The 57671-nt window shown below is 33.8% G+C and carries 52 protein-coding genes, 4 pseudogenes and 1 riboswitch; of the genes and pseudogenes, 27 read left to right on the top strand and 29 right to left on the bottom strand.

Annotated elements, in window-relative coordinates; translation table 11 throughout:
- Nucleotides 1-349 precede the first annotated feature (349 nt).
- On the top strand, nucleotides 350-535 hold the full coding sequence (locus Q9306_RS09605; RefSeq protein ID WP_306197673.1) for a hypothetical protein: 186 nt from the start codon (nucleotides 350-352) through the stop codon (nucleotides 533-535).
- Nucleotides 536-809: 274 nt separating this feature from the next.
- Nucleotides 810-995, top strand: a complete 186-nt coding sequence (locus Q9306_RS09600; protein ID WP_306197672.1) for a hypothetical protein — start codon at nucleotides 810-812, stop codon at nucleotides 993-995.
- A gap of 58 nt (nucleotides 996-1053) precedes the next feature.
- Here Q9306_RS09600 and Q9306_RS09595 read toward each other — a convergent pair whose 3' ends face one another.
- Complete coding sequence (locus Q9306_RS09595) at nucleotides 1054-1383, bottom strand: hypothetical protein (protein WP_306197670.1); 330 nt, start codon at nucleotides 1381-1383, stop codon at nucleotides 1054-1056.
- Between the two features lie 279 nt (nucleotides 1384-1662).
- Nucleotides 1663-1842, top strand: a riboswitch (Lysine riboswitch).
- A gap of 132 nt (nucleotides 1843-1974) precedes the next feature.
- On the opposite strand from Q9306_RS09595, the gene Q9306_RS09590 reads away from it, so the two are divergent.
- Nucleotides 1975-3393, top strand: coding sequence for an amino acid permease (locus tag Q9306_RS09590; protein WP_306197668.1), 1419 nt, complete (start codon nucleotides 1975-1977; stop codon nucleotides 3391-3393).
- Between the two features lie 609 nt (nucleotides 3394-4002).
- Nucleotides 4003-5115: an ABC transporter permease gene (locus tag Q9306_RS09585; protein WP_306197661.1), complete on the top strand. Its 1113-nt coding sequence runs from the start codon at nucleotides 4003-4005 to the stop codon at nucleotides 5113-5115.
- Nucleotides 5116-5249: 134 nt separating this feature from the next.
- On the opposite strand, the gene Q9306_RS09580 is transcribed toward Q9306_RS09585, so the two are convergent.
- The 4 genes from Q9306_RS09580 to Q9306_RS09565 all read right to left on the bottom strand — a co-directional run bounded on the left by Q9306_RS09580 (nucleotide 5250) and on the right by Q9306_RS09565 (nucleotide 9075).
- Entirely contained in the window at nucleotides 5250-5996 is a 747-nt protein-coding gene (locus Q9306_RS09580; RefSeq protein ID WP_306197659.1) for a DUF975 family protein, read from the bottom strand.
- Between the two features lie 313 nt (nucleotides 5997-6309).
- Complete coding sequence (locus tag Q9306_RS09575; protein ID WP_306197656.1) at nucleotides 6310-6843, bottom strand: GNAT family N-acetyltransferase; 534 nt, start codon at nucleotides 6841-6843, stop codon at nucleotides 6310-6312.
- A 222-nt stretch (nucleotides 6844-7065) separates the two neighbouring features.
- Nucleotides 7066-7611 carry a GNAT family N-acetyltransferase gene (locus tag Q9306_RS09570; protein WP_306197654.1) on the bottom strand — a complete coding sequence of 182 codons (546 nt, stop codon included), beginning with the start codon at nucleotides 7609-7611 and terminating at the stop codon, nucleotides 7066-7068.
- Nucleotides 7612-7815: 204 nt separating this feature from the next.
- The gene (locus Q9306_RS09565) at nucleotides 7816-9075 is read right to left on the bottom strand and encodes an MDR family MFS transporter (RefSeq protein ID WP_306197652.1); all 1260 of its coding nucleotides are present in this window, start codon (nucleotides 9073-9075) and stop codon (nucleotides 7816-7818) included.
- Nucleotides 9076-9181: 106 nt separating this feature from the next.
- Here Q9306_RS09565 and Q9306_RS09560 point away from each other — a divergent pair, with 106 nt between their 5' ends.
- A complete protein-coding gene (locus tag Q9306_RS09560; protein ID WP_306197650.1) occupies nucleotides 9182-10915 on the top strand; it encodes an SgrR family transcriptional regulator in 1734 nt (577 codons plus the stop codon).
- A 9-nt stretch (nucleotides 10916-10924) separates the two neighbouring features.
- On the opposite strand, the gene Q9306_RS09555 is transcribed toward Q9306_RS09560, so the two are convergent.
- Nucleotides 10925-11401, bottom strand: coding sequence for an Lrp/AsnC family transcriptional regulator (locus tag Q9306_RS09555; protein WP_306197648.1), 477 nt, complete (start codon nucleotides 11399-11401; stop codon nucleotides 10925-10927).
- 270 nt (nucleotides 11402-11671) lie between these two features.
- Here Q9306_RS09555 and Q9306_RS09550 point away from each other — a divergent pair, with 270 nt between their 5' ends.
- Complete coding sequence (locus Q9306_RS09550) at nucleotides 11672-12577, top strand: DMT family transporter (protein ID WP_306197646.1); 906 nt, start codon at nucleotides 11672-11674, stop codon at nucleotides 12575-12577.
- Between the two features lie 155 nt (nucleotides 12578-12732).
- Here the strand turns inward: Q9306_RS09550 and Q9306_RS09545 are convergent, their stop codons facing one another.
- Nucleotides 12733-13887: a cation:proton antiporter gene (locus Q9306_RS09545; RefSeq protein WP_306197644.1), complete on the bottom strand. Its 1155-nt coding sequence runs from the start codon at nucleotides 13885-13887 to the stop codon at nucleotides 12733-12735.
- A gap of 254 nt (nucleotides 13888-14141) precedes the next feature.
- Here Q9306_RS09545 and bcaP point away from each other — a divergent pair, with 254 nt between their 5' ends.
- Nucleotides 14142-15545, top strand: coding sequence for a branched-chain amino acid transporter BcaP (gene bcaP, locus Q9306_RS09540; protein ID WP_306197642.1), 1404 nt, complete (start codon nucleotides 14142-14144; stop codon nucleotides 15543-15545).
- Nucleotides 15546-15585: 40 nt separating this feature from the next.
- Here bcaP and Q9306_RS09535 read toward each other — a convergent pair whose 3' ends face one another.
- The 3 genes from Q9306_RS09535 to Q9306_RS09525 form a co-directional block, all read right to left on the bottom strand.
- Nucleotides 15586-15789 carry a hypothetical protein gene (locus Q9306_RS09535; RefSeq protein ID WP_306197640.1) on the bottom strand — a complete coding sequence of 68 codons (204 nt, stop codon included), beginning with the start codon at nucleotides 15787-15789 and terminating at the stop codon, nucleotides 15586-15588.
- A gap of 66 nt (nucleotides 15790-15855) precedes the next feature.
- Nucleotides 15856-16461 carry a DedA family protein gene (locus Q9306_RS09530; RefSeq protein ID WP_306197637.1) on the bottom strand — a complete coding sequence of 202 codons (606 nt, stop codon included), beginning with the start codon at nucleotides 16459-16461 and terminating at the stop codon, nucleotides 15856-15858.
- 11 nt (nucleotides 16462-16472) lie between these two features.
- Complete coding sequence (locus Q9306_RS09525) at nucleotides 16473-16751, bottom strand: YkvA family protein (RefSeq protein WP_306197634.1); 279 nt, start codon at nucleotides 16749-16751, stop codon at nucleotides 16473-16475.
- Between the two features lie 542 nt (nucleotides 16752-17293).
- On the opposite strand from Q9306_RS09525, the gene Q9306_RS09520 reads away from it, so the two are divergent.
- Nucleotides 17294-17755, top strand: coding sequence for a hypothetical protein (locus tag Q9306_RS09520; protein WP_306197632.1), 462 nt, complete (start codon nucleotides 17294-17296; stop codon nucleotides 17753-17755).
- A 201-nt stretch (nucleotides 17756-17956) separates the two neighbouring features.
- On the opposite strand, the pseudogene Q9306_RS24770 reads toward Q9306_RS09520, so the two are convergent.
- Nucleotides 17957-18129: pseudogene (locus Q9306_RS24770) on the bottom strand (DUF2935 domain-containing protein); the annotation flags it as partial.
- Complete coding sequence (locus Q9306_RS09515) at nucleotides 18130-18528, bottom strand: VOC family protein (protein ID WP_306197631.1); 399 nt, start codon at nucleotides 18526-18528, stop codon at nucleotides 18130-18132. It abuts the pseudogene before it with no gap.
- A gap of 110 nt (nucleotides 18529-18638) precedes the next feature.
- On the opposite strand from Q9306_RS09515, the gene Q9306_RS09510 reads away from it, so the two are divergent.
- From Q9306_RS09510 to cotJC, 3 genes are all read left to right on the top strand, one after another.
- A complete protein-coding gene (locus tag Q9306_RS09510) occupies nucleotides 18639-18854 on the top strand; it encodes a spore coat associated protein CotJA (protein WP_306197629.1) in 216 nt (71 codons plus the stop codon).
- Between the two features lie 7 nt (nucleotides 18855-18861).
- A complete protein-coding gene (locus tag Q9306_RS09505; protein ID WP_306197627.1) occupies nucleotides 18862-19125 on the top strand; it encodes a spore coat protein CotJB in 264 nt (87 codons plus the stop codon).
- A gap of 410 nt (nucleotides 19126-19535) precedes the next feature.
- Nucleotides 19536-20105 (top strand): spore coat protein CotJC, encoded by a 570-nt coding sequence (cotJC, locus tag Q9306_RS09500; protein ID WP_098917395.1) that lies wholly within the window; start codon nucleotides 19536-19538, stop codon nucleotides 20103-20105.
- 48 nt (nucleotides 20106-20153) lie between these two features.
- Here the strand turns inward: cotJC and Q9306_RS09495 are convergent, their stop codons facing one another.
- Nucleotides 20154-20345 carry a hypothetical protein gene (locus tag Q9306_RS09495; RefSeq protein WP_306197624.1) on the bottom strand — a complete coding sequence of 64 codons (192 nt, stop codon included), beginning with the start codon at nucleotides 20343-20345 and terminating at the stop codon, nucleotides 20154-20156.
- 431 nt (nucleotides 20346-20776) lie between these two features.
- Here Q9306_RS09495 and brnQ2 point away from each other — a divergent pair, with 431 nt between their 5' ends.
- Nucleotides 20777-22096, top strand: coding sequence for a branched-chain amino acid transport system II carrier protein BrnQ2 (brnQ2, locus tag Q9306_RS09490; RefSeq protein WP_306197621.1), 1320 nt, complete (start codon nucleotides 20777-20779; stop codon nucleotides 22094-22096).
- 299 nt (nucleotides 22097-22395) lie between these two features.
- Here the strand turns inward: brnQ2 and Q9306_RS09485 are convergent.
- The 3 genes and pseudogenes from Q9306_RS09485 to Q9306_RS09475 all read right to left on the bottom strand — a co-directional run.
- Nucleotides 22396-22608 (bottom strand): annotated as a pseudogene (locus Q9306_RS09485) (hypothetical protein); the annotation flags it as partial.
- Nucleotides 22609-22829: 221 nt separating this feature from the next.
- Nucleotides 22830-23828 (bottom strand): ABC transporter permease, encoded by a 999-nt coding sequence (locus Q9306_RS09480; RefSeq protein WP_306197619.1) that lies wholly within the window; start codon nucleotides 23826-23828, stop codon nucleotides 22830-22832.
- Nucleotide 23829: 1 nt separating this feature from the next.
- The gene (locus Q9306_RS09475) at nucleotides 23830-24744 is read right to left on the bottom strand and encodes an ABC transporter permease subunit (RefSeq protein ID WP_306197617.1); all 915 of its coding nucleotides are present in this window, start codon (nucleotides 24742-24744) and stop codon (nucleotides 23830-23832) included.
- 241 nt (nucleotides 24745-24985) lie between these two features.
- On the opposite strand from Q9306_RS09475, the gene Q9306_RS09470 reads away from it, so the two are divergent.
- From Q9306_RS09470 to Q9306_RS09450, 5 genes are all read left to right on the top strand, one after another.
- Nucleotides 24986-26086: an efflux RND transporter periplasmic adaptor subunit gene (locus Q9306_RS09470; protein WP_306197615.1), complete on the top strand. Its 1101-nt coding sequence runs from the start codon at nucleotides 24986-24988 to the stop codon at nucleotides 26084-26086.
- Nucleotides 26083-26757, top strand: a complete 675-nt coding sequence (locus Q9306_RS09465) for an ABC transporter ATP-binding protein (protein WP_306197613.1) — start codon at nucleotides 26083-26085, stop codon at nucleotides 26755-26757. The genes Q9306_RS09470 and Q9306_RS09465 overlap by 4 nt, the downstream gene beginning before the upstream one ends.
- 2 nt (nucleotides 26758-26759) lie before the next feature.
- Entirely contained in the window at nucleotides 26760-27941 is a 1182-nt protein-coding gene (locus tag Q9306_RS09460; protein ID WP_306197611.1) for an ABC transporter permease, read from the top strand.
- Between the two features lie 436 nt (nucleotides 27942-28377).
- Nucleotides 28378-29511: an LCP family protein gene (locus Q9306_RS09455; protein WP_371932369.1), complete on the top strand. Its 1134-nt coding sequence runs from the start codon at nucleotides 28378-28380 to the stop codon at nucleotides 29509-29511.
- A gap of 218 nt (nucleotides 29512-29729) precedes the next feature.
- Complete coding sequence (locus Q9306_RS09450; protein ID WP_306197609.1) at nucleotides 29730-30920, top strand: IS256 family transposase; 1191 nt, start codon at nucleotides 29730-29732, stop codon at nucleotides 30918-30920.
- A 236-nt stretch (nucleotides 30921-31156) separates the two neighbouring features.
- On the opposite strand, the gene Q9306_RS09445 is transcribed toward Q9306_RS09450, so the two are convergent.
- From Q9306_RS09445 to Q9306_RS09435, 4 genes and pseudogenes are all read right to left on the bottom strand, one after another.
- Nucleotides 31157-32695 carry a thiol-activated cytolysin family protein gene (locus Q9306_RS09445; RefSeq protein ID WP_371932368.1) on the bottom strand — a complete coding sequence of 513 codons (1539 nt, stop codon included), beginning with the start codon at nucleotides 32693-32695 and terminating at the stop codon, nucleotides 31157-31159.
- 301 nt (nucleotides 32696-32996) lie between these two features.
- Nucleotides 32997-33089, bottom strand: a pseudogene (locus tag Q9306_RS24585) (DUF4158 domain-containing protein); the annotation flags it as partial.
- A gap of 323 nt (nucleotides 33090-33412) precedes the next feature.
- On the bottom strand, nucleotides 33413-34120 hold the full coding sequence (locus Q9306_RS09440; RefSeq protein WP_306197605.1) for a M15 family metallopeptidase: 708 nt from the start codon (nucleotides 34118-34120) through the stop codon (nucleotides 33413-33415).
- Between the two features lie 127 nt (nucleotides 34121-34247).
- Nucleotides 34248-35129, bottom strand: a complete 882-nt coding sequence (locus Q9306_RS09435; RefSeq protein ID WP_306197602.1) for a D-alanyl-D-alanine carboxypeptidase family protein — start codon at nucleotides 35127-35129, stop codon at nucleotides 34248-34250.
- 609 nt (nucleotides 35130-35738) lie between these two features.
- On the opposite strand from Q9306_RS09435, the gene Q9306_RS09430 reads away from it, so the two are divergent.
- A complete protein-coding gene (locus Q9306_RS09430; RefSeq protein WP_306197601.1) occupies nucleotides 35739-36422 on the top strand; it encodes a response regulator transcription factor in 684 nt (227 codons plus the stop codon).
- Complete coding sequence (locus tag Q9306_RS09425) at nucleotides 36419-38251, top strand: sensor histidine kinase (RefSeq protein ID WP_306197599.1); 1833 nt, start codon at nucleotides 36419-36421, stop codon at nucleotides 38249-38251. Before Q9306_RS09430 ends, Q9306_RS09425 begins: the two co-directional genes overlap by 4 nt.
- A 422-nt stretch (nucleotides 38252-38673) precedes the next feature.
- Here the strand turns inward: Q9306_RS09425 and Q9306_RS09420 are convergent, their stop codons facing one another.
- A complete protein-coding gene (locus Q9306_RS09420) occupies nucleotides 38674-39390 on the bottom strand; it encodes a DUF2812 domain-containing protein (RefSeq protein WP_016113421.1) in 717 nt (238 codons plus the stop codon).
- A complete protein-coding gene (locus Q9306_RS09415; RefSeq protein ID WP_306197593.1) occupies nucleotides 39387-39701 on the bottom strand; it encodes a PadR family transcriptional regulator in 315 nt (104 codons plus the stop codon). Before Q9306_RS09415 ends, Q9306_RS09420 begins: the two co-directional genes overlap by 4 nt.
- A gap of 406 nt (nucleotides 39702-40107) precedes the next feature.
- Between Q9306_RS09415 and Q9306_RS09410 the strand changes: the two genes are divergently transcribed.
- The 3 genes from Q9306_RS09410 (at nucleotide 40108) to Q9306_RS09400 (ending at nucleotide 42315) form a co-directional block, all read left to right on the top strand.
- Nucleotides 40108-40680: a recombinase family protein gene (locus tag Q9306_RS09410; RefSeq protein WP_306197590.1), complete on the top strand. Its 573-nt coding sequence runs from the start codon at nucleotides 40108-40110 to the stop codon at nucleotides 40678-40680.
- Nucleotides 40681-40760: 80 nt separating this feature from the next.
- A complete protein-coding gene (locus tag Q9306_RS09405) occupies nucleotides 40761-41294 on the top strand; it encodes a sigma-70 family RNA polymerase sigma factor (RefSeq protein WP_306197587.1) in 534 nt (177 codons plus the stop codon).
- The gene (locus tag Q9306_RS09400; protein WP_306197584.1) at nucleotides 41287-42315 is read left to right on the top strand and encodes a DUF4179 domain-containing protein; all 1029 of its coding nucleotides are present in this window, start codon (nucleotides 41287-41289) and stop codon (nucleotides 42313-42315) included. The genes Q9306_RS09405 and Q9306_RS09400 overlap by 8 nt, the downstream gene beginning before the upstream one ends.
- A gap of 235 nt (nucleotides 42316-42550) precedes the next feature.
- Here the strand turns inward: Q9306_RS09400 and Q9306_RS09395 are convergent, their stop codons facing one another.
- On the bottom strand, nucleotides 42551-43339 hold the full coding sequence (locus Q9306_RS09395; RefSeq protein WP_306197582.1) for a GNAT family N-acetyltransferase: 789 nt from the start codon (nucleotides 43337-43339) through the stop codon (nucleotides 42551-42553).
- A gap of 494 nt (nucleotides 43340-43833) precedes the next feature.
- Nucleotides 43834-44637, bottom strand: a complete 804-nt coding sequence (locus tag Q9306_RS09390) for a cupin-like domain-containing protein (protein ID WP_306197579.1) — start codon at nucleotides 44635-44637, stop codon at nucleotides 43834-43836.
- A 1396-nt stretch (nucleotides 44638-46033) separates the two neighbouring features.
- Between Q9306_RS09390 and Q9306_RS09385 the strand changes: the two genes are divergently transcribed.
- The 5 genes from Q9306_RS09385 (at nucleotide 46034) to Q9306_RS09365 (ending at nucleotide 52650) form a co-directional block, all read left to right on the top strand.
- On the top strand, nucleotides 46034-46960 hold the full coding sequence (locus Q9306_RS09385) for a ThiF family adenylyltransferase (protein WP_306197578.1): 927 nt from the start codon (nucleotides 46034-46036) through the stop codon (nucleotides 46958-46960).
- Nucleotides 46961-46963: 3 nt separating this feature from the next.
- The gene (locus Q9306_RS09380; RefSeq protein WP_306197577.1) at nucleotides 46964-48334 is read left to right on the top strand and encodes a periplasmic substrate-binding domain-containing protein; all 1371 of its coding nucleotides are present in this window, start codon (nucleotides 46964-46966) and stop codon (nucleotides 48332-48334) included.
- A 104-nt stretch (nucleotides 48335-48438) separates the two neighbouring features.
- On the top strand, nucleotides 48439-49734 hold the full coding sequence (locus Q9306_RS09375) for a hypothetical protein (RefSeq protein WP_306197575.1): 1296 nt from the start codon (nucleotides 48439-48441) through the stop codon (nucleotides 49732-49734).
- Between the two features lie 11 nt (nucleotides 49735-49745).
- Entirely contained in the window at nucleotides 49746-51452 is a 1707-nt protein-coding gene (locus tag Q9306_RS09370) for a gluzincin family metallopeptidase (protein WP_306197573.1), read from the top strand.
- Between the two features lie 4 nt (nucleotides 51453-51456).
- Nucleotides 51457-52650: an MFS transporter gene (locus tag Q9306_RS09365; protein WP_306197572.1), complete on the top strand. Its 1194-nt coding sequence runs from the start codon at nucleotides 51457-51459 to the stop codon at nucleotides 52648-52650.
- 227 nt (nucleotides 52651-52877) lie between these two features.
- Here Q9306_RS09365 and Q9306_RS09360 read toward each other — a convergent pair.
- From Q9306_RS09360 to Q9306_RS09345, 5 genes and pseudogenes are all read right to left on the bottom strand, one after another.
- Nucleotides 52878-53042 (bottom strand): annotated as a pseudogene (locus Q9306_RS09360) (GNAT family N-acetyltransferase); the annotation flags it as partial.
- Nucleotides 53043-53136: 94 nt separating this feature from the next.
- Entirely contained in the window at nucleotides 53137-55017 is a 1881-nt protein-coding gene (gene abc-f, locus Q9306_RS09355) for a ribosomal protection-like ABC-F family protein (protein WP_306197571.1), read from the bottom strand.
- A 217-nt stretch (nucleotides 55018-55234) separates the two neighbouring features.
- A complete protein-coding gene (locus Q9306_RS24580) occupies nucleotides 55235-55366 on the bottom strand; it encodes an RAxF-45 family protein (protein WP_371932367.1) in 132 nt (43 codons plus the stop codon).
- A gap of 198 nt (nucleotides 55367-55564) precedes the next feature.
- Complete coding sequence (locus Q9306_RS09350; RefSeq protein ID WP_306197569.1) at nucleotides 55565-56530, bottom strand: tyrosine-type recombinase/integrase; 966 nt, start codon at nucleotides 56528-56530, stop codon at nucleotides 55565-55567.
- A 10-nt stretch (nucleotides 56531-56540) separates the two neighbouring features.
- Entirely contained in the window at nucleotides 56541-57146 is a 606-nt protein-coding gene (locus Q9306_RS09345; RefSeq protein WP_306197567.1) for a recombinase family protein, read from the bottom strand.
- Between the last annotated feature and the right edge of the window lie 525 nt (nucleotides 57147-57671).

Here is a 57671-nt window from a genome sequence, read left to right as displayed (position 1 = left end):
ATAAATATATGAGGGGAAGTATATAAATCAATTTTAATTTTTCGACATATAAGTTACTGTTATGCAGACTGCAACACCACCTGTACTCGCTTTTTCCCTTTGTTTTAAAACATCGCCTGTGGCAGGAAGAGGCCCTGACCGCTTCTATGCATGGCCAGATGCTCTCGTCCTCCCCTAAAAAGAAAGAGGTTTTTATGTCGGTTTTTTAATTTGGATATATATAGAAAATAGTCTCTACTTCCCCTCATATATTTTATAAAAATAGTTACTAGCACTATATTTCCCCAGCACACACTCTCTATCGTTTTCATATATATATATTAACTTCTGATAGAGGGGAGGCGGTCCTATGGCAATCACATTAAACGGCTTAGTAGAAGGCGACAAAATCCGTGTGTTTTCAGCAGGTCGTGAACTTGACGGTGAAGGTGTGTTCCTTCGCGTAGACAACAACAACTTCTTAATTTGGGTTGATAACCATGCAAATATCAATGTTACAAGCTTAAATACAATTAGCATTCGTAAAATTTCCTAATTACCTATAAAATTGTTTTATCCTTTCATAAAAAGACGCTGAGTCTATATCAAAAGGAGTTAGAGGAACCCTTTTTGAATAGACTCTTTTTTATCATACATTTTACACTTTTTATATGACTGATAACTCTGTTAAGATTAACGGAACCAAAAGGTATTTGTAAGAATTTAACGTAACTCTATAAAAATGGTTGCTAGCACTACATTTCTCTAGCACACACTCTCTATCATTTTCATATATATATATTAACTTCTGATAGAGAGGAGGCGGTCACATGGCAATCACATTAAATGGTTTAGTAGAGGGCGACAAAATTCGCGTATTCTCAGCAGGACGTGAAATTGACGGCAGAGGTGTTTTCATCCGCGTAGACAACAACAACTTCTTAGTTTGGGTTGATAGCCACGCAAATATCAATGTTACAAGCTTAAATACAATTAGCATTCGCAAAGTTTCCTAATAATTTTTAAAATGTTTTACCCTCTCACAAAAAGACGCTGGGTCTATATCAAAAGGAGTTAGAGAAACCCTTTTTGAATAGACTCTTTTTTTATAATATGTTTTACACTGTTTATATGGCTAATGGTTAAATCATAATCTACGTTAATCCAATATAGCCATTCATTTGTACAATCAATAAAAATACCCTTTATACTCGTTTCTCCGTCAAATATTTCTATCTTATCTCCTAACGAAAAAAGAGAAGGCAATGCACTCTTTTCTGTTTTTTCACTTATATTCTTTTGTATGTTATGGAGTAGCCTCATACACTGTTCTAAAGAAGCTGCGAGCTCTTCATTTTGTTTTTTCAACTCCTCTATCGGATCCGTTTTTTCACACGTATCCATTCCCTTTCCGCATATAAAACAGTTCCTCTTAAACCATCTCTCCATCCGCTTATCCCTACCTCAAAGTTCTAGGGAAATCAAAGTGCTCTCCATGATAAAAGCTGCACTTCCCCTTCTTTTATATACATATTGTATGATGCAAATCCAGAAGTTGTTTCATTATTTTAAACATACTCTATTCTCGCAATCATCCGATTATATTTAATTGCATTGACGAATAAAAATCCATTTGTTACCCTTGGTTATGTTAACTTTATATATAAATCCTCATTCGTATCTCGGTGAGGTAGAGGTTGCAATTATTAATAGTATGATTTGGGAGATGTGTGGCATCGCTGAACAAATCAAAAAGGAATAATTGCCGAAGCAAGAAGTATCCACAACGCTTTCTTGCTGGGTCTGCATTGAATAAGTGCAGGACTGTCACAAGCTTTTTGCTTGTGGAGAGCTATCGAGAGATATGTCCGTGGGTTTCTTAATAAGATTGAGAAGCGCGTGAACATATACGCGCTTTTTTGTTTTGTTTGGAACTTCAAACACATACATATCTCCTCGCTTGACTTGGTTATACTAATTTTGGAGGTAATTTCTATGCAACAAAAAAAATGGGGCTTTTGGGTACTCACTGCATTTGTAGTTGGAAATATGGTCGGAGCTGGTATTTTCATGGTTCCGAGTACATTAGCACAAACAGCTAGCCCTCTTGGTGTTACATTAGCTTGGTTAACAACAGGGTTTGGCGTGTTAATGCTCGCTCTTGTTTTCGGTAATTTAGCAATTCGTCGTCCTGATTTAACAACAGGCCCGCAAAGTCATGCTTATGCACTCTTTTCTTCACAAAAAACGAAAAAAATGGCGGGTTTTAGCATCGTATGGGGCTATTGGGTTGCAAACTGGGCAAGTAACGTCGCGATCATTACATCATTCGCTGGTTATTTATCGCTCTTCTTCCCAATTATGAAAGATACACGTGTATTATTTTCAATCGGAACGCTTGACATTGAAGTTGGAAAACTGATTACGTTCTCCATTTGTACCCTTTTACTGTGGGGAACACACATGATTTTAACGAACGGCATAAGCGGTGCTGGGAAACTAAACTTCCTTGCAACTACAACGAAAGTAACAGGATTCCTTCTCTTCATCGTTGTCACATTATTTGCTTTCCAAGCATCTAAACTTGGACAATGGTATACACCGATTATTGATAAAGAAGGTATTTCACACGGACTATTATCACAAGTAAACTTAGCTGCCTTAACAACACTTTGGGCCTTTATCGGCATTGAGTCAGCTGTCTTACTATCAAACCGTGCCGTTTCACCAAAAACGGTAAAACACGCAACTGTCGCTGGTTTATTGTTAACAGTTTGCATTTACTTAGGAATTACAATCTTAACAATGGGCGTTCTTCATATCGATAAACTCCAAACATCTGAACGACCATTAGCAGATGCATTATCGGCAGCAATGGGGCATGGCGGTGGAAAATTAATGGCACTGCTTGCACTTACTTCTTTATTTGGTTCTATTCTTGGCTGGGTTTTATTAAGCTCAGAAGTACCGTATCAAGCAGCAAAAGAAGGGTTCTTCCCCTCTTTCTTTGCAAAAACAAATAAAAAAGGAAGTCCGATTCATTCGCTTCGTATAACAAATATTATGTCACAAGTGTTCCTATTCTCAACACTATCCGGGACAATTGCTGAGGCATATACATTTGTGATTACCGTTTCAACGCTAGCCTACTTAATTCCATATCTCGTTTCACCAATCTTCCAGCTTAAACTCGTGATGACAGGTGAAACATACGAAAATCAAAAAGGTTCTCGTATCATCGATGGAATCATTGCGGCAATTGCACTCATTTATGCACTATGGGTTATTAAAACAGGATCTTCTGATATGAAAACATTCCTGCTTGGCATTGGATTATTTGTCGTCGGATTTGCTTTCTATCCATTAATGAAACGTGATGAGAAGAAAAAGAAACAAAATGAGCAAGTTGCCTAGCAGGTGACTTGCTTTTTTTATTTACATACAAAAACATAAAACCCCTTTTTTAGGGTGGGTGAGAGCACCTGTCCATGTGCGGCGTAAAACTAACAGATATTCTCCAAATTCACCCATGATATCGTGATGTGCATATGATAAAATAACAGAAAAAGGAATAAGGAGTATTTACAACATGTTACAAGTTTTTAAAAAGAGAAGCGTTGTACATATTATAGGGTATTTATTCGGAATTCTTGGATGCACTCTCAATTTAACAGTCTTTATTCACAACTTTTATTTAAATACGGAAATGATGGTATCCCTTTCCTTCCTAATCATATCCATTATGTTAGTCTTCTTCGCAATTATTCTAAATCGCTCATCTCTTATGTGTTTAGCTGTTTTCCCTGTCTTACCTATTATGCATTTTTCTTTAATCGTACTAGCAATATCTAATTGCATGTATATTATAGCCAGCCTATGCATGGCAACCGAACACAAGCCTAAAAGAACAAAACATAAAAATAAAAGGCTAGAACATTTTCGAAAAAACGGGTATTAAGTCGCTTCGAGAACTTATTCATATATTTCAAATCGTAACAATTCCACAATACAGAGGTGACTGTAATGACAATCGAAACACTTTGGATGAGTCGTTTCCAGCAACATTTACAAAAAATCACGATGTACTTTGCACGCATTGCAAGTAGTCTCATTTATAGCTCCCTTATTCTACTTGGCGTTGGCGGCTATTATTATGCGAAATTTCTTCGTTCCTTTCCATCAGAGTCTGTGGCATTAACCATTGTGACAGTTTTTCTTACAATTATTCTGACTCGGTCTCCCATTCGCACATTTTTACAAAAGCCAGATATTCTATATCTATTGCCGATAGAAGAAAAACTAACCTATTATTTTAAGCGTTCTCTTTTATATAGTTATCTCATTCAACTCTTTCCATTATTATGTGTAATGCTCATCATTACACCTCTTGCCGGACAATCATTACATACAACGCCTGCTTTTTTGTGCGGAGCTTTTGTCATTCTTTCTTTTATAAAATGGTGGAACATGTACATCCATTGGACATTTCAAAATACAGAAACTGCTTCATACTGGTTGCTTATTCGGATATTCTGTAATGCGGCCATTACGTATACAATGTTTCAATTCACTTCGATGATGATTGTAGGAAGTATACTCCTTATCGTAACACTCCTATTTTTATATACGATGAACAAACAAAAAGGGTACATTCATTGGGAATATTTCATAGAGCAAGAAGAAAAAATGGACATGCGCTTTTATCAGTTTGTACATTTCTTTACAGATGTGCCGCAAATCAAACAGCAAGTCAAACAAAGAAAATGGCTCACCACTTGGATGGAACGGATCCTATATAAAAAACGATCCCCTTTTTTATATTTATATAGTTTATCCTTTGTACGTACTAACGATTATTTCGGTATGTATATACGATTAACTTTAGTAGGGGGCTTTCTTTCCTACTACATTCCTAGCTTGATTGGAGCAGGAATCACCGTGGTATGTTTCCTATACATATCATTTGTACAACTCCGTGCCCTTTGGAATTATTTTTCGGGAAATAGTATTGTAGCATTGTATCCCGTTTCAGTTGCGGAACGAAAGCGGGCTTTTATGACGTTTATCTATTTAGTGAGTTTTATGCAGTTTTTGTTCTTTTTTGGGGTTATTTTATTAAAACTAGCAATTGTCTAAAATAAAAAGAAGAGGCTGTCCCAAAAGGTCGATATTCAACGCCCTTTTGGAGACAGCTTCTTCCTTGTGAAATTTCCTCGTAAAACGTCGTATAGAAATATGGAACAATCCATAAGAAACCAATATTCCGTCACCTAGATAACTGGTTTTTCTTCCGCAATTTTATCTTTATTCACCAAATTTAAATAGAAATGCGATACTGTGGTAGTGTAATATGGATAAATCCAAAAATACGCAATACCAAATGTAAATACTCCTAAAATAAACCATCCAATAAAGCTTAAACATAGTATGAATAAATCTAATTTATGTCCTTTCATCATTTCTCGGCTCTTTTTAATCGCTTCACTCGCAGTATATTCTGGATTGTCTAACAAAATGTAGTAAGCCATAGAATAAGAGAAAGATTTTATAATGCCTGGTATAACTAACAATAGACTCCATAAAAATATGTATACACCTGTTAAAAGACCTACCTTTATAGATCTAAATACATTCTTTTTTCGAAATCCTTCAAATAAATCATCAATCGTAGTAGATTCCTTTTTTGCTAAACGAAATGTAACATTATAATACCCATAATTCATAATGCCTTGTACAGCCATTGAACCAATAAACATAATAACAACTAAAAGGGCATAAGCAACTAAAGCAAAAACAAGGCCTACTACATTTATCTCCTCTTCTCCTGTAATCGAATACTCTACAAAAAAACTAGGACCCATCATTGTGATCCATACGCTCCACAGTAAAAAAAATGGACCTGCAATAATTGATATAGCAACTGAGGGAATTGCATAATACAGAAACGATGCCCCTGCTCCTAATCCCCATCTACCCTTTAATGAAGATAGTGCTGCTTTTTTTAAGTCACTGATCAACTTGATCCCACCCTTCCATTCATTTGTTATCCTTTATATGAATAACAATATTACATAAAGAATAATAGCATTTTTTAACAAATTTTACATTATGTATTATGTTTATTAATATCTAAATGAAAAAAGAAGCTGTATCCAAAGTTTTGCTTTTAAGACAGCTTCTTTTTAATATGATATAAGTCCAGCTGAGCGACCACTTACCTGTCGAACATTACCGAAGAATCTTTATCCCTTGTCGAATCGCCGATATATTAGAAAAGTCGCCGATAAACGGAGCATTTGCGCCGATATATCGTAAAAGTCGCCGATAAACTTAATTCCGAGTTGGAAGTAAGGAGTACACGTTCGTATCATATGCAACATTATTTTGATACATATAATTTCGAAGAACGCCTTCTTTTTGAAAGCCTAATTTTGTTAGTAATACATGAGATGCTTGATTTTCTGTAAAAACAACTGCTCCAATCCGCGTTAAATTTAGCTCATGAAATCCGTATGTTGTTACTTTTTTAACTGCTTCAGTGGCATATCCTTTGCCCCAATGTTCAGGTAAAAGGGCATAAGCGATTTCCGCTCTCTTATGTTCCGAAGACCAGTCGTGAAATCCGATGGTTCCGATAATTCCTTCTGTTTCTTTTATTTGAATTCCCCATTTTATTCCGCGTTTTTCTTTGTAGCTATTAGAAAAGTTCCCAATGATATGTTTCACCTGTTCTAAGTCTGTTAGCCGATTTTGCCCGTAGTAACGTAATACATCCTCATTTGAAAAGCAATTCAATATCGCTTGTGCATCATCTTCTACTAGTTCTCTTAAGATTAGTCTTTCTGTTTCTAAAATAGGAAACATTCTCCCACTCCCTTTCCTATATAAACCCATTTTAATTTTTCGACATATAAATCGTTGCTATGTAGCGATACAACATGGTTTGCACTTGCTCGCTCCCTTTGTTTTAAACCTCGCATGTGGCAGGAAAAGGCCCTGACCGCTTCCATGCACGGCCAGATGCTCTCGTCTTCCTCTAAAAGAAAGGGGTTTTTATGTCTTTTTTTAACTTGAATATATAACACTTTACCCCTTAAACCTCCCCATCAAAATCGCATGGTAATAATTCCCATCCGATAAAACTTTGTCATTTTTCAATATCCCTTCTACTTCAAACCCATATCTTTCATAAAGGTCTTTCGCTTTCTCGTTCGTCTCAAGAACATTCAAAGTGATTTTCTTAATTTCATGCGAGTCTGCCCAATTGATGGATTCTATTAAGAAGTTCTTTCCAATACCGTATCCCCAATACTCTTGTAATACGCACACGCCAAATTCTACTTTATGAGACGTTCTTTTCAATTTGTTCCCTTCACACCTTGAAAAACCTACAATTCTTCCACTTACTTCCGCTACTAAAAATAGATTACTAGCGCTGTCTGTATCCTCTTTAATGATCTTTTTAAATCCAGCCTCATCTATGTATGCTTCGCCTTTTTCTCTATCTAAATTTTCTGTTTCACCATCTATTTGCAATCGTACTTCAGATAACTTTTTTGCATCTTCTTCCTCTGCAGACCGAATCATATAACGTATATTACGACTATAAAATTCTTTTGGGCTAATCTTCATTACTATTACCTCCTATTCTAACTGATTTACTAACATACAAATCTCTGCTATAGCAGGATACAACATAACCTGCTCTTGCTTTATCCCTTTGTTTTAAAACATTGCGCGTGGCAGAAAAAAGCACTGACCGCTTCTATGCACGGCCAGTCCCTCTCGTCCATCTAAAAAGAAAGGGTTTTTAGATCATTACAAGCAGCCTTCGCATTACCCTATCTTTTCTACTTTCTCCTTTTGAAGATGATACATATCAACCGCTTTCTTAAATAAGAGAATACTACTGATTCCGATCAGGCAGTACAAAATACTCATTCCCCAAGAAGCAATAACGGAACCAATCATAATACCAAGCGTTCCAACCATCTTTGCGATTTGAAAGACCATGCCGTTAATCGCCATATAGGAACTTCTTGCATCATCCCTTGCCATATCTGCCCGAATCGATTGACTGACTGGTACATACATCATTTCTCCAGTTGTTTGGAACAAACCTGCGAGTAATAAAATCCATAGGCTGTTACTTGCTCCAAATATCGTAAACCCAATTGTATAGATGAATAAACCTGTATACAGTACTTTCCGGTCCTCAAAGTGATTCATGATTTTTACCATAAACGCTGAAAATAAAACGACTAATACTGTATTTTCAGTAGAGATCCAGCTTAGCATCCGAATCCCTGTTAAATCAAAATTACTTCCGTTCCAAAGTGAAAATGTTATCGTTTCAAATTCTTTTTGCAGCCGGACGCCGATATAATTATTAATTTGAAATTCTAATGATAATGCGCATATACTTCCTAAGCATAATAGGATAAATGCCTTGTCTTTCACGACAACTCGGTAATTGTTTACCATATCTGTTAATACGTTCTTCTCTTCTACTTTCTTTTGAACGACATATACTTCTTCCATGTAAGCTGTAATTAAATACAGCGTTAATAAGGCAATGCCTGTCAGCAGCATAAATAATTGAAAACGATAGTGTTCAAAGAGAAGTCCGCCGAAAATCGCACCGATTGCTATTGATAAATTGATTGCCCAGTAATTAATACTGTACATCATTTTTCGATTCTCCGGTGTACTTACATCAATTAACATTGCTTCTGTTGCTGGGTTCATCACGCCAGAACCGATGCTATTAATCAGTAAAAATACAAATGTAAGCCAAGCTGAATCTATATAATCTGAGTTCACAACTCCCATACAAGCAATAGAGACGACTTGAATGATCTGTCCGATAATCATGACTTTTTTCCGTCCTAATGTATCGGCAATATAGCCGCCATATAAACCAACTATTAACGACGCAATTACATTCAATAACAATAAGAACCCTGCTAGTGCTGCTCCTAATTTTATGGAAAAGTAAATCGCCATAAATGGAAAAATCATCGTTCCTACTGTCCGAGTTAAAAAGGATGTAATAATTCTAATTTTAATGTTGCGATGCATTGACCAAAACCCCATCTGTTTCCCCCTCCTTCTTGTTTCTCCATTTTACTTTGAAAAAGAGGAAGAAAAAGGTTAAAATATTCAGAAGAGTTTCCCCTTTTAGAAAAAGGAGCTGTATAACATGAAAATTATGGACCACTATATTCGGCTAAGACTTTCCTTTCCAAATGAACAACACATTCAAAATAGTCTCCAAGAACTGGCCGCTATTTTATTTTGCAGTACAAAAAATGTAAAGATTTTACTGAAAAAAATGAGTGAAGAAAAACTGATTGACTGGATACCAGGAAGGGGTCGTGGGAATAAAACAGAAATTTACTTTCTTCATACATTTACAGAAGCGATCTTGCCGCATGTTGAAGAGCTTTTAAAAAATGAAAAATTAAAAGAAGTCTTCCTTCTATTAAAAGAACCGCTTCCTTTCTTACTCCGTGAAAAAATAGAAGAACGATTAAATACTTATTTTGGATATACAACTTCAGACGATCTATATGATGTGCTTAAAATCCCTTATAACCGAAAATTACTCCCCATCGACCCGGCTTTTGCAGCTGTGACAACAGAAAGTCATCTGATTAGCCAAATCGTTGATACATTAGTGAAATATAACGAGAAAACGGACGAAATCGAGCCACATTTGGCACATACATGGGAAGTAAGCGATGATCAACTCACGTGGATATTCTACTTACGTAAAGGCGTTCGTTTTCATCACGGAACAACATTATCAGGAAAAGATGTAATCTTCTCCTTCGAAAGATTACAGACCGTTCAATCTCCTTTTGACTGGTTAACAGAGGGAATTGTAAAAATTGAAAATCCATCTCCTCTGCAAGTTATCTTTCATTTACGAAAACCAAATCGCTTTTTTCTACATTACGTAAGTTCTGTACAATTATCCATTTTACCGCACGATGTAACGATTCAAACTCATCAATATAGTGGTACAGGTCCCTTTAAAATAAAAAGCTTTACTGAAGATAATGTTATTTTAGAAGCATTTCCAGATTATTTTAAAGAGCGGGCACTTCTTGATCAAATTGAATTTTGGTTTATTCCAGAGCAGTCCAAAATACAAACAAATTACGAATTACCGAACATGGGATGTAAAGAAGAAAAGGCAGTGGAAACAGAAGAAATCGGCTGTATATACGCAGCGTTTAACTTCCAAAAACACGGTCCGCAGCATGATATCTTTTTCCGAAAAGCGTGGGCAGAAATCATGGATCCCCTATCGTTAATTCAAGACCTTGGTGATAATCGGACAATGCCGGCTTATAGCTTCTTTCCCGATAAAAGCCGTACGATGCATAAAGAAACATCTTTATCGAAAGCGAAAGAATACTTGCAACAAAGTACATATAATGGAGAGACGATACACATCTATTTCTTTGCATTTAAAGGGAGCGAGAGCGATGCAATCTGGTTACAAAAACGCTGTGAACCACTCGACATACGTCTGCAGCTTCATCCTTTTCTAGTCACTGATTACTTTAACGAAGAGATTGCTAAGCAAGCCGATATCATTTTAACAGGCGAAGTACTCGACGCTAATCTTGAAATGGCTTTTGTACATATTTTTAAAAATAAAAGCTGCTTTGTTCATCGCTTCAGGCATCCGCATTATCATGAGCAAATTGAGAACATGCTTGATCTCTTTATAGCAGAGCCAAGTAAAGAAAAACGATATAACTTCATATCTAAAATCGAAAAACTTCTTAGCGACCAGTACCTTCTTGTCTTTTACTACCACGTCTTAAAAAGAAGAAGTTTCCCATCAGCCTTGCAAAATGTCACTATCGATTCGTTCGGATGGACGGACTTTGCAAAACTATGGATTCGTCCTCATGCATAATAGGCGGAGCTAAATAGCTCCGCCTTCTCGCTGCAACGGCAATATAGTAGAATACTTAATCTCCCGCAGCGCTAAACTCGTTTGAATTCTCGTAATGCCGAGCATATTTAATTTACGAATAAAACGTTCCAGTTCGTTTCGATCGCGGTGCACGACTTTTAAAATATAATCATACTCCCCTGTTAAGCAATGACATTCCAATACTTCCGGCATTTCGCGCAGCGCTTTCTCTAACACTTCGAGCTTCTCCGCTTGATGAATATTTGTACTAACAAAAATAAAGCATAATAAATCAAATCCAAGTTTCTCTTGATTTAAAATAGCTACTTGCCGATTAATGAATCCTTCGTTTTCTAATCGCTTCACCCGCGCATGCGTAGCTGGCGGCGACAGATTAACGCGGCGAGCAACCTCCGCGTTACTTAGCTGCCCTTCTTGTTGCAGCACATTTAAAATTTGGACATCTAAATGATCTAACTGTTCCATTTCCAATCTCCCTTTTCACCACAAAAGATTATTCACGAAAACACATGACAACCGTACATAAAATGAATAAAATTCTGCAAAATAATATAATTACTTTTTATTATTTCGAATTTTATTAATTATACAAAATAACATATATGACAAACAAGAAAAATGCTACAATTTACATAGTTTAAAATATACGTATTACACCACCGTGCACAGTGGCTTTTTTTATTAAGAGGGCGATGCGCAAGCCCTACTTTCTTGTAAAAGGAGCTAACTCATATTATGCCTTATGTTATTTTATTACTCATCACAAGCCTATTGTGGGGCGGAAATTTCGTTGTGGGAAAATCTCTTGTCGGGCACGCTTCGCCGATGACACTTACTACTCTTCGCTGGGGCATTGCGGTCATTTGCCTTTTCCCAATTGTTTGGCTGAAAGAAAAGAAACTATTCCCGCCGAAAGAGGCGATTCTCCCTTTATTTCTAATGGGAGTTACTGGTGTTGTTTTCTTTAACATTTTTCAATTTTGGGCGTTAGAGCATACATCAGCAACAAATGTTGGACTTATTTCTACATTAAATACGATTTCTATCGCTGCTTGTTCGGCGCTATTTTTAAAAGAAAAAATAAATATATGGCAAATCACATCGATGATTATTTCCTTTTTTGGCGTTACGCTTGTTCTTTCAAAAGGCAAAATAGATGCACTGTTTTCCTTACATTTTAATATCGGTGATTGGTGGATGATGGCCGCGGTATGCGTATGGGGCGTTTATTCTGTTTGCAGTAGATGGGCAACGAAAAAGACGACGCCGATGATGTCTACTTTATATTCTGGTATCTTCGGTCTCATCATATTGATTCCTTTTAATGTTTCTGATTTCACAATTTCAAATGTAAACGCTTCGTTCTTAGGATCTATTCTATACACAGGTGTGATCTCAACTGTATTATGTATGGTTTTCTGGAATATCGGCGTCAAAAAATTAGGGGCGACTACAGCTGGTATTTTCTTGAACTTCAACCCAATTTTCACTGCTATTTTAGCGTTTCTCTTATTAGGGGAACGGATGACGTGGATACAAATCGTCGGAAGTATGATTGTGATTGGTGGCTGTTACTTATTTTCACACTTCAAATCTAGTACGACTTCATATACATCGACCCGCTTGGCAAAGACCCATTAAGAAGTATGTTGAATATTGCCGAAGAATCTTTATACTGTGTCGAACCGCCGATAAATTGTGAAAGTCGCCGATATATTCTAAAAAACGGTCGATATATTGCAAAGATCGCCGATAATTGATACAAAACTTGAGCTGGCAAAGGCCTTTGCCAGCTCTCACACAAAATACTTCTTCAATAATGGCGGCGTAATAATTGTCGTCAAAATAACAACGATGACAATCGATGTAAAACTCTCTTTCGCCAATAAATTTGCAGTTAACCCATTTGAAGCAATAATAAGTGCTACTTCTCCCCTCGATACCATTCCTGCTCCAATGCTAATGGAAGAACGTAAATCAAATCCTGTTAAACGAGCTCCAAGTCCTGAGCCAATTAATTTTGTTAAGATAGCAATAACAGTCATAATGACAATGAACCATATTTGATTCCCTAACCCGTGAAACGTAATTTCCATCCCAATACTTACGAAAAAGATAGGAACAAAAATGGCATAGGCAATCGGCTCAATTTTATGTTCTACTTCATGCTTATATGTAGTTTGCGAAATGGCAATTCCAGCAGCAAACGCTCCGATAATCCCGGCAATCCCCATCATTTCACTGTAATAAGCAAAGGAAAAACAAATAATGAGCGCCGCGCTAATTAATGACTCCGAAACGCGAAGCGGCGACAAAATTTTCATAATGAACGGAACAGCCTTCCAGCTAATGAGAAAAATCGTAACAAAAAAGATGACTTTCTTCGCAATGACGATCGTTACATTCACTTCTTGCGCACCTAGAAAACTCATTACAAATGCTAGTAATATAACAACGATAACGTCATCGAATACAGCTGCTCCTAAAATTGTTATGCTTTCCCTTGTATTCATTTTTCCAAGATCTCTTAATGTTTGAACAGAAATACTAACAGAAGTAGCGCAAAGAAGTAACCCTAAAAAAATGGCATGCGCCTGCACCATTCCAAACAAAAGACCACCAACATATCCGCCGACAAACGGAAAGATAATTCCCCCTATCGCCACAGCAAAGGATGATGTAAGATTACGGCTTAATTCCTCTAAATCTGTTTCAAGCCCGGCCATAAACATAAGAAGCAATACACCAATTTCACTCAATTCATCAATTAGCTCGGAACTATTAATAATACCAAGCATTGCCGGACCAATTACAATACCGATTATTAACTTTCCTAATACAGACGGTTGTCCAAGCCGAACGCTAATATCACCGGCCAGTTTTGTACAAAGTAAAATGACGACAAGTTCAAAATAAAATAACATGCTATCTTCTCCTACTAAAAAATGCATTCATTTCTTACGATAGTGTTTGCTTAAATGTGTCGTTTTATTTGTTACAGTTTTTATTGACAAAATATTCTGAATTATGATAAATTCACAAGTAAAATTACATATTTATTCCAAAAGTGCAACTGCATTATATTTATATATCATACAATCTCGACTCTCTATTTCGTTCTTTCAGGTGCTACGAAACCTCGCAGTTGTATCGATCCCGTTTTAACGGGAGTAAGACCACCATTTTACGGAGAGGAGATTTAAATTTGAAAACACTTTTACGAAAGAAACCCCTTACGACCGAAGCACCTCGTCAGCTTAATCGAACATTAAGTGCTCTTGATTTAACCTTTTTAGGCATTGGAGCTGTAATTGGGACAGGCATTTTCGTTTTAACCGGTATTGTTGCGGCAAAGCACGCTGGTCCTGCTATTATGCTATCGTTTCTCATCGCTGCCTTTACTTGTGCATGCGTTGCTTTTTGCTATGCTGAGTTTTCATCCTCTATTCCGATTTCAGGAAGCGTTTATACATATGCTTATATGACCGTTGGAGAAATTGTTGCTTTTATCGTCGGCTGGTGTTTAATGCTTGAATATTTACTCGCAGTTGCCGCGGTTGCCGTTGGTTGGTCTGGTTATTTACAATCACTACTCCTTGGATTTGGAATCAAACTCCCGGCCATCATCGCCTCTGCTCCCGGTATTGGAAAAGGAGGCATCATTGATTTACCAGCTGTTCTCATTATCCTTTTTATTACATTACTTTTAAGTAGAGGCATTCGTGAAAGCGCACGTATTAATAATATTATGGTATTAATTAAACTAGCCGTCATCATTGCTTTTATCGTTGCCGGCGCAAAATATGTAAAACCAGAAAACTGGACACCGTTTCTACCGTTTGGCTACGACGGAATTATTGCCGGAGCTGCAACTGTATTCTTTGCTTTTTTAGGCTTTGATGCGATTGCAACTGCTGCCGAAGAAACAAAGAAGCCACAGCGCGACCTGCCAATTGGAATTATCGGCTCTCTTCTTATTTGTACCGTACTATATATCATCGTTTCTTTCGTATTAACAGGGATGGTTCCTTACACACAACTAGACGTATCAGATCCAGTTGCTTATGCATTAAGATTTGTTGGTGAAGATACAGTTGCTAGTTTACTAGCTGTAGGAGCAATGACGGGGATGACAACTGTTATTCTTGTCGTTATGTATGGACAAGTGCGCGTCTCCTATGCGATGAGCCGTGATGGACTACTGCCAAAAGCATTATCTCGCGTAAATGAAAAATTTAAAATTCCTTTAGTAAACACATGGATTATGGGGATTGGCGCTGCGGCACTTGCTGGATTATTAGATTTACACATACTCGCAAACCTTGTAAGTATCGGTACATTAACAGCATTCACGTTCGTTTGCTTTGCCGTACTGATCCTACGAAAAACACATCCAAACTTACCGCGAGCATTCCGAGTTCCATTTGTCCCTATCTTGCCAATCATTGCAATTTGTTGTTGTCTATACTTGATGTTCAACCTTTCAAAAGAAACATGGATTGGCTTCGGGGTATGGCTAACAATCGGTTTATGTGTATACTTTTTCTACTCCAAACGAAACAGTCATTTAATCCTTTCCAAGCCAAACGATGAAAAAAAAGAAGCGTAAAAAAGCAAGCTCGCTATCCTTAGCGAGCTTGCTTTTTTTATCACTTTTGTTCTTCCTTCTTCTTTTTCCAAGATTCCATACTATCAAAGAAAAAGTTAATAAACAACGCTCCTAGTCCCCCTAATACAAAGGTTATTAAAAAAAGCATCCACAGGCTTTTATCTCCCAAAAATTTATATCCGACTAGGAGCACGATACCAACCCATACATACTCAAGAATTTGTTTTATCTTTCGGTTTGACACATTATCCGCTCCTTCTAAACAATCTCTATTCTATTTTAACATATCTTTATTACAGACCTACCTTTCTTACCGACACTCTCTTCTACCTTTTTTCTTCACCAGCTTGTACATAACAAACCCAATTAAGAAAATAGCTATAACTCCTAACATTGGCAACATATACTGCTCTACCATAGCGCCGGCCTTGTGCCAATGCGGACCAAGTTTCATTCCAACATAAATATACAGCGCTGTTAACGGAAGCATCGCAACAAATGTGTAAATCATAAACTGCCAAATATTCATTTTTGCCATGCCGCATGGAATCGAAATGAGCGTCCGTACACCTGGAACAAATCGCCCTGTAAATGCTACCACTGGACCATACTTTGCAAAGAATTGATCTGCCTTTTGAATCTGTTCTTCTTTAATAAAGAAATACTTTCCATATTTGATTACTAGAGGACGGCCTCCGTAATATCCTAAAGCATACAACGTTAACGGCCCTGTCGTTCCCCCGATTGTTCCCGCTACAACGGCAACCCAAAAATTCATATCACCTTCATATACCCAATAGCCAACGAGCGGCAAGACAACTTCAGCTGGGACAAACTCAAACGTTAAAGCTAACACAACACCAAAATAAGAAAATTGTTTTAAGTAATTAATAAAATCTAAAATCAGTTGCTCCATCTATATTTCTCCTATTCTATTAATCCATATTTATCCTGTAAATGAACAGGAGCCATCTTCACAATCCGCTGCAAAATAAATAGAATCACCGCCACGTCATCTAGTACACCAAAAAACAATAAAAAATCTGGAATGATGTCAAACGGAAACATGACATATCCACATAAGAATAAGATAGAAAGCATTTTCTTCTTCAATTCAACATCCTTCGATGTAAAGAACTCACCTAAAAATGGAATGAATTTACGCACTTGAAAGATGAGACGTACTCTTTTCCACAACTTTCTCATATTCTTTCTCCTCTCTCGGTCTCTTATTACGCATATAAAAAGGACCTTTACCGAAATGGTAAAGGTCCTAAAAAAGACAATAGGGGGCCTTTACCATGATTGGTAAAGGTCTCACTAACAACACGATTGTTGCCAACAAAGCCGAGGGTTTCTCCCTGTAATGACGACTTTGCTGCTAGAGCTACTCCCCTTTATATACATGTTTTATACCGCTATGTTAAAAGGTTTCAATTAAAAAGTCAATGATTTCTCTTATGTATGAATACTAGACTATCCAGTAAATAGCCCCTCCCGATGAACTTTACGGTCTGCTTGCAGAAAGGAAGTCTTTATTTACAAAAAATTATTGACGGTAACACAGAATGTAATTATTCTAATTGAATGTAGTAAATGTGGTTTTAAAGTGGACATATTATTTCGTTAATAATCAAAACTAATAATTCCTGGAGAGTTATTTTAGTAAAACAAGAAACAACAAGGCCACAATCAGAACCACAAAATATAATCGTTTACTTTATTATTTTTTAGAAGAGGAGTACTATATGTTTGTTTATTTCTATTATTTAATTATGTATTTTTTTACAGTAATCTTTGGACTTCAAGTTTCTAATTGGGCATCACCACTTCTTTCAATGTTTATGGATCCAGATTCAATAGGAGCATTTCTTTCTATATTAGTAGCGTCTAGTATTTTATCAGCTATATTCTCATTTTTATTACATTTTATTTATATTTGGAAATATGATTCAGATAAGTTTTTAAAACCGTTTTATCGGGTACATTTTTTTGCTACATATATTTCAGGTGCGTTCTCAATCGTAAACATCGGAGAAAAAACTTTAACTGAATGGGAATTTAAAAATATCTCAGTTGATAGCACTACAAAAGTTGCTTGTCTTATATTGCTATTTGTTGCGTTATCAAACAATGCTTTTTATAAGACTTTTGAAAAAGAGATTGTTAATATGCTTCAATCCATCGTAAAGAAAATCAAAGCTAAGTAGAATAAATACCAGAGGTTATTGTCGAAAAAAAAGATACGAGCTACGCTGGATTTACACACGAGAAAAGATATTATGAATCACCCAATGATTTATCTTTTTAACAAAATATTATGCAGTTATCATTTTTTATTGTTTGCGGACTAATTTATTAAATTATAAATAAGTGTGGAAAAAGCTAGAATGAATCTAGCTTTTTTGTTTTTAAACAAGTTTACAATTTAGAATCTCTACTCCCGAAGACTGCGAAAGTTTTAATAAATAATCCCCTCTTCCCTTGCCGAAAATGAACTTAGCACTTGTTCCGATAACTCTAACTCTTCTAATTCACGAAGAAAACTCGCAAATAAATTCATTTCTAGCGAAACATCTTTTGATCACATACCTTTTGCGGATGATATTGACTCTTCACTCTCATATTGTGATTGCAATTGAATCATATGCCCGTCAGGATCATATACAGATATCACTTTTTTCTTCTCTATATAATCTTCTATTTCTGTGTACATCACTTGATAGTAATCTAACTTTTTCAGTAAAATTTCCACTTCATGCAATTGTATAGTTACTTCAATTTCCATAAGGGCTTGTTCACAATGAATAACTTCTTTTCCCTTATTTACAACACAACAAATCCGCATCTCACCTGCATCATACCACACTCCAGGTACATCTAATTGCGGCCTCTCTACACTTGGCCGAAACCCTAATATACCTTCATAAAAATATAATGTTTTCTTTAAATCTCTCACCTCTAACACAACAGAATGTGCCATCTTATCTCCTTTCCCTTTTCCATCTATTAGTTTTTGTATATGAGTCATAAACGATAATTATGTTCGAATACAATACATAATAGCGACGTTTTCCAAAGGAGGTGTCTAGGTTGAATAAATCTGTGAAATCATACACACCGTATCACGGTCCGCAAGATCCATGTCCACCAATCGGAAAGAAATACTACTTTACCCCGCCGCATTTATATATGGGATTTCAACCAACAAACTTACCACAATTTTCTCCGAGTGAAGCATTAAAAAAAGGGACACTGTGGCCTGCTTTATATGACTATTATGAAAATCCTTATAAAAAAGGACGGTGAGGCTATCATGGCGCAACCACTTCCCGATGAATTTTATAAATGGATGGAAGAAATGCAGGAACTCGATTTTGTACTAGTTGAACTGACTCTATATTTAGATACCCATCCTGATGATGTTGCATCCATTAAACAATTTAATGATTTTTCCTATAAACGGAGACTGTTAAAACAGCAAATTGAAGAAAAATACGGGCCGCTTCAGCAATATGGAAATAGTTATTCAAAAGCTCCTTGGGAATGGAATAAAGGACCTTGGCCATGGCAAATGTAAAGTGAAACTTTAATCAGTGGGGGTTTTCTTCATCCCCCACTGATTATTAGCCCGACCAATCGGGCTTTTACGGGCAGTTTATCTCCCGCCTAACTTCTTAAGAAAAGCGGAAGCGGCTCGCTCAGAATCGTAGGACGTTGGAGCACCCTCGGACGAGGCGCTTTTTGCCTCGTCCGAGGGGGTGAAACGACCGGAGATTCTAGCCGCTAGAGCTGGACAACAAAGAAATGTGGAAGTGGCTCGTCCAGAATGTGAGGGGGATGGAGCTTCTGACGTAGAGGTGTTTTTTACCTCGTAGGAAGAAGCGAAGCCACCGAACATTCTAGCCACTGGAACTGGACAATGCTTTTGCTGAATTTTGAGGTGGGAGTATTACTGCCCACGAATAGCGGGATAAAGGTGGGAAAAACATGTGGATCTATGAAAAAAAATTACAATATCCTGTAAAGGTAAGTACTTGTAATCCAAAACTCGCTAAATATTTAATTGAACAATACGGCGGCGCTGATGGCGAATTAGCTGCTGCCCTGCGCTACTTAAATCAGCGCTATACCATCCCTGACAAAGTCGTTGGTTTATTAACAGACATTGGAACGGAAGAATTTGCACACCTTGAGATGATCGCGACAATGGTATACAAATTGACAAAGGATGCCACACCGGATCAAATGATAGCGGCCGGTCTTGATGCTCACTACGCTGATCATGACAGCGCCATTTTCTATCACAATGCCGCAGGCGCCCCTTTTACAGCCACATACATACAAGCAAAAGGAGATCCAATTGCAGATTTATACGAAGACATCGCGGCCGAAGAAAAAGCGAGAGCCACATATCAATGGCTCATTAATATGTCCGACGATCCCGATTTAAACGATGGATTACGCTTTTTACGAGAGCGCGAAATTGTTCACTCCCAGCGCTTTCGAGAAGCAGTTGAAATATTAAAAGAAGAACGAGATCGGCAAATTTATTTTTAAAATATATGAAAACACGAAGTGACCTTAAGATTAGGTCACTTCGTTTCATTATACATTCTCTTTCGCTGCTTTAATAACTTTCATCATAATTGCAGTACCCGCGAAATTCATTACAACACTTGTTCCAAGTGAAACTGCCCATAATACACTTGGTGCCGGTAATGTAAATGATAACATTAAGAAAACCATACCTACGGAAGCAAAAATAAATCCTAAAAACTTATTATTAAATTTAAACACCTCCTTTTTATAGTTTAACAGTATTTACCTTATCATGATAAAAAATTATTTATCCCGCTATTCGTGGGCAGTAAGCCCCTATTTATGATCTTCCATATTTCTTTTTCATCTCCTCCCTTATATGAATTCATTTTGATTTCCCGGCATATAGATTGCTGCTATGCAGAAAAAAAGGAGCTTCCACTCGCTTTCTCCCTTTGTTTTCACTTCGCATGTGGCAGGAAAAGGCACTGACCGCTTCTATGCAGGGCCAGTCCCTCTCGCCCATTTAAAAAAATGCTTTTCTGTCGGTTTTTCATAAAGTAACTGAGTAGTTACATCTTTTAAAAATTAACGGTTGCTTTCTAGTCGTCAGACCTTTAAAATTAAAACATCAATTCGACGAATTATTTGAATTTTCGACAAAAATAATCTAGGAGGATTTTTATAGAATGCGTACAACTTTAAAACCATCCCAAATTTTCTCGATTAGCTTATTGCTATTTGCGATTTTCTTTGGTGCTGGTAATATGATTTTCCCGCCCCTGCTTGGTCTTTCATCTGGAGAGAACATGTGGGTGTCTATCGCAGGATTTGTCATTACAGATGTCGGTTTATCACTATTAGCAATTGTTGCAGTTGCATTAGTAGGAGGCAGCTTCAAAACACTTGCAAGCCGTGTTCATCCAAAATTCGCAACAATTTTATCCATCATTATTTACCTTTCTATTGGACCGCTTTTCGTTATCCCGCGTACAGGATCTGTTTCATACGAAATCGGCATTGTACCACTGTTCCAAGATCACTGGTATTCGATGTTGCTCTTTACAGGAATTTTCTTTACGATTACCTATTTCCTATCGTTAAACCCTACCAAATTAGTGGATCACATCGGAAAAATTTTAACACCTATTTTGCTTATTATTATTGCGGTTATGGCAACAAAAGCAATTCTTTCACCAACAAGTTCATTTGCTACTCCGATTGGTGACTACAACGACATTCCCTTTTTCAAAGGGTTTTTAGAAGGATTTTTAACATTAGATGCAATTGGAGCACTTGTATTATCTAACATTGTTGTGAATGCGATTCGTCAAAATGGAGTAAATGATAAAAAAGCAATTACGAAATATACAATTGTATGCGGAAGCATTGCGGCGTTATTTTTAACAGTCATTTATTTCGCACTAGGCTATATCGGGGCATCAAACGGAAACCTTGGACAATTTGAAAACGGCGGCCAGCTATTAGCGACGATTATGTACAATTTATTTGGGACAAGCGGTAACATATTATTAAGCCTAGCTATTATTTTCGCTTGTTTAACGACAGCAATTGGCGTTGTGAGTGCATTTGCAAACTACTTTTCAAACGTATTAACAAATGTATCATACAAAAAACTTGTACTGTGGGTTTGTATATTTAGCTTTGTTGTTTCGAACTTAGGATTAAGCTTATTAATTAAACTGACACTACCAGTATTAATTATCCTTTATCCAATTACAATTATCTTAATTTTCGTATCGTTTATTGATAAATACACAAAAAGAAAGCCGAGCGTATATGTTGGCGCCATGATTGCAGCCTTTATTATAAGCTGTATTCACGCCCTTGATAACATCGGCATGATGCCATCTGCCATTTCATCTCTTGCAAGTGCAATTCCATTTTACAACTTAGGAATTGGCTGGATTGTTCCAGCAATTATCGGCGGTATTGTCGGTTATTTCATTCCGCAAACACAAACAAAAGGTGAAGTTTCTACAAAATAAGAAGACTAGGGAGCCCTAGTATAGCTTTAAATTAAGGTTTGCTCTAATAACACCTTGCAAATCCGAATTTTACGTTAAATTAAAAGAACCCACTTTGAAAAAGATTGATCAAAATGGGTTCTTTCTTTATAAAGTATTGTTCAACTTTCATAAAAAAGTTTGATTATTTTCTACTATTGATCCTCCACAATCGCTCATAAGTTATTGTTTTTTAAGCCCCTTACTTCCCTTTTTCCGTCAATAATAATAATAACAGACCTTATCCCCGCAATAATTACACCGGTATTCATATTCTCAAACTATGATTTCTCTTTCTTACTATAAATTCCAAAAGCAATAACTCCAAATAAATAGCCTATTCCAGTTCCTAGACTAACTGTAAATACTAGAAAGATTGGTTTGAAAAACATGCCAAAAATTACACCGATAGCACAACCAAAAATCATTCCCATTGGTATTAAACTATCTATTAAATCTTTAGCGTCTCTTGACTTTTTCATACCTAATGTTCCTTTCTGTGTAAATAAAGTATCAAACTTTATTCCAAATCAACACCTAGTCTTTTTATTTTACCTTTAACATATAAGTCACCGCTACCCAAAACATGTCCTGCTCTCGTTCCCTACCTTTGTTTTAAAACCTCGCACGTGGCAGAAAAAAGGCCCTGACCGCTTCTACGCACGGCCAGTTCCTCTCGACCACCTAAAAAAATGGTTTTAAGGGTTTTAAGTTCTTACATCGTGTGCTTAAACGCAAACAATTCTTCCTTCGTTTGTGCTATAGATTGTGTCGTCTCTACTTCTTCCAGCTCTCTTCTCTCTCCTAGTTTTGCTCTCGCCACCGCATCCTGAATACATTTTACAATCATATTCCCTGAAAAAATGGTTAATCCAAAACAGGTAATCGGTACAAGCGGAATCCATGGATGCACTGATAAAGAACGAAAGTATACCCCAATTAATCCTGACCATTCATGAGTAAAAGAATCAGTCTCTCCTCCATAAAACTTTACCGTTCCCCCAAAGAATAAATCTAATAAACCGAGGTGCAATAAGATGATAAGTGTCTGGACAAATTGCTGCATAAATACAATGACGAAAGTTGGGTACAAATGCGGAAACACGTGTTTTACAAGAAGATGTCGTTTACTTCCTCCTAAAATTTTAGCAGCATCAATAAATTCTTCTGTTAATATCTTACGAATTTCGTTGGCAACGTACAAAGAAAGGGTCGGAACTGCGAGCGCCGTTAATAAAATGATTTCAAACGAAGCTCGTTCAAAAAAAGTTGACATTTCTTCGCCATTCTCAAATTTAATCGCATGTTTTAATAAAAAAGCTGCAATCATAACCATCGGAATAATTGTAAAACTATCAAAAAAAGCTTCTAATTTTGGAAATCCTCTCTTTACGTACATACCGAGACAAACACCGAAACAAACTCCAAATACAATACGTAACAATGCAATGAGTATCGAAACTCCAATTGTCCATTTTGCCCCTTCAATTACTAAGTTTAGTAAATCAAATCCCTTTCCATCTGTTCCAAGTAAAAACTGAAACGAAGGTGGAAATGGAGGTACTTCTGGTATTCCATCTTTATTAAACTGAATGGATACCTTCCGAATATGTCCATCATTAAAAATTGTATTTCCAATGCTTAACAAAAGTAATATAGTAATGAATCCACCACTAATCCAAAAGCGCTTATCACGTTTCAAATGTTGCCACATCTTAAACCCTCTCTTTCATTGCATTTGGAACGAAATAATGAAACAGCTTAAAAATAATAAAAATAGGTACATAGAGCAGCAGCAAACTCACTGTAAACAGAGGAATACCTGTTGCAAAATGCGTATCAGCAGCTACTCTTACAAATACAAACATGCCATATGTATTAAACATCCATTCAATAATGTACAAATTGGATAACATAAACCAAATGTTTGTTTTCGCAAAAAAGAGCGTACTTAATAACACATTACGTAAGACATGATGATTTAAAATATAAAGCTTATCCAGCCCTTTTGCCTTTGCAAATAGGACATAATCTTTTTCAAGTTCCGTTTCAAAACGCAGTAATACTAGTTTTATAAACATAATCGTTGTCGGTACACTTAAACAAATAATGGGTAACCCTCGAACGGATTGCTCTCCTAACCCTGAAATACTTACAGCTAAAATTCCTGTTTGTTTAAAAATCCAAATGACGAAAAGCTGTGAGCCGAGAATAAGAAGAATATCTGGAATAGATTCAAGAAAGAGTAAAAATGATTTCATTTTCTTTTGAACATTAGCATTACTCCGTAAAACGATATAAACAATGAAAAAAGCAATCAAAAGTGAAATAAAAAAAGCTGCTAAAAAAACAATCATCGTTTCTTTATAGTGGATAAATAGTTGTGGAAATAGTGGTTTTGTAATTGGGATTTTGCTTGAAATTGGACTATTAGTAGCTGGAACATACGTCATTGATGATAGATGCAGTAAATTATTGCATACCATCTTAATCGTTTCTATATATTTGTGAAAATCTATTTTTAAACCTTGAAACAAACCTGGCAACGCTCCTACACAAATAATTCCGATTACCGATAAAAAAAATTGCACAATCACTTCCGAACTATGTATAAACACCCTCTTTGCCATATTCTTCTAACCCCAATCCTTTTTCTCCCATTTTATAAAAAGTTTTCTAAATTGTAAATATTTTCTGTAAAATCATCTTTTTCATATGAGTCTCTGCTATGAAAATACGACATCATCCACCTTTCTTGTAATCCTTACAAAAATGTAATACTTTTGTAAGATAAAACAATTTCCCATATTTAACGCCTCCTTTATACTAGAAATTACAGAGACAAAAACGACACGAAAAGGTGAAAATACAATGAAAAAGAAAACAAAATTATTAATTGTCGGTTTAGCAACAATCGGAATTGGTGCTGGTTCTTACTTTGCATTAGCTGGCGGATCTACACCGGCTATGGCATACAGCGGTTATAAAGTAACAGAAAAGAAAATTGAAAATGCACAAAAATTTGGCGGCGAAGTCATTCCAAACGGCATCGAAACAATTGCATTTGATCCAACGAAAGGTAACTATGAGCTTGCCGTAAAAAAAGGCGATCAAGTAAAAAAAGGACAATTACTTTTAAAATATAACAATTCATCTATTAAACTAGAAAAAAGCGAAGCGGAAATGCAAAAGAAATTAGCTGAGAAAGAAGTTGCACTCCTTCAAAAGCAAGTGGACGCAGCAAAACAAAAACTCCAAACAGCTAAACAATCTGGTGCTGCAGGTGACATGTTAAAAGCTGCTGAACAAGAAGTACAAGCACAAGAAACGCAGCTTGAAATGAAAAAGTTAGAAGTCGAAAAAGCGAAGCAAATGATGCAAAATATTCAAGAAAAAGAAAATGCGCTATCAGCAACAAGTCCTGTAGATGGCACAATCGAAGACATTAATAAAGGTACAGAAGAAAAAGCAGCTATGAGCGGTATTACGATTCGCACTGCTGGGCCGTTAAAAGTAAAAGGCCAGTTATCTGAATACGAACTCTCTCAAATGAAAGTTGGTCAAGAGGTTTCTGTTACATCTAAAACAGTACCAGGAAAAACATGGACAGGAAAAGTAACAGAAATTGGCACAGCACCAGTAAAGAATGCGGATGAAAACAAAACCGTTTCTAACTATCCTTTCGTTATTACATTAGATAATAATGATGACCTACAACCAGGCTTCCATGTTTATGTAACAGCAAAATCTGGTGAAGCAAACGGTACCGTTGTTCCGAAAAGCAGTATCGTGAAAAAAGGTGATAAAAACGTCGTATTTGTTGTAAAAGACGGAAAAGCAAAAGAACAAGCCATTACCATTGAATTTCAAACAGATAGCGAAGCAAAAGTTTCCGGATTAAAAACAGGTGAGCAAGTAATCTCAAAACCAGAAAAAGATTTACAAGATGGTATGGAGGTTAACATGAAATGATTGAATTAAAAGGCATCACGAAGTCTTTTCAAAACGGAGAAGAAATTGTTCAAGTTTTACATGGCATTGATATAACACTAAACCAAGGTGAATTTACTTCCATTATGGGACCATCTGGTTCTGGTAAATCAACATTAATGAATATCATCGGTTGCTTAGACAAACCGACAGCAGGCACATACACGTTAGCTGGACAACATATTTCAAACATGTCCGAAACAGAACTGGCGCACATTCGTAATAAAGAAATTGGATTTGTATTCCAAAACTTTATGTTGCTCCCTCGCCTCAATGCGATGCAAAATGTCGAACTACCGCTTATCTATGGTGGCGTAGATAAAAAAGAACGACGCGAGCGTGCGTTAGCTGCATTAACAAAAGTAGGGCTCGCCGACCGTGCGACTCACTTACCAAATGAATTATCTGGCGGACAAAAACAACGTGTCGCTGTTGCTCGTGCGATTGTGAATAATCCAAAATTCATTTTAGCCGATGAACCGACTGGCGCACTTGATACGAAAACAAGTACACAAATTATGGATCTCTTTTACGAATTAAATAAACAAGGCTCTACCATTATTATGATTACCCATGACCGAGAAATTGGGGAAGCGGCAGCACGCCAAATTGTAATTCGTGATGGAAAAATCGTCCAAGATTGGAGAGGTTGAGTTTGAACTTAAGTGAAAATATACGTATGGCCCTTTCCTCCATCTTCGCTCATAAAATGCGTTCGATTTTAACAATGCTTGGCATTATTATTGGGGTTAGTGCGATTATTACCATTATCTCTATCGGTGATGGAACTAATGCTAAGTTCCGTGAAGAGATTGGAAAAGAAAAGAAAGATCAGTTTCAAGTAAACTATACAGCAGAAGATGTTTCAAATGCGGACGGAAAAATTTCAGCACGTATGTACGACAATATCTCAAAAATTTCTGGTGTTCAAGAAGTGTATCCAGACGTTAGGGGATCAGCGAAAGTATATGCAGGCAAAAAGGAATTGGATGTTAATTTAATTGGTGCTAAAGGAGATCACTTTGATGATGCTTCTAAATTTCAACTTGAACATGGCCGATTTTTAACAGCTGCCGATCTAGATAAACCAGAACATACAATTGTATTAAATAAAGATGCATTCAATAAATTGTTCTCTTCATGGGAGCCAAACTTATATATAGATATAAAAGGGACACCTTACAAAATAGTCGGTGTATATTCCATCAAAGGAATGATGGGCGGTGTGGAATTTACAGAAGGGGTCATCTCCGCAGAAAACTGGCCTGTTTTATTTGGTAAAAACACCTATGATAGTATCACAGTAAAAATTGCTCCTGGTCAAGATAAGCAAACTGTTCAAGATGCAGTCGTACAATTATTAGATAATGCAAAAAAACCAGAGGATACTGGGCATTTCGAAGTACCGGATCCACAAAAAACATTAAAAGAAATCGATAACTTCACAAATATCTTAAAAAGTGTATTCGGTGGTATTGCAGCCATTTCACTATTAGTTGGTGGTATCGGCGTTATGAATATCATGCTTGTTTCCGTCACAGAGCGTACACGTGAAATCGGAGTTCGTAAAGCACTCGGTGCAACGCGCGGAAAAGTATTAACGCAATTCCTCATTGAATCTTGTATTTTAACAGCATTAGGCGGCTTGATTGGATTCGTACTCGGTATCTTCTTCGCCTGGATCGTATCCATATTCGCAGCATGGCCGCTCGTTGTCTCAATAAAATTAGGCTTAATCTCGGTTGGGCTGTCTATGTTAATCGGTATTGCATTCGGCTTACTTCCAGCAAACAAAGCTGCGAAGCTAGATCCAATTGAGTGTTTACGATATGAATAAAATAAACAAGGTTACCTTTGGTAACCTTGTTATTTTGTTATATATATAAATACGAATTAAAAAACCGACATAAAACCATCTTTTTATAGATGGGCGAGAGCATCTGTCCATGCATAGAAGCGGTCAGTGCCTTTTCCTGCCACATGCGAAGTGAAAACAAAGGAAGAAAGCGAGTGGAAGCTCCTTTTTTTCTGCATAGCAGCAATCTATATGTCGGAAAATCAAAATGAATTCATATAGTTTAGATTACTTCTCGCCTGCCTAAAAACAAAAGCGCTTTCATTTCCATCAACCTATTACACTACATTACTACCAAAATAGAAAGAAAATTTTAAAAATGTAAATAACTTGTAATATTCTTTTCTACAACAAAGAATTATAATTAATTGATGCGGGGACTGAATTAGCTCTAATTATTGATGAAGGAGTAAATAGAATGGATCAAAAAACAGATAGACATAAAAAAAGCTATAAGATGCTAAAAATTGCAGGGTTCATTATTGTTTTGTTTTTAATTTGCGGTGGAGGTTACACTTGGTTTTTAGTAAATAAAGCATCTTCCGCTGTTCGAAATGCCTCTCAAAATTTAGAACGTGGTGAAAAGTCTGAATTACGCGAACAAGCGGTCAAACCTGTTACCAATAACGTATCTGTGTTAATTATGGGAATTGATGAAAATAAAGGACGCGAGAAACTATACGCTGGTGCATTTCATCCAGATGCACTGTTACTTGCAACGTTTAATAAAGATAGTAAAACAGTAAAACTAGTAAGTATTCCACGTGATACATACACATACGTTCCAGTCGAGAAGAAAAAAGATAAGATTACTCATTCCTATGCATTTGGTGCTACAAAAAATGGAAAAGATGGTGGCCCTCAAGCTACGATTGAAACAGTAGAAAAGCTATTCAACGTTCCAGTCGATTATTTTGTAAGATTTAATTTTAACTCTTTCATAAAAGTTGTCGACGATTTAGGAGGAATTGACTTAGATGTACCTGTTACATTTACAGAACAAGATAGTAATGATACAGCTGGTGCAATTCATCTTGAAAAAGGGTACCAACATCTAAATGGAGAACAAGCTCTTGCGCTAGCAAGAACGCGTAAAATTGATAGCGATGCAATGCGTGGCCAACGTCAGCAGCTTGTTATTGAAGCGATTGTTAAAAAACTAGCAAGTGCTGGATCCATCACAAAAGTAGGAAAAGTCATTGATGATATTAATGGGGAATTTAAAACAAACTTCTCATTTGATGATATGTTATCATTCTACAAATATGGTATAGATGCTTCAATTGGAAAACTTCAACTCGCTGGAGAAGACTGCTATATGGCGGAGGATAAAGTTTGTAGACCTACTTCCGCCCCGAAACATACGTATTACTACATGCCTGATCAAAAAAATATTGCTGACATCTCAAAGCAGCTCCGCGAACATCTTGGGCTTCCTGCTGATGCAAATTCTGTAGCGCAAGATAAAAATACAGATAATAAACAAGACCAAGAGCATAAACAACCAGCTGCGCAAAAGAATACAACGACTAGTGAAACAAATGACAATTAATATAAACATATGAAAAACCGCTGAACAATCAGCGGTTTTTTGTATACATCTCTCCATTGAAGCTGACTGGAAATTACATGCCCACCGATATATCGGCGATATTTACAATATATCGATGATGTATAAAAGTATGTGTAAGCATTTTTCTGGACAAAAAAAATAAGACAAAGTACTCTCAGGTTTGTCCAGAACCTATAAATGAGAGGAGACTTTGTCTTATGTCTAATAATACTATATCTCAACTAGATTTAGGAAAGCAAATAGAAAATATGGTAAAAGATTTTGTTCAAGAAAAACTTGAAATGATTCTTAGAGAAGAAATTCAAAACTTTTTGAAGGTGGAACAAAAAGATGTTCAAAACTCTAGAAATGGTTATTACAACCGTATTTTAGATACTAAATTCGGACGAATGGAAGATCTCACTGTTCCTCGTGATCGCAACGGTGATTTTCAAACCTCCTTATTTCAACCTTATCAACGTCGTGACGGGTGGTTGGAAGAAGCGATTCTTAGTCTTTATCAAAGTGGTGTAAGCACTCGTCAAGTTGGGAAATTTGTGGAGCGTCTATTGGATGGAAACGCATATTCAGCTACCACTGTGTCTAACATTACAGAAAAGATTAGAGAAGATATTGAAAGCTGGCAATCAAGGGCATTAGGGTCCGATTATTTAGCTGTTTATTTAGATTGCCTATTTTTTAGTGTTCGCCGTGATACGGTTGAAAAAGAAGCTATTTATATTGTTTTAGGAATAACTCTTGAAGGAAAACGTGAAATATTAGGCTTTTATGTTGGCGGTAGAGAGTCATCAAGTGGCTGGAAGGAAATTTTAGAAGATCTTTATGAGCGAGGCGTTAAGAATGTCTTATTAGGTATTTTTGATGGATTATCTGGATTGGAAACAGCCTTTCTTAGTGTGTATCCAAAAGCTGACGTTCAGCGTTGTGTCGTTCATAAAATGAGAAATATTTTATCCAAAGTAAGAAAGTCTGATCAGGCTGAGGTTGCGGAGGATTTTAAACAAGTTTATAAAGCTATAGACTTTGTACATGCGCAAGAAGCCTTTAAAAATGCAAAAGAAAAATGGGGAAAGAAATACAAAAAGGAAGTGGATTCGTGGGAAAAAGATTTACCAGTCCTTCTTACTTTCTATAAGTACCCCAAAGAAATACGTCAATATCTCTATACCACAAATATGATTGAACGCACCATCAAGGAAGTGCGGAAGCGCCTAAAAACGATGAATAGTCTACCTAGTTTGGAAGCTGTAGAAAAGATTGTATTTTTGGTTGCCAGTAATTACAACGATGCTTGGACTACTAAGAGAACACCAGGATTTGGCCTAGCACATAAAGAAATTTATAAGATGTTTAAAAATCGTTATGGAGCTGCATCATTATCGGAGTAAACCCCAATTCTACTATAAAAATTTTTAGGGGAAGAGGAGTGAAGCTAGCTTCACTCCTCCTCCCCTAAGAGAAAAAAACATATAACTAAATACTGGATAGACCTAAGTACTAAGTCTCATTAATTTACACAGACTTCTTGACAGAACCGATATATCGAAAAAATCGCCGATATATTTGTAGCCGAGTAAAAAAGCGCCCTGTAAACAGGGCGCTTCGGATATATACTAGGCTTTAATTAATGACTAATATTAGCACTTGGGTATAATGTTGTTCCGCCAATTGAAACTTTTATTTCATTTGTTAATGGAACATTTTGTTCATTAATAATTGTTCTCCACCATTCCCATGCAAGACCTGTACATTCTCTTGCTACGACTTTTACATTTTTTGAATTCGGCGGAAGTGGTATGACTGTATTGAAATGAGCAGTTCTGTCTCTGCCGTTTCCTTCCCACGTTTTATGAGTTAACACTTCTTTTCCATTTTCATCATATGAGAATTCATCCCAAGATACATCAAATTGAGCAACATATGCACCATAATGATCAAGCGTCATTTTCGCACTGGAATATTCTGTAGTTGTAGTCTCGATATAATCTGTATTGTTATGAACAGCAGCAGTTGCGTTATCTTTTAAGAAAGTGCTTGTATATGAAATTGGATATGCTGGATTTTTAGAACTTAATTCTGCATTATCTTTAATGATATTTCGAATTTCATTAAAATCCTTTGTAACAACCTTGTTATGCTCTTTTGCATCTCCGCCTAATACTACAGCAGTAAAGGTACTGTCTTCAAAAATATCTTTGTATTGTCCACTCGCTTCAACGCCTTGACCCTTAATTAAGGCTTTAAAAGCAGCTTGTACATCTTTGCTCTTAGATGATGTTTCTAACTTCACATAAACTGTTCTACCATAAGCTACATTTGACACCATAACAGGCGGAGCCGCATTACTTACTCCTTTACGAGTTAACTCGTCAAACGTAACACTATTATCAAAAAGGTCTGATGGATTGTTTGGTAGTTCTGCACTTACTGTATAAAAGATTTGCTTATACGCCGCAACCATCACTTTTTTCTCTCCATCTGCAATCGCTTTAAAATCAATATTCAGTGCATTGTCAAGATATTTAGCGTTAACATTAAGAGCACTTGCGATTTGAGATTTACTATACACCATAGATTCTGTATACTGCATCCTTGCAGGTAACGTATTTGTTTTTGAATACTTTTCATTCCAAGTAGATACTAACTCATCTACTGCTCCAGACACATTACCATATGTAGGATTTTGGACAGTAATTGTATTTTCTTTTCTCATGCCAGGTAAGTCTATACTAATATTCAAGGGTTTTCTCTTAGCCACTAATAAACTAGGTTGATTATCTGCAAAAGCTTTATTTGCAAGTTGTACTGCTCCTGGATAAGTACGATTAGCCACAGAATCAATAATTGAAATATCCACTGGTGAAGTTGTAAGTGACTTTTTCTCACGTTCAACTACTACAAATTTACCATTTGAATTTGTACCTTCTTTCGGAACAAAACTCTCTACTTTATCACCATTTACTGATAAAACCTCTTGATTGTTATACTTTAGATTTGCTATACCAGTATCAATGTCAATAGCTTGTTTTGATGCATTAGCTGAATTACTTTTAGGAGTTTCAGCGAAGGAAATAGATGAATAATTAATAGTGCAAAAGCCAATTAATAAACTTGCTAGTAATTTTGTTCCTTTATGTTTTTTTATAATTTTCAAACAAATCAACTTCTTCCTTTTTTTCATATTAAGGTATGATAATTATTTATACATAATTGCTAAATAGTGAACTTACATAAATACTTTTAAGAGTTCTTGAACTAATGGAAGTGCTCCGCCTACAAATTTTAAAATTGCCATTGCGATTTCCATATTATTTCCTCCTCTTTTGTTGTTGCAAGGATGTGATTTATCTTTATGCTTTCATTATAGTAAGCGCTTACATTTTTATCAATACATTCTTATATGCAATATTGCATATAAGAATGTATCAGATTCCCTTTGTATTGTTAATAAGAGTAGCATTAATCATATTTTTATTCGCAGATAATGGTCTTCCTGGAAAACGTAAGTAAGCAATTTGTATGGCAAATCCTAATCTATTAGCGACTCCTCGTTGTTTTTTACCTTTTTAAATTAGAAACTCTCCATATTCAAACTGGTTTTTGAATCGTATATAGAGGTACAGCAACATTTTAGAATCATAACTTCGCCGCAAACAAAAAGAACCATAACCTTGCCGAAATGGCAAACTTATGGTTCAAATCATACATGTCACTTTACCCATAAATTGACCGCATTTGGAAGCATTAGTTGACCATAAAACACTTACTTTTATAGGCGATTATCTAATTATCTAACGGAATTGGAAGCATAATATTCATAACACCAATACCGCCCACCAATAGTGAAATACCCGTAATTCCACAAATTATTTATAATGGGTTATTTTTTATTATGATATTCTTCTAAAGTGATACCTTTCTCATATATTTCTTTTGCAATGTCACCTACGTATCGAATATGCCATGGTTCATATGAATAACCTGTAATGTGCTCTTTTCCTTTTAAATAACGTATAATAAAGCCAGCACGATGAGCATTGTTTTTAAGCCATTTTCCTTCAATAGTATTTGCGAATTGAGTTTCTAGTGTATTATTGACACTATTCGCAGAAACGTCCATCGTTAACCCTGTTTGATGTTCGCTATGACCTGGCTTTGCAGAAACTTTATCAGCTTGGACCTGACCTTGTGTTTCTACATTTCGTCTATAAACAGTTTGTTGATATTGTTCAGAACGGAATCCGGATACAGCATGTAATACTATTCCCTCTTGTTTCGCTAAGGCAAATAATTTTTCCAAAGCGATAGCAGCTTCTTTTCGCAAATGACTTTTCTCTTGAATCCCATCAAATGCAAATTTAACATTAGGTACAACTAAATCGTCAGGTTTATAATTACTTGGAAGCTTTCTATTTTTATTAACTACTACATCCACAGTATTTGGGGATACTATAGTTATAGATCCATCATTATTTTGCATATTGTCTTTACTTTTAGCAATGTTAATGGCACTAGGTGAAAAAATATCTATGCATAGAAAGAGAAAAAAAGATCCCCCTACTAAGCTACCTATTAATTTTCTAATCATTTTATCTACTCCTTATAGCGATCCATTTTATAATTTGCATCGTATTGTGATGAAACTAACTAATAACTTGCTTTTACATCTCTATATAAGTTCGTTTTAGTTATTTATTGTAATTTAAAGATTAATATCACCAATTCAAAAAGGTTGAGCTAACTTTATTAAATCCATATGAAAATAATTTTTTTGTTTCTATAAATCTCTTAGTATCTTCGCTAGTTCCCATGACAACAGAAATCATCCTTTTTTCACCTTGTTTTGCTGTTCCTGTAAAACAGTATCCTGCTTCATCTGTAAATCCAGTTTTCAAACCATCAATTCCTTGAAAATACAATTCATCATTAGATGTATCGAGCATCTTATTTGTAGTGATTATAGTTGCACCATTATACGATAATGTATAATTTGTCAGCTTGGTTATATCTAAAACTTCGGGATATGTTTTTAACAAATGTTGCGCGAGCATTGCTACATCTAAAGCAGTCATTTTTGATTCTTTATTTTGAGCATTTGGTAGTCCTGTAGCATTAACAAAATGAGTCTCATTAGATAAATTTAATTGCTTTGCTTTCGCATTCATGAGCTTTGTAAAATTCTCTTCACTTTTAGAAATATGCTCAGCTAAAGCAACAGCAGCATTATTGGCTGATGATATTACCATTGCATAAAATAAATCGCTAACAGTCAAACGATTACCAACTTGTACATTGATCTTAGCTCCAATGCTATTTACAGCATTCGGACTAATTCTGACGGAATCGCTCCATTTTAATGTACCGTTATGAATTTTCTCTAGTACAATATACTCAGTCATCATCTTTGACATACTTGCTGGAGCAAGAGGCACATTTTCATTTTTACCATAAACAACTTTTCCTGATTGCGTATCCATTAATATAGCAGCCGCAGCTTCTATAACGGGCTCTTTTATAAAAGTCAGATAAGTATATAAAGTCACCAAAATAGCAACAAATACTATAAGCATGTTCCTACTTTTCTTTACTATTTTCATTTTCTATTCTCCTTCATCATTGTTACTATCAAAGTGTACATTTCATATATATAATTTTCTGTATATTATAGAAAATATAAAAGCAATATTTCAGTAAATCATCTATATAAGTCAATTTTAATTTTTCGACATATAGATTGCTACTATGCAGAATATATCATGACCGCTACTAGCTTGCTCCTTTTGTTTTAAAACCTCGCATGTGGCAGGAAAAGGCACTGACCGCTTCTACGCATGGCCAGACGCTCTCGCCCACCTAAAAAGAAAAGGGTTTTTATGTCGGTTTTCAATTTGCATTTATATATATAAGTTTTTCATATCACTCACCTCTATTTTTCTCTCAGTACATACATTAATAGCAACAGATAAAGATAAGATGCAGATAACGTAGAGATAAGTTAAAGAATAAAAAAATGTGTAGAATTAAATCTCTACACATTGTTTATTTTTTCTCTTGAATTACTCTAATCTTTATTTTATCTTTATATGGGTTTGTTACAATCTATATACTTTCCTTCAAAACCAGTGAAGTGAATACAATATTTACTATTTGCTAAAATTAAATATCATTTTTACATGCGCAAACTAAATTTTATATAGGAGAATACGATGCAAAAAACTATTTTGATTGTAGAAGACGAAGATATTTTACGTGAAATTGTTAAAGACTATTTGTTACATGATGGATACAAAGTATTAGAAGCGACAAGTGGGACCGAAGCGTTATCTATTTTCGAAGAACATGAAGTACATTTAATCATTCTTGATATTATGTTACCAAAATTAGATGGTTGGTCTGTTTGTAGACGCATTCGAAAAACATCCAATGTACCTATCATTATGCTAACAGCGCGAACTGATGAAGATGATACATTACTCGGATTCGAGTTAGGAGCAGATGATTATGTTACAAAACCATATAGCCCTCCTATTTTACTAGCGCGAGCAAAACGATTACTCGAAATTCGATATGCGGCACATAAACCATCTAAAGATAATTTATTATCAAAAAATGGGATTGTTGCGCATCTTCCTTCGCGTACTGTCACAATAAATGGAGAAGATATTAATTTAACCCATACAGAATTTGAAATATTAACATATTTGATGCAACACAAAGGGATTGTTATAACAAGAGACCAATTAATTCAAAGCATTTGGGGATATGAATTTACCGGAGATGATCGTACAATAAATAGTCACATTCGTAATTTGCGAAGTAAATTAGGAGAGCACTCCGCCTCTATCGTAACCATTATTCGAACTGGTTATAAATTCGAGGATCAAATATGAGAAAAGGAATTGTATTTAAATTATTTATCTTAACAACAGCATTATGTACGTTAATTTTGGCGTGTATATTTGTTGGACAAACGCTATTTTTCAAACAATACTATGTAAATAAAAAAGTAAATGCAATTCAAACAAACATACAAAAATTCAAAAAAGATTATGAAAAAAATAAAGATAATTTACAAAGTATTCAAAGACTCGAACAAGATTTTTCTATAAATAATAATGCTTTAATTACGTTACTAGATACGAACGGAAACTTAAAAAACACTAAAGACTTTTATATCGAAGTAAAAGTAACAGATTCTTTCGAAAAAGGATTAATTAATACAACACTCACAATACCACTGTATCATCTTATAAATATAGACGATATTACTCATAATTTTAATAAATATATCTCAACTAATAGTGAGTTAGGCTGTCTTTTTGTTTCACAAAAGACAAGTAACACTCTAGTTCCTGTACAGTTAATCATGTACAACACTGGTCTAACTTACGAGAACCAACAATTATTAAAAAAAATAAAGCCCTATTTTAATGAAAGTGGTTATATTGATGAAAGTGGTTATATAAAACAAAATGATTTAGGACTACGACTTGTAAATATTGAGGGGACAATTCAAACGATACGCATTCCCGAAGAAAATACGCTATCCAACATGATTTATACAAATCGTTTATTTATGCAAAAAATAAACGATTTTCAAATAAAGACATTATTTAATGAAAATCAATTTAAAAAAGCTACATTACAAATTCTCGATGCGGAAGAAAACGGTATAAAATACCGCTTATTCATTCAACCAATAGCAGAACCGAATGGCGAAACGACATATATTTTCGCACTAGCATCTTTACAACCTGTTGATGAAGCTATACAAATGATAAAAGACTATTATATATACATCGTTATATTCGTATTGTTTCTTATCCTTCTTGCTGCATTTTATTATTCAAAACAAATTGCAAAACCATTGTTACAAATCAATAATACAACACAAAAAATGGCAAAACTTGATTTTTCAGAAGCAATTCCTATTACATCAAAAGATGAAATTGGTGACTTATCGCAAAATATTAATATGCTATCAACTACGTTACATTCACACATTAATAAACTACAGGAAGATATAGAAAAAGAAAAACAATTAGAACATACACGAAAAGAATTTATTGCCGGCGTATCACACGAATTAAAGACACCTTTAAGTATTATGAAAAGTTGTCTGTCTATTTTAAAAGATGGGGTCGCTAGTCATAAGAAAGAATACTATTTCAATGCAATGGAAAGTGAAGTAAACAAGATGGATTTACTCATTGTAGATATGCTTGAATTAGCAAAATTAGAATCTGGCACGTATAAAATGGAAATGCAATCATTTCATATTAACGAAATGATTGAGTATATATGTGAACATCTATCCTTCGAAATAAAAAATAAACAGTTAAATATTCAAACGAGCCTTTCCGAAATTGAAGTATTAGCTAATCCACATCGCATAGAACAAGTTATCACGAACTTTATAACAAATGCCATTCGTTATACTCCTGAAAATGAAAGTATTATCATTTCATCAGAAGAAGAAGAAAGTACATGCGTAAAAATATGTATAGAGAACAAAGGTGCTCATATTCCCGAAGAACAACTCAATAAAATATGGGAACGTTTCTATCGTGGAGATGCTTCTCGACAACGTTCCACAGGCGGAACTGGATTAGGTCTTGCCATTTCCAAAAACATTTTAGATTTACATGGCGTACAATATGGCGTATACAATACAAAAGATGGAGTATTATTTTTCTTCTATCTCAATAAAAACGTGTAGAAATAAATTTCTACACGTTTTTATTATGACTCTTCTGCTTCTCTATAAAGTCTTCTCCATTCCATTAAGGTACGCCATGGTACTATATCTTCACTCACTTTTTCTCCATATAAACTTCTCTTTACAATTTCAAATCGTTGATTAGCGATTCTAGATCTTCTTCTGATGCTTCCAATAGTAACTCTTTCTCTTCCTTCATATGCTTAGGTAATTCTAATTCACGAATCCCTTTGACTGTAAATTTAGGAGATAAATTGCACTTGTTTTAAGTGCTATTTTGCACTATAGGTAAACATAAAAAAGCTATCAATTCCATGATAGCTTTTTTATAACTAAGTACGATTATTTTAATACTCTTTATTCCACTAACGCACCTTTTAGCTCAATAACAATGTCTAAAACTTTATTATTCGAATCCTATACTAAGCTTTCTTCCCCCTCATTTTATGACAAAGAGACATGATAAGCCAAATAGCAGTTGGAAGTGCGATTGCTCCAATAATCATAGACGCTAACATGTTAACTGCACTGCCAGCGGCGTATAACAATATAAAAACAGCAATTAAGAAGAGAAGGGCTCGTATAGTTTTCAAAAGATTAACTAAGCCTTTTTTTTCTTGTACCTTCCATTTGTTATTATATGTTGCGATTACAGTCCAAGCTGTTGGAAGTGCAATGACAGTGAAAATAACTGCGATTGCCAACAATATGGATTGTAATGTTCCAGAGCTTATCATTGCTCCAACCCATGCAAGTACTGTTATTAAAACGAACGGAATGGCAAAATAATTCATAGAACGGGCTAAATTCCCATACTTTTCTACGGATGTGCCACGGTCACTATAAATTGGTTTTGTATTAGGTTGTGCTCGAAATAAATGAATATCTCCTTCTGAGGCAATATGCGACCAGCCAGAGAATGAAAAAAAGTCCAAGTATTCCTCTGCTTCCCCCTCTTTTAATGAACGATAATCTACACTGTAGATATAATCTGAGCATTCTCCTTTTTCAAGCGTATACCCCATAAACTTAAAATCACTGACATGCCAACCCTTCAAAGAAAATCGGCGTAATTTTTCCATGTCCTTTTCCTCAGAAAAAGCTAACCCGCCTGACGTAATATACTTTGTTTTTCTCATTCTTTAACCTCCTTCAATCCCGTTTCTGCTAATTGAATCATCATTTTCCTTATCTTCACATCTTCTTCTAATACTTCTCTGCCCTTGTCAGTAAGCAGATATGTTTTACGCCTTGAATCCGAACCATCATGCAAATAAATCCATTCTTGTTTTAATAACTTTTTTATAATCGTGTACATTGAAGCAGGACCTATAGTAATTGCCCCATTTGTTGTTTCTTCAATTAAGCTCATAATTGCGTAACCATGCCCTGGTTTAGTTAAAGCAGCCATAATATAAAACACTGAATCCGTTAGCTCAGTTTTTTTCAACCCATCACCTTCTATATCTCTTTAATATGTATCGCAAAACGATATATCTAAAAACAATATATCATGATATGATATATATATCTAGAGTTATATCATAATTTGATACATCAATGGATAATATTTATCCTTTATAATCAAAAAAATCCTTGCAAAATGGTCTCTTCGCCAAATCGAAAAACAAATGATGTTCTTGTCCATCATCCTTCTATAACTATACTGATCCGTTACTTTAAGTGCATTACTTCACATTCTCTATATTTATATTGTTAAAAGAATAGCATTATCTGTTCCAAAACTCGTGCAAAATAGCACTTAAAACAAGTGCAATTTATCTCCTAAATTTACAATTAGCTTAATAGACTCTCAATAACACTTATCAAAATTATAGATTAAAAGAGGGATAAAAATGATTTATGGATATGCTCGAGTAAGTACACAAGATCAAAATCTAGATAGCCAGATTGATCAACTTACAAAATACGGAGTAGATGAACTTGTGGAGGAGAAAATAAGTGGCGTTTCTAAACAAAAGCCACTTTTAGATGAACTTCTTTCCAAGGTAGCTCCTAATGATACATTAGTTGTGACACGAATGAATCGTCTTGGTCGAAACACTATTCAGTTACTGCAGTTAGTTGAACAACTTAGAGAAAGAGATATACACTTTGTTATTTTAAACTTAGGAATAGATACCAGAACACCAACTGGTAAATTCTTTTTAACGGTAATGGCAGCCTTTAGTGAACTAGATCGAGAAATGATTAAAGAGAAGCAACGTTCAGGAATTAAATTGGCCAAGCAAAAGGGGAAATATCGAGGAAGAGTTAAAAAATATACATATAAGCATCAAGGTATGAATCATGCCATTGAATTACGTAAAACTACCAATAAAACTGTAAAGGAGATATGTGCAATTACAGGAATCAGTCAGGCGGCATTTTATCGTAGGCTAAAGGAAATGGAAAAAGATAATGGATAACAATTTTAATACATTTAATTATTTTGCAACCGATTTACTTCCTCATTCGACTTTATTGTGTAACGGAGAGGAGAACCAAAATGGATCTAGCAAAATTAGTGAAAAAAGCAAAAAAGGGTGATGATGAAGCATTTGAACAACTGATTGCTTCTGTTCGACAAAAGCTGTATCGAACAGCCTATGCATATGTTAGAAATGAACAAGATGCTCTAGATGTTTATCAAGAAACAATTTATACAGCCTATATTTCAATAAAGACATTAAAAAAGCCTGAACGTTTTTCGAGTTGGATTACAAAAATTCTAGTTTTTAAATCGATTGATTTTATTCGGAAAGAGTCCCGCCATTTTACTACAGATAATGAGGAAATCTTTACTGAATTAATCGCTTCTGAAAATGTTGATTTTATCATGCATTCGATGGATTTATCAGAGGCCTTTAAATTCTTAAATCCTACTGTTAAGACCATTATTTTGTTGAGGTATTATCACGATTTGTCCATTAAAGAAATTGCCACCATCATGAATTACCCGGAAGGAACCGTGAAATCACACTTAAATCGGGCGAAAAAAGAACTAAGACCCATTTTAAAGGAGGGCTATCTTTATGAATAAAGACAAATTCAATCGATCTATCGACAACATAAATGTACCAATTGAAAAGGTAATGGCAAGGGAGAAGGCGGCTATCTTTCAAGCCAAGAAAAAAAGAAAAGCCGGAAGAACCACAAAACGGTCAATCTTGGTTGCATGTGGGTTATGTCTATCTTTGCTTGGTTCTGGATTTGTTTCAACAGGCATGGCGGAAGCCTTATCAAATATTCCCCTAATTGGTCCAATTTATAAAGATTTTAGAGACATTGCCTCAGATAAAATTGAACATGATCAACTTACGACAGTAATTGATAAACAAGATAGTAAAAACGGCTTAACAATGACTGTAAAAGAAGCAGCTTATGATGGAAACCGGTTAATCGTAACAGTTGTTTACACAGGTCAAAAAGAACTTTCGATGAAAGAAGAAAAGGTCGGCTTTAGCTATATAACAATTAATGGACAACAAGAAGTTAAACCAGCGATTAGTTCAACAGGGCAAGATGACATAAACTCGAAAACAATAATTGAACATCATCAATTTACCTTTTCTAATTATAATGAATATGGCGATAAAATTGAAATTGCGGTCCATGGAGAAGATTTATTTGGCTATGAAGGTAAGTTGAAGGTGGCTTTCCCACTTGAAAAAATAAAAGGTGATGTATTTGAGTTTTATCCAGAAGTTACAACTCAAACGGTTGATGAAGTGTATACACTAACAGCCGACAAAGTAACATTATCACCTTTATCAACAAGAATAGACCTAACGATTGATTACCCTGCCGAAATGGATAAAAACGATAGTTGGCCATGGTTTAATTTCTCTGTAGTCGATGATAATGGTCATGTATATGATAAACTAAAACTACAGGAAGGCATGGCTGTTGGGAACTATGGTCATCATATGGTACTGACTTTGCCTCCAATGGATACCATACCAAAATCATTTACACTCAAGCCAAGTCGAACAAATAGTGAAGGATTTAGTGAAGAAATAAAGGAATTAGAATTAGTCGTTCCTTTAAATAAAAGTAAATAATGACCTCGTTTGCTTTGTTTACTCATATCGCGGAAGTACCTTAAGCTAACGAACACGCGATAGTTGAATAACGGGTTTTATTAAAAGCCGTCATGAAAGCCGGATTCCATAGCTATTGGAATCCGGCTTTTTCACATTAAATTTCCTTAACGTTGTAAATCCGCATTTTCCTGACGGTACCCCTAATACACTTGTTAACTAAATATTTCTTAAAAACAAAATGAGTTGATTTTTTCTATCCCTCGTGAATTTCTTTAATACTTTTTCCTTCTAAAAATGCATGTCCTGTCTTAATTTTTTCTACTGTTTCAAATCCATACTTCTCATACACTTTTTCTACTTTTTCATTTATTGGAATCACCCAAAGATTATCTAGCCCCCTATTCATTACTTCACATTGAATAAAATGAATAAGTTCACCTATTAACCCTTTACCTCTAAACTTTTCAATTGTAGCTACACTTTCCATTCGGGCCTGTTTCTCATGTTCAAAAATACAAGCAATGGAACATGCTACTCCATTGTATCTAAGCAGATAGTGAGTAAATGCTGGATGTTGAAATTCCTCTTGAAAAGCCTTTTTTCTAACTTCGCCTCCTCCAAGCTCCTTTATATTACATTGAATATCTAAAGTTTCTTCAAAATTTAATTCAGATACCTTTTCAATAGTAACTTTTTTATTTTTATCTTTTTTAATTAATTCCTTATTCCATAATTGAATTGGAAGTATTAATTCTTCAAATCCAAAATTCCTTATTTGTAATTCAGAGATCAGTTTTTCTTGCATATCTAAGTTGTATATATAAAATCTAGGTACTATATTTTTAGTTTTGTAGAAATGAACTACTTCATCTACTATCATTTTTGGGTTCAAACTTACTACACTTACATGTGCATGATTTGCATCATAATAATATGGGTTACCTTCATTACAAAATATAGAACCCCATGATTTCTCTATTTGGCTAGTAAAGGTTTCAAAATATGCAAAATCAAGCTCAAGAACATTTTTTAAATTAGTCATACAGTATTCCCTCTTCTCTATTTTTCCTCAATATCTTTTATAATTTATTATACATTTGAACATCTTAATAAAAAGTAAGTATAAATTTCGGACTATTAGTTTACATTTATTCCGCCCTAATCATTGATTTTAGTGCGAATTTCCAATTACCCTCAAAATCAATTAGAAAAGTATACATTCAAAACAATACAAATAAAGAAAATAGGATACCTATAAATAAAAAGGAAAAAGCTAGATTTAGACTAGCTTTTTCATATAATTCCTATTAATGATAATTAAAATCAAACTGTGGTTTTCTAAAAGATTTGGATTATTTCTTTAGGATAGTTTCTATATGTATATTCTGAATTTATATATGCATATCAAACTATTGCATCCATTAGGAATCTATTCAACTCTCTCTATCTTCAAAAACAGTTTGTACCAGTACCATCTCACATGCCTTATTACATCTTATAAGTATTTTGATATTTGAGATTCAATCTTTCGACTATTTAATCTTGGACGTTCCAACCATTCTTTTTGATAACAGATTTTAAATAAGGCCATAAAGACACATCTGCATTCGTGGAATTGATATAATTTTCTGTTATTGAAATCCCACTCTCTTCATTTAAAACTTGATGCCACCATCCTGATGGTGTATACATAACTTCCCCTGCTTTTTGTGTAACAATTATAGGCTGAGCTTTTTTAAACAATGGGAATTTTTCGAAGTCTGGATTAAATACATCTACTTCTCCATCATATAAGTAAGGGGCTTGATCTGGAGAGAAGAATGCCCATTTTTTTTGTCCTACTATAACTGCATTCCAAGCACTTGTCATACAAAAGTCAATATGTAGAGAAGTACCAGAACCCTTTGGTCCTATGTAAATCCATTTAGGTTCATTTAATATTCCTTTTGGTATATTATCAATCCAATTATCGCCGAATGCTGTTATAGCTTGATATTCTTCACTAATTTCAGGTGTATTTTCCGTGAATGTCCAATCACAATACCATGGATTATCCTCAAAATCACCTTTTTTTATATAATCTATATATTCACCTAAACTAGTTTCGTACAATTCTGTATTAGTTGGAGGTCTGCATGTATGGATAGTTATAATAGTATCTCCATATTTTTCTTTAAAATAGTCAAATGACCATTCTTTCGTTGCTTTCCAAGTATCAATTATTCCAGTTAATAATACCGGCTTGCTCTTAAGTGCGTAATTCGCTAAAAACTCTTTGTCAGTAATGCTATCTACTTTATCAATTTTATTAGTTTGATCGGCTACTAATAATTTATTCAAAATATTTCACCCCAGTTTAAATAATTTGTAATGTTATAATGCTTAGTTTTTGCTCTTGTGTCAGAAAATATTTTAAGCTAAGAAACTATAGTATATATATTTTGTAATAGAACGTGTGTTTACTTGCTTTTTTATCTTGTATATAAAGAAAGAAAATGAACACCATCAATAGGTATTTCACTATGAAGTAAGTGCAAATATTTCACCCCTCTTTAATTATGTCTCCCAGTCGTTAAGATTTTAATATCCATACTAATAATTAATTTTCAGTATAATATTTAACAAAACTTTAATGTTCTATTTTCAGGTAATTAGATCATTAACTATATGGAATATTAAGAAAACTATATAAACAATCTTTAGAAAAGTCAATATTTTTTAAAAAATGAATTAAATGTTAAATTTTTAATAGATTGATTAGAATTTATGTATTTTATTTAATTCTGGGTATGAAATCGAATATAAAAGAACCAATTAATTTTAAATATTGGAATGAAATGGATTTTAATTTCAAAAAAGTATTTATGAAGTGAATAATAAAATAGCACTAATACATTATTTGATTTTAAGAATTTCGTATTAATTTTATATAGAATAAATTTTAAAATATATAACTTATAATCTCAAAATAATAACGAAAGATTCGTAAGTTTTTAAAAAATCTGCAAATATTTATAAAAAATGATTAAATGTTGTTGAAATTCAGATAATTCCGTGATATTCTACAAAGGCACTAAGGAAAAAATAACCTTCTATACCATTAAGAGGTTTCTATTCCTTTTTTTTCAAAATAATAATAAAAGAAGGTGAAGATAATTTTTCTAAATAATAAGCGTATTGATGGATTTATTCACAGATTAGATTGATTTATTGGATTGATTTATTGATATAAATCGATTTCAAACCAAAAATTTGAGAGGAGATGAAAACAATGAAAGTGACACGCAAAACTACACGTGAAATGACACACCGTTCATAATAATTGGTTAAAGAATTGGATGTAATTTCAAGCCAAAGATCTGAGAGGAGATGAAAACAATGAAAGTAACACGCAAAACTACACGTGAAATGACACACCGTTCATAATAATTGGTTAAAGAATTGGATGTAATTTCAAGCCAAAGATCTGAGAGGAGATGAAAACAATGAAAGTAACACGCAAAACTACACGTGAAATGACACATCGTTCATAATAAGTGGTTCAAATCTATGATAAAACCATTACATAAAATTCAAGCTAAGGATTTGAGAGGAGATGAAAAGAATGAAGGTAACACGCAAAACTACACGTGAAATGACACACCGTTCATAATAAATTTTTAATTATCACAAAGACTTGGAGGTTTGGAGTAATCCTTAATGCTCCAAGTCTTTTGATTTGGAGGAATAGATAATAATGTTACGTTTTAAAGAAGCTGTCGTAATAAAACATCAAACACCTTATTGTAGTATTTACTTTGGAACTAACCTTTTTGAAATTGAAGATCCTGATTTATGTTTTTTTAATTTATTAAGTAAGAGAGAATGGGAAATTGAAGAACTATCAACTGAATTAAGAGACTTTTTAATAGATAACTCTTTAGTAGTTAAGCCATATAATATAGAAAATATAGATGCGAAACTTGTGAAAAATATACATTTTTTCGAAAACAAACAACCAAATTTTGGAAGTGACCCTGTAAATATTCAAAAAAATATATGTCAGAAAAAGGTGATTATTCTAGGCTGTGGTGGAATAGGTACTGTAGTACTCAAAAATTTGATTTCTTTTGGAGTTAAGCACTTTTTGATAATAGAGTTTGATAATGTGGAAGAAAGCAATCTTAACCGTCAACTCTTTTTTGATGCTAATCATATTGGATGTAATAAGGGATCCATTATAAAAGAAATTATTAGTAGATTTGATAAAGATATAGAAATTAATACAATTAATATTCGAGTTAATAAAGTTGAAGATTTACAGAGTGCTTGTAATGATTATGATGCGGACTTCTTTGTTAATTGTGCCGATACACCTAAATGTATCAATGATATCGTTTATGAATATTGTAAAGCCAGAAGTATACCTTTTATCCAAGGTGCTGTTGGAATTGAAACTGGTTATTGGGGACCAATCTTTAAAGGTAATTTCATTAATACTATTCTTTTAGATACAGAGCATAGGGAACCAGTAATGGGATCTATCTCGTCTACAAACATGACTATTGGTGCTTTAATTTCAAATGATATTTTAGAATTTTGGATCAATGATAAACAAGAGAATCTTTATAGGAGAAAGTCATTGAACTTCAGAGATTATACTATAGAGTTTATGGAGAATTGATACATGAGTACTTTTATTCAAATAGATGATAAGCCACATGATTTATATACTTTTAATGCACATGATTTCTCGAGTAAATCTATACTAAGTAGCATGTACGAGCCCATTTTTTTTGAGAAAGATGGAGAATATAAAAGTTTTTATGTTAAGGAAAATTATAAGAATAACGTTATAACTCTAGAATTTTTAGAATCATATTGGTCTAATGGATTACCATTAAATGCTGAAGATATGTATAAAACACTAATATATATATTGAAAGAAAGAACAATGTTTTCTTCATACCTAGATTTTATTGTGGGAGTTGAAGAATACTTATATGACGGGGATCCTATAGAAAATGTGGGAATACATCTTTCTCGAAATTCAATATATATTGAAACAAAATATAGCTATGACTATAAAAAACTCTTTTCAACAATACAATTTAGTCCAATATATTTTATTGACAGAAAACCTGTAAATAATGTATCAAATGGTAGGTTTCATCTTGATACTATATGTAACAGCATTATCAGGGTGAAAAATAACCCTTTCTTTTTCCGTGAAAGAAAAGTAAAAACAAAAGAATTGAATTTTATATATTTAGACAAACTATCAGACGGAATTGATAATTACAAGAGTAATAAACTAAATATGAGTTGTTCTACTTATTTTCCATTTGAAATGATTGGTAATTTTGAGGGTGATCAAGATTTTTACATGAAAAATTCTAACATATTATTTATGTTAGAAATAAGTGAGGCTTTGCTTCCATATAAAAAGCAACTAGCAAGTTATGTTTATGATAAATTACATAATAATGAAATATTAAATAAAGGTTTAAATATTTCTGATAATTATTTATTTACTAATAATCTTAAGTATCAGAAGAAAAGATACAAACACAATAATGGTGAGTATGAGAATACTAATATCAGTAATTTAGTGAATTGTGATTTAAATGTATTGTACGCTGATTATTATCCTAATGATCTAATAGTTAGTGAAATAATTGGTTTTTTAGACAAAAACCACATTCCAGTTAAATCTCATCCAATGTCATTAAAAAATTTTATTAAATCATATAATAGGAAACAATTCGATATATGTTTAAAATTAGTTTCCCCATTAATTAACTCAGAAATAGATTTATTATTAAACTATTTAGATAAATTTAAGGATGAAAAAGTAAGAGATGGTTACATTAAATTACTCAATGATTATTTAGAGGAATGTACAGTGGAAAAGAAAGTACTGATTGACTTATATTTAGAGAATCATTCTACAATTATTCCTTTATATTTTGGTAAACATATCTACTTTCAATCTAAAGAACTTTCTGGATTCTATATAGATAATAATGATTTATATAAATTTTTAGAAATTGAATAGCTCAAAAATACAAGATAAAGTGTCCTAAATAAAAAAGATCAAACCTTCTTTCTGATAATATAAAAAACAGAATTATTAAAATACGCTTATAAAAGGAGTAAATCATGAAAGTTTTAATTGATAGTGAGTATGATTTTTCTGATAAATATCGTGAAGTAATCAGAGTATTTGGGATTAATCCGAAAGTTAGACATATATATAATAATTTTAATTTTGAAGAAAATTTAGATGGAATAACTTATATTACAGGATGTTCGGGTAGCGGTAAGACTACTTTATCAAAAGAAATATGTCTTCATAAAGGTTATGTCCAAGTGAAAAAAGATTTTGAAAAAAATGTTCCTATTATAGATATACTAAATAAAAACTTTAAAGATACACTCTACTATTTGAATATGGTGGGATTGTCTGAGCCATATTTATATATAACAAATTACAATAACTTATCAACAGGACAGCAATTCCGTTTTGATTTAGCCTATATGTTATCTAAGGGGTATAAGAAAATATTTATTGATGAATTTTGTAGTTATTTAGATAGACCTACAGCTAAAATTGTAAGTTTTAATACACAAAAGTTATTAAGAAAATTAGGTATTTCAGCTATTCTAGCTAGTGCTCACGACGACTTAGAAGAATATCTAAGACCGGACAATAAAATTTCATTGAATTTGGATAAAGAAATAAAAATTTTAAAAAAAGATTATGATAAAAGCAATCCTTTTTTAGAATCTATAAAAGTTTCAGGGGGTACATATGAAGATTATCTTGAATTAGAAAAATATCATTATTTCCCCCATTCATCAGAAGAAACAAATCAATTATATAATACTGTTTACTATAAACTAGAGTTCAATGGAGATTTAATGGGCGTTATTATTCTTAAAAGCCCATATTCTAATGATCAAGAGGATGAAGAATTTATAGAAATAAACTCACAGGTAAAAATCTTGAGTAGGATTATTTTACACCCTTTAATTCGAGGAGCCGGATTATCAACTTATTTTTTTGGTGAAGTTGAAAAATTAAATGGTAAGGTACCTATGTACGTTTGTTCTGCTTTAGCCGAGTATATTCCTTTTTTCTTAAACATGGGGTTTGAAGAAATTCAGGAATATGAATTAAACAAAGAAGAAGACTATATTTTCATTGAAAAATACTTTGAAGGATTTGGAGATATAGATATACCTCATAGGGATGTTTTATTAGCTGAGGAAAGAGTCTTATCCAAAATAACTTTTTGGCAATATAAATTGTATTGTGGATTAGCTAATAAAATACCTAAGTATAATGAAGAGCACTTTAAGGGTTTTGTAACAGGGGTGTTTAATGAGAATGATATAAAGTGGTTGTATGAAGAAATAAAGTTCATCAAGATGAAACATTATATAAAGAAATGATGGTGAAATAGATGAGTTTAACGTGGAACTTAAAAGATATTTATATTAACGAAGAAGAATGGAAGCAAGAACTCCAAAGTTTCCAAGATAATATCGAAGAAATTAAATTTGAACAAATTATTGAACAAAATGATTTAACATTATTATATAAAGTACTTGAGGATATTGAAGAGGGATATAGAAGATTAAATAAAATATATAATTATGCTTTACTAAAGTATGATACTAATATAAATAATGATCATTCGAATAAAATAATGTTCGCTGCAGAGGATTTATATAGTTATTATGATAATTATTTACATAAGTTTCATGAATGGTTGGAAAACAATAAGGAATTAATTTATAGTCGTTCTAAAGTAGATGGGAAATTAAAAAAGTATCTGCATACGTTAGAGGATTTTGAAAATAAAACCAATGTTGTAGAAATGGAAAGTGCACTTTCTATAGAGATGATGTATAAAGAACTACTATATGCTGATAATGAAATAACAAGGTTTAATCACAATGGTAAGGAAATTGTTGTGAGGAATGAAAACCATTTAACACTATTAGAATCTCAGGAATTAGATATAAGAAAAGGTACATACATGGCAGTATTAGAAGAGTTAGAAAAAAAGAAAGACTTCTCTGCTTTTTTATTAAATGCTCATAATAAAATTCAAAATATAAAAGCAAGAGAGAATGGAGAAGTTAATAGCTTTGATTACCATTTAAAAGATAAAGTTGGATATCAAAACTTTAATTGTTATTCTAATGCAATTAACGAAAATTTGAATTTGTTTCACAAGATTATTGAACTAAAAAAGAAAAATATGCAAGTAGATAAAATTAGCTATTATGATATGTATCCATTGATAGGTGAATTTAATGAAAAAATTGATATTGCTGAAGCGAAACATATTATCTTTGAAGCACTTTCACCGTTAGGTCAAGATTACCTTGATCTGGTAAAAAAAGTTTTTGATGAAAATTGGATTGACTGGTCTCCTTATAGTGGAAAAAGAACAGGTGGGTATTCTCTAAATGTATACGATGCGCACCCTTATATTCTTATAAACTGGCAATCTAACATAGATAGTTTATACACATTAATACATGAAATAGGTGGGGCAATTGCATCCTACATTTCTTCTAAAAATCAATCTTTTATATATTCAGAGCAATCTATCTTAATTACTGAAATTTCATCTATGGTTAATGAAGGATTACTTAGTAGACACCTTTTGGATAAATATAGTGATTCTGAAATTAAATTGTCCATTTTGCATAAGTATGTCGATAAAATTAGAGAGAATTTCTTTCAGACATTCCAATTAGTTGAATTTGAAAAAGCATTATCATTAGCCTCTTTAAAAGAAAGGTTAACTGCAGAATTAATCTCTAATATTTATGTAGATACAATATCGAAATATTATGACAGTGAGCATTTTGAAAATATTGAATTAAATAAATTTAATTGGGTAAGAATTCCTCATTTGTATAAAAATTTCTATAATTTAGATTATGTAGTTGCTGTAGGTATATCAGAATATATTGTCGAGAAAATATATGAGAATGACGAATTTAAGTATAAATACATTAATCTATTTTCTAACGGCTGTAGTAAAAATGACATGGAAATCTTAAAGGATATTGGTATTAATATAAATTCCGATTCCCATGTAAAGTCAATAATCAAGATACTTAATAAACTATTAACACAATTAGAGGGTTGATGACATGAAAAACAATAATAGTACTAATAGAATGTTTGTTTATATTTTCTGGGGTAGCTTATTTTTTGAAAGATCTATTTGGATGATTTACTTAAATTCATCAGGAGTATCCTTGTTACATATTAGTATATTGCAGGCTATGTTGAACTGTGCAATGTTTTTATTTGAAGTCCCATCGGGGATAATCGCAGATAAGTTTGGTAATAAAAAGGCAATTACTTTGGGACATACTCTGATAATTGTATATCTCTTTACTATGTTGAATCCTTCTAATTTATATTTTCTAGCTTTAGGGTTTGTATGCTATGGTATTGGATTAGCAATGATTTCGGGTGCGGATCAAACATTAATCTACAATAATTTGGATAAGGATCAATCAACTTATTATCAACGAATTATTGGTAAGTATAATGCAATTGCTATTATAGCTTTGGCTTTAAGTTCTTTTGCAGGTGGTTTTTTACAAAATATTTCATGGAAGTTTGTTTTTATTGCAGGAATATTAGGTCAATTATTAGCTTTGATAGTATTGTTTTCAGTTAAAGAAAGAAAAATTCTATCTGCAGAAGGCACAAAAGAAACAAAATCGAATATTATATCGGAAGTGAATAACTTTTTAAAAAGTAAAAATAGTTTCAAAAACTTAATAATCACTATTGCATTATTACAAGGAACATTGTCAGTAATATATATGTTTGGTCAAGTTTTATTTGTTGAAGTTGGATTTAGTGTGTCTACTATAGCAATTATATTTACTGTATTGTCCTTATTTAGTGCAGTAGCATCGACATACTCATATTATTTTGTAAACAAATTTTCTGAGAAAAATTTAATTTTTTGGAGTTTGATTATAAGTTTAGTATCGTTTTTAGCTATGTCGATACCAAATATGTTTATTATCTTATCGTTATTTATAATAATAAATGTTTTATTTGAAATTTGGGATACAACATTTAACGCAGTCTTACATCATTCAATCCCGTCTAATATACGTGCTTCTCTTGTATCGTTATCAAATGTAATTTGTTCATTTGTAATGGTGGTTTTATCATTAGCATTTGGTGCATTAAGTGAGTACTTCTCAATGGTAAATATTATTATTATTACAGGTGTAAGTACTTTATTTGTATCATTAATATTGTTTACCATATACTCTAAACAAAGTGAAAACGAAAAGGGCCATAAAACCGTAGCATAATTAGAGAAAGCTAAATAGATATAATGGATGATAGTTTTTATCTTAACAATGAATAAGAAATTTATCACATGAGCCTGCTATGCTTTTTATGTAAAGTGATAATAAAGTTATTTAGCTTTGATATAAAAATATAAGAGCCTTGCTACATTTTATTGTAGTAAGGCTCTTTAAAGTTGTTTAATCTTGTTCAACTAAAGTACCTTTTTGTTGAACAAAAGTCGCTTTAATTATAGATTCGTTGACTTTTTAAACAAAGGTATGTATCCCCCACTAGGTCCATAAGCAACCCCAATCTTTTCCCATCCATATTTTTAATAATAGTCTTTAAAATCTGAAGTAAGATAAAGAAATTTGTACCCTCTTTTTGATGCTTCTAGCAGTCCATGACTCATAGTAATGTGCTTTTAGTCTAAATCCTTAAGTTTAATGTAGTTTTGCCGGTATCTGGTGGCCTGCTAAAAGAACCAAAATAATTATTCTTTTTTACTATCCAATAAATTCTTCCAGATCCCGATATAAATCATTTCGTTGTTGTTCCAATATCAGCCTTTGTTCAAAAAGAGTTTGTAGTTTTAGTAAATCTGTTTCTATTTCCATTCTCTGATTATTTTCCTGTAGAGAATTTTCAACTTCCTCCAATTCCACTTCGAATTGCTCCAATTTTTCCCCTTCTTTATTTATCTGGATTTTGGTTTTTTCAACAGTTTTTTTTGTTTTTTCAGTTTCTTCTTTTTTAGAAGATAACTCTTGAAGCTTTTTTCGTGCCCAACTGTAATTTCCGGCAAAGTGATAAATGGCTCCATTCTCAATCCAATATGTTTTTTCAAACAGTTTATTTAATAAATAGCGATCATGGGACACCACTAAAATCGTCCCTTGAAAATCTTTGATTGCTTCCTCAAGCACTTCCCGAGAATCAATATCAAGATGGTTTGTCGGCTCATCCAATATCAATAGGTTTATATCCTGATGCATCAGTTGTGCCAAACGAAGCCTCATTCTCTCTCCTCCGCTTAATTGACCTACTTTGTGGAATACAGAGGGACCGTAAAACAAAAATCCTGCTAAGATATTCCGCGCTTCTCCTTCTGTTACTTTCACTTCCGCACGAAAAGCTTCAATTACCGATTCATTTAAATTATTCATATATAACTGCTGCGAAAGATAGCCAATTTTAACATTGCTTCCAACCCGAATTTCTCCTTCATCGCCTTTTACCTCTCCTTGTATCATCTTCAACAAGGTGGATTTTCCAGTACCATTATTTCCAACAATCGCTATCCGTTCTTTGTATTGAATATGTACATTTGCATTTTGAAAAAGAGTATTTCCTCCAAAGGATTTACTAGCATTTTTTATAATAATCACATCTTTTCCGCTTCTATCTGCAGAATCAAATTGTAGCCCCATTTTTTTTCTCTCTAATACCGGTCGCTTTAGTTTCTCTATTCGTTCCAAAGCTCTTTCCATGTTTTTCGCTCTTTTAAATAAAGCTTCGCTGGGGGGATATGACTGATTTGCCCACTCTCTCAACCGCTTTATGGCCTCTTTCATTTTTTTTATTTTCTTTTGTTGCTCTTTATAAGCCTGAAATTCCTCCATCAGTAGCTTTTCTTTTTCAATAACAAATCCTGAATAATTTTGGTGATAAACATTTACTTCTCCATTTTCTAAATCAATAATTTTAGTTACCACTTCATCCAGAAAGTAACGGTCATGGGAGACAATAACAACTGATCCTTTATAATCCTTTAAAAACTGTTCTAACCATTCAACAGCTGAAATATCCAAGTGGTTTGTTGGTTCGTCTAACAGTAGCAGGTCGGGTTTTTCCAATAATATCATCCCGAGGCATATTTTCGTTTTCTCTCCACCACTTAAGGATGAAAACGGAGTATCTAATAATTTAGTTACCCCCAAACCATTTGCCACCTTAGAAACTTTTGCATCAATCTCATAGCCATCTAGCATAACAAAAGATTCTTGCAGCGAACCATACTCCTCTAAAAGGTGATTTAAGTCTTTTTCTCCTTTTTCATCAGCCATGCTTGCTTCAAGTAACATCATTTTCTTTGAAATAGCAAGAACTTCTGAAAAAGCAGACATCAACACATCTTTACTTAAAGTCTGATCAGAAAAGACAGGGATTTGCGATAAATAACCGATTTTTATTCCTTTCTTCCATGTAACAATTCCACTATCCACTGTTTCGGTACCTGCTATGATTTTCATAATAGTGGTTTTTCCCCCGCCATTGTGGCCAACTAAGCCAACACGTTCTCCATCATGTATTTCAAGTGAAAGATTCTCAAAAATTGAATTCCCTCCAAACATCTTACTTATTTGTTGCAATCTACTCATAATCATATTGAACACCCCTTTATCCCATTAAAATATTACATTTTATAAATTCATATGACTTAGATTCAAAGTCAAAGTTTCCCTTGAATGTATTTTAGTAAATACAAAAAAACGTAGAAAAGAAGAAACGTTCTTTTCTACGGACAAAAAAGTTAGAACAAGAAAGGAACCCAAATGGGAACCATCTTGCCAATCTATTTTGGCTTGGCGAAGAGACTTCTTATCATTCTGTATTTAGTATGCATTTGTTAGAAAAGGACAGACTTCGCCCTTTTTCAAATGCACCGTAAAAATTTGCGCGGCAAATATATATACAATCAATCCATTTCTCGCGCAAAATAACAGAACAATGCATCTCTTCACCTCCTTAACACTCTTTTGATATTAACTATATTTTATCACGAATTTTCTAAAAATTACATAAAAACATTAACCGCTACTGTAGTTTATGAACCATCAAAAGAAGGATATCCCGACCAAATTCCCCTCTTTTCCTCCATAAAATAATTAAAAAGTATTAGGTATGTAAAAATTACACATTAAATCCTGGTTTTCAATCTGTATCCAGTTCGTTTTTCTTATAGTAATCATAATATCTTTTTAGGGAGAATTGAGATTTAAATCCGATTTGTTGCATGATTTCTTCAGATGTAGTATCACCTTGGATACTCCTTAAAATAAAGGTGTTTCGAAAATGCTGAGCTGAAATTCCCTTTCGGAGATTAGCACGTTTTATTTCTAAACGAATCATTTTTTGTATTGAGATTTCAGTTAAAAATTTCGGTGCGTCATCGTCATAGCTCCAGTGGTATGTCCCACGAGTAATGTCGAAAGCAACGAATAGTGGATCATTACTGTGATACTTAGGACGTACAGGTTCAGGGATAGTTTGATAGTAATTGTATAAGTGTAATTTATCTCTTTCCTTCAAATGAATGGTTCTATTTACTTTTGATTCTTCAGGAATGGATAAGGTATTATTTTCGAAATGAACGTGTATCATTCGTAAAGAAACAAGCTCTTTTAAAGATAATCCATAATCCAAGAGTAATGTAATGATAGAAATATTCCGCTCTAAGATCATTGGGCGTGTTGATTGTTGTTTTTCTGTGAGTCCTTTTAATGAAGCAACTACTTGCTTTAGATTTTTCTCTTCTCGAAGGGAAATGAAATCTTCTCTACGCAATGCTCTATTTGGTGGATCTATGTTTATAATGCTCTCCATTGGACTTGGTAAATCTAAGTATTCGTACAACCTATTTAGAACAATATATATACGGTGTATAGTTTTATCAGAGTATTGCCGATCTTCTTTTAAAAAATTGAAAAAGGATTCAAAATCTTTTTTCTGTAATGAAACCCAAATATTGTCTTTATTATCTCTTTTTGATAAATATAGCCATTGAATGAAACTTTCCACATCGTAGATATACCTTTTAATTGTTGAAGGCTTTCTTCCTTTGCTTGATAAATAGGAAGAGAAGCCTTCTATTGTAGTTCGAGTCTCTTTTGTAGTCATGCTATATTTTTCACTCCTTATCCTCATACCTTTTGACAACCCTGTAAAATGTAGGACTTGTCATATTGCATTTCTTCATAGCGTATAGCGCAGTGATCTTTCCTTGTTTCCAATCGTTATATACATCGATAAATTCTTGAGTGATTTCAGTTTTCGGTCTACCTAAATGCTTACCTTTTTTCTTTGCAGCTTCAATCCCCTCACGTTGACGAGTCTTTATTTTTGTTCGTTCTTCTTCAGCAAGCCAGGACAAGATTTGGAGTACTAAATCAGTAATAAGGTTTCCCAAACTATCTTTATATTGAATTGTATCTAATAGTGGCATATCTAATACAACAATATGGGCTTGAATATTTTGGGTAATATCTTTCCACTCCTCTAGGATAGCTTCTTTATTTCTGCCGAAACGATCTAGGGAATGAATATATAAAATATCATCTTTTCTTAACATGCGTTTTAGAAGTTGGTATTGTTCTCGGTTAAAATCTCTTCCGCTCTGTTTATCGACAAAAATATCTCTTTCGTCAGTGATGAGTTTTTTCATTGCTTCAATCTGACGATCTTCGTTTTGATCTTTGCTACTGACTCTTATATATCCGAATTTTCTTGTATTCAAAATAAATAGACATCCCTTCGAAATTGGTTCTACCAAAATTATAACAAAAATACTTCAAAAGGTATAATTAATTATTTAGTACTTCAAAACTGTATTTTAAAACCTTTTGAAGTGCAAAATTCAATAGAGTTTATTGTACTAAAAAAGGTGTACCTTTTGATACAATTTAAATTTTTGCAACGTACTTTGTAAATGTAATTATGAGGTATAATCCCAACTTAGGTTACTGTGCGAAAAAGAATTAGAAAAGATTTTTGTATTTCCTATTAAAGTAAAAATAAAGGTGAGACAATAGCATTAAATAAAAGATTGAGGTGATATCATGAAAAAGATATATTTTCATCCCGAAAGAGATAAATTGGATAATATCCCTGTATTCACAAATTATTATCAATATCAGGCAATTACTTATTTTTTACGTGTTATAGATGTTTAATGCAAAATAAAAGTACAGAGTATTGCGAAGAATTCGCACATAGCATGAGTGCATAAAAAAAAGGCTTGCAAGCTCTTCCATTACCCTCT

Origin of the sequence: Bacillus multifaciens (assembly GCF_030756675.1) — a bacterium.
Lineage (GTDB): Bacteria > Bacillota > Bacilli > Bacillales > Bacillaceae_G > Bacillus_A > Bacillus_A multifaciens.
This window is presented reverse-complemented; position numbering and strand designations above follow the sequence as displayed.

What these genes read in the sequence shown, in the direction of transcription:
- Q9306_RS09605 (WP_306197673.1), top strand. Translation starts at nt 350, where the DNA reads ATGGCAATCACATTAAACGGCTTAGTAGAAGGCGACAAAATCCGTGTG.
- Q9306_RS09600 (WP_306197672.1), top strand. Translation starts at nt 810, where the DNA reads ATGGCAATCACATTAAATGGTTTAGTAGAGGGCGACAAAATTCGCGTA.
- Q9306_RS09595 (WP_306197670.1), bottom strand. Translation starts at nt 1,383, where the DNA reads ATGGATACGTGTGAAAAAACGGATCCGATAGAGGAGTTGAAAAAACAA.
- Q9306_RS09590 (WP_306197668.1), top strand. Translation starts at nt 1,975, where the DNA reads ATGCAACAAAAAAAATGGGGCTTTTGGGTACTCACTGCATTTGTAGTT.
- Q9306_RS09585 (WP_306197661.1), top strand. Translation starts at nt 4,003, where the DNA reads ATGACAATCGAAACACTTTGGATGAGTCGTTTCCAGCAACATTTACAA.
- Q9306_RS09575 (WP_306197656.1), bottom strand. Translation starts at nt 6,843, where the DNA reads ATGTTTCCTATTTTAGAAACAGAAAGACTAATCTTAAGAGAACTAGTA.
- Q9306_RS09570 (WP_306197654.1), bottom strand. Translation starts at nt 7,611, where the DNA reads ATGAAGATTAGCCCAAAAGAATTTTATAGTCGTAATATACGTTATATG.
- Q9306_RS09565 (WP_306197652.1), bottom strand. Translation starts at nt 9,075, where the DNA reads ATGGGGTTTTGGTCAATGCATCGCAACATTAAAATTAGAATTATTACA.
- Q9306_RS09560 (WP_306197650.1), top strand. Translation starts at nt 9,182, where the DNA reads ATGAAAATTATGGACCACTATATTCGGCTAAGACTTTCCTTTCCAAAT.
- Q9306_RS09555 (WP_306197648.1), bottom strand. Translation starts at nt 11,401, where the DNA reads ATGGAACAGTTAGATCATTTAGATGTCCAAATTTTAAATGTGCTGCAA.
- Q9306_RS09550 (WP_306197646.1), top strand. Translation starts at nt 11,672, where the DNA reads ATGCCTTATGTTATTTTATTACTCATCACAAGCCTATTGTGGGGCGGA.
- Q9306_RS09545 (WP_306197644.1), bottom strand. Translation starts at nt 13,887, where the DNA reads ATGCATTTTTTAGTAGGAGAAGATAGCATGTTATTTTATTTTGAACTT.
- Q9306_RS09530 (WP_306197637.1), bottom strand. Translation starts at nt 16,461, where the DNA reads ATGGAGCAACTGATTTTAGATTTTATTAATTACTTAAAACAATTTTCT.
- Q9306_RS09525 (WP_306197634.1), bottom strand. Translation starts at nt 16,751, where the DNA reads ATGAGAAAGTTGTGGAAAAGAGTACGTCTCATCTTTCAAGTGCGTAAA.
- Q9306_RS09520 (WP_306197632.1), top strand. Translation starts at nt 17,294, where the DNA reads ATGTTTGTTTATTTCTATTATTTAATTATGTATTTTTTTACAGTAATC.
- Q9306_RS09515 (WP_306197631.1), bottom strand. Translation starts at nt 18,528, where the DNA reads ATGGCACATTCTGTTGTGTTAGAGGTGAGAGATTTAAAGAAAACATTA.
- Q9306_RS09505 (WP_306197627.1), top strand. Translation starts at nt 18,862, where the DNA reads ATGGCGCAACCACTTCCCGATGAATTTTATAAATGGATGGAAGAAATG.
- cotJC (WP_098917395.1), top strand. Translation starts at nt 19,536, where the DNA reads ATGTGGATCTATGAAAAAAAATTACAATATCCTGTAAAGGTAAGTACT.
- brnQ2 (WP_306197621.1), top strand. Translation starts at nt 20,777, where the DNA reads ATGCGTACAACTTTAAAACCATCCCAAATTTTCTCGATTAGCTTATTG.
- Q9306_RS09480 (WP_306197619.1), bottom strand. Translation starts at nt 23,828, where the DNA reads ATGTGGCAACATTTGAAACGTGATAAGCGCTTTTGGATTAGTGGTGGA.
- Q9306_RS09475 (WP_306197617.1), bottom strand. Translation starts at nt 24,744, where the DNA reads ATGGCAAAGAGGGTGTTTATACATAGTTCGGAAGTGATTGTGCAATTT.
- Q9306_RS09470 (WP_306197615.1), top strand. Translation starts at nt 24,986, where the DNA reads ATGAAAAAGAAAACAAAATTATTAATTGTCGGTTTAGCAACAATCGGA.
- Q9306_RS09465 (WP_306197613.1), top strand. Translation starts at nt 26,083, where the DNA reads ATGATTGAATTAAAAGGCATCACGAAGTCTTTTCAAAACGGAGAAGAA.
- Q9306_RS09455 (WP_371932369.1), top strand. Translation starts at nt 28,378, where the DNA reads ATGGATCAAAAAACAGATAGACATAAAAAAAGCTATAAGATGCTAAAA.
- Q9306_RS09450 (WP_306197609.1), top strand. Translation starts at nt 29,730, where the DNA reads ATGTCTAATAATACTATATCTCAACTAGATTTAGGAAAGCAAATAGAA.
- Q9306_RS09440 (WP_306197605.1), bottom strand. Translation starts at nt 34,120, where the DNA reads ATGATTAGAAAATTAATAGGTAGCTTAGTAGGGGGATCTTTTTTTCTC.
- Q9306_RS09435 (WP_306197602.1), bottom strand. Translation starts at nt 35,129, where the DNA reads ATGAAAATAGTAAAGAAAAGTAGGAACATGCTTATAGTATTTGTTGCT.
- Q9306_RS09430 (WP_306197601.1), top strand. Translation starts at nt 35,739, where the DNA reads ATGCAAAAAACTATTTTGATTGTAGAAGACGAAGATATTTTACGTGAA.
- Q9306_RS09425 (WP_306197599.1), top strand. Translation starts at nt 36,419, where the DNA reads ATGAGAAAAGGAATTGTATTTAAATTATTTATCTTAACAACAGCATTA.
- Q9306_RS09420 (WP_016113421.1), bottom strand. Translation starts at nt 39,390, where the DNA reads ATGAGAAAAACAAAGTATATTACGTCAGGCGGGTTAGCTTTTTCTGAG.
- Q9306_RS09410 (WP_306197590.1), top strand. Translation starts at nt 40,108, where the DNA reads ATGATTTATGGATATGCTCGAGTAAGTACACAAGATCAAAATCTAGAT.
- Q9306_RS09405 (WP_306197587.1), top strand. Translation starts at nt 40,761, where the DNA reads ATGGATCTAGCAAAATTAGTGAAAAAAGCAAAAAAGGGTGATGATGAA.
- Q9306_RS09400 (WP_306197584.1), top strand. Translation starts at nt 41,287, where the DNA reads ATGAATAAAGACAAATTCAATCGATCTATCGACAACATAAATGTACCA.
- Q9306_RS09395 (WP_306197582.1), bottom strand. Translation starts at nt 43,339, where the DNA reads ATGACTAATTTAAAAAATGTTCTTGAGCTTGATTTTGCATATTTTGAA.
- Q9306_RS09385 (WP_306197578.1), top strand. Translation starts at nt 46,034, where the DNA reads ATGTTACGTTTTAAAGAAGCTGTCGTAATAAAACATCAAACACCTTAT.
- Q9306_RS09380 (WP_306197577.1), top strand. Translation starts at nt 46,964, where the DNA reads ATGAGTACTTTTATTCAAATAGATGATAAGCCACATGATTTATATACT.
- Q9306_RS09375 (WP_306197575.1), top strand. Translation starts at nt 48,439, where the DNA reads ATGAAAGTTTTAATTGATAGTGAGTATGATTTTTCTGATAAATATCGT.
- Q9306_RS09370 (WP_306197573.1), top strand. Translation starts at nt 49,746, where the DNA reads ATGAGTTTAACGTGGAACTTAAAAGATATTTATATTAACGAAGAAGAA.
- Q9306_RS09365 (WP_306197572.1), top strand. Translation starts at nt 51,457, where the DNA reads ATGAAAAACAATAATAGTACTAATAGAATGTTTGTTTATATTTTCTGG.
- abc-f (WP_306197571.1), bottom strand. Translation starts at nt 55,017, where the DNA reads ATGATTATGAGTAGATTGCAACAAATAAGTAAGATGTTTGGAGGGAAT.
- Q9306_RS24580 (WP_371932367.1), bottom strand. Translation starts at nt 55,366, where the DNA reads ATGCATTGTTCTGTTATTTTGCGCGAGAAATGGATTGATTGTATATAT.
- Q9306_RS09350 (WP_306197569.1), bottom strand. Translation starts at nt 56,530, where the DNA reads ATGACTACAAAAGAGACTCGAACTACAATAGAAGGCTTCTCTTCCTAT.